This is a genomic window from Pantoea sp. X-Soil-ISGK-421 (assembly GCF_059730785.1).
This window is the reverse complement of sequence record NZ_AP035979.1, coordinates 115,344-173,014: the sequence shown is the minus strand read 5'-3', so window position 1 is coordinate 173,014 and position 57,671 is coordinate 115,344. Positions and strand designations below refer to the sequence as shown.

Here is a 57,671-nt window from a genome sequence, read left to right as displayed (position 1 = left end):
AAGCGCCTGCATCAGGGCGTTGAGATTGGCGGGTACATGCCGCGAGAATTGCTGGCCCTGTATTCCCTCCAGCGTGGTGAGAAAGCGCGACAAACTGGCCGCCGTCGGCACGATGGCATTTACGCCACAGGCCAGCAGCAAACGCTCATCACTGTAGCGCAGCGTGGTACTCATTTCGCGTACCACCATCTTTAGCGCACTACCGCGTGAACGCCGCAAACTATGGACCATCTTCGCTAGCGTATTCATGTCTTGATTATGGGCCAGGCTAAAGATGACGGTTGCCGCGTTCGCCTGCTGGGCGCGCGAAAATACGCTTTCATTGTCACTAAATAATTGCCACTGCACAGAAAGCGGTGGCGCACCTTCCAGCACACCTTCATGCGCCAGGAATTGGTTTTCATCGTTGCGGCTTAATGGAATATGTTGTTCCGCTTCGTTAACGGCAATAAATTGATTGTCGACATAACTCAAACGGATAGCGCGATCGGCCAGTAATTTATTGGCGGCGTACCACCAGTTAATTCGATATTGCCAACTGTCCTGCTGAAATTCTAAATGTGCGAGACCATCAAGCTGGCGAAAATAAGCTTGCAGATGATTACGCAGGTGAATAATTGCTGTCCCAGACGTGATCATTAACAGCGTGATTTGTTTTTGCGTTAACAAACGGCGTATGCGCTTAAGCCAAATAGCCAGCTCATCCTGCGATAATTTCCCCCACAACGCGGCATTACTATAAAACAGCACTAAACCACTGCGGCTATTCAGCACGCGGGAAAAATCACTCTCTAGCCGCTTTAAACTGGTTTTATTGGCCGGCAGCGAAAATAACGGCATGCGTGCCGGACCGCCAATCGGATCGGGCGTTAGCAGCGCCTGCGGTTTCTCGTCGGCGCTGACAAGCGTAGCGGCATCTTGTTGGCTAACCACCTGACGCAGCAGTGCTCGTGCATCTTCCTGACGCTGGCTGGTAATCCAGTAAAACCCTGGTTTCTGCAGGGTATTTAATTCCTGCTGAAGCTGTTGCAGGCCGAGCGCATAGTGATTTTTCATCTTTTATTCACGATCGATACATTCCAGGCTAGTTTAATCTAGACGGCGCCGATGGGAACTGCTGAAATAATATTTTGGCTCCGACTTTACAAAAAATAGAACCACAATTCATCCGTTGTCGAATTTGGGTGGCAAAAAAGTAATGAAACATGAAAATGCCTTTTCACCGATCGCAATCAAGGCTGAAGAACACGATGATATTAATGCGTTGAGTGACGCCTTTTCTCTCAACGCATTTCGCTACATCGATATAGCCCGCGAAGCACGCCTGAATACCATTATGGCGCGCTGGCCGTTGCTGCGTGAAATAAGCGCGGCACAGGAGAGTGATCGTTAATGCCGGTTATTGCCCTTCAAGGACTACGCGGCGGCTGTGGCGCCACGGCCCTCAGCGCCGCGCTCGGCTGGGCGCTCAACGCGCTGCAGCAATCGGTGCTGGTGATCGATTTTTCCCCGGTAAATCAGCTGGCTGCCCATTTTAATATGCCACTTGATCGTCCTCAGGGCTGGGCGCCCGCGCTGTGTGAACAACACGCGTGGCAACAGTGCGCACAGCGCTATCAAGCGGGGCTGGATTTTCTGCCGTTTGGCGCGCTAACGGCGCAACAGCGCGCCAGCATCAACACTATCGACGCAGCATTTGCCGCACCGCTGCTGCACGCATTGCCGGTCCTGAAAGCGCACTACGACTGGATTATTTTTGACCTCCCCGCGGATCTATTGCCGTGGCAGCGATCCGTTGTTGCCGTCGCCGATCGTCTGCTGCAGGTGCTGACACTGGATGCCAACTGTCAGTTGCGTCTGCATCACACCCGCTTTTCCCCGCACACGCTGTTCCTGATCAACCAGTTCAACGCCAACAGCCAGCTACAGCAGGATCTGCACCAGCTGTGGATCAGTTCGCTGAAAAACCTGATTCCGCAGGTGATTCATCGCGATGAAGCGCTGGCGGAAGCGCTAATGATGAAACAGCCGGTGGGCGAATATCGGCCACATGCGCTGGCCAGTGAAGAGATCAACACGCTGGCCAACTGGCTGCTGCTGCACGTGGCGGGAGGCGCAGCGTGAATCCATTACGCTGGCTGCTGATGCCACAGGCGTGGCAGGCGCTACAGCGCCGCGCTCAGCTGGCGCATCAGCATGGCGCGGGCCGCTTCACCATCGCGCTACATCTCATGTGGTGCGTGCTCGCCTGGTCGCTGTTGCGACTGGAAACACCTAGCTGGCAGCGCATCCTGCAGCATCGTCAACGTTACTACCCGCAAATTTCGCCGCTGCGCCCGCGCCCGCTGGATGCGCTACGCTACGCCACGCAAAGCCTGTGGCTGATGCTGGTATTACCGCTTGATCAGCGCACGCGCAAAGGTTTCAGCGTCAAGCCGCTGTTGCGTTGGCGTGAGCCGCTGTATCAGTGGCTCGGCGCGCTACCGGCACGGCTGGAACAAACCCGTTTTGCTCAGCGCAGCGAACAACGTATTCAGGCGCTGCCAGCGTGGTTGCGCCAGCTGCTGTTTATCGTGGCGGCGATTGTCGCCAGCCTGTTGGCGCTGTTGTGTATCTCGCAACCTTTCGGCATCACCACGCAATTCGTCTTCGTGCTGCTGCTATGGGGATTGGCGATGCTGGTGCGTCGCGTGCCGGGCCGCTTGTCCACCATCATGCTGATCGTCTTGTCGCTGACTATCTCCTGCCGTTATTTGTGGTGGCGCTACACCGAAACCCTCAACTGGGACGATCCGCTCAGCCTGACGTTTGGCCTGCTGCTGATTGGTGCCGAAACCTATGCGTGGGCGGTGTTGGTGCTGGGATATTTTCAGACGCTGTGGCCACTCAATCGTCAGCCGGTTTCGATGCCACCGGACATTACCGCGTGGCCGAGCGTCGATATTCTGGTGCCGACCTACAACGAACCGCTCAGCGTGGTGAAACCGACCCTCTATGCGGCGATGGGCATCGACTGGCCGCAGGAGAAGCTCAACATTTATCTGCTGGATGATGGCACACGCGAGGAGTTCCGCGCGTTTGCCGCCAGCATTGGCATCAATTATGTGGTGCGCCCTACTCACGAACACGCCAAAGCGGGCAACATCAACCATGCACTGAAAGCGGTGTGCCGTAGCGAATATGTGACGATTTTTGACTGTGACCATGTGCCGACCCGCTCGTTCCTGCAGCTGACGATGGGCTGGTTCCTGAAAGATCATCGGCTGGCGATGTTGCAAACGCCGCACCACTTCTTCTCGCCCGATCCGTTCGAGCGCAACCTCGGTCGCTTCCGTCAGACGCCTAACGAAGGTTCACTGTTTTATGGCCTGGTGCAGGATGGCAACGATACCTGGGATGCGGCGTTCTTCTGTGGCTCCTGCGCGGTGCTGCGCCGTACCGCGCTGGATCACATCGGCGGCATTGCGGTAGAAACCGTCACCGAAGATGCGCACACCTCGCTGCGCCTGCATCGCCAGGGTTACACCTCAGCGTATATTCGCATTCCGCAGGCCGCGGGTCTGGCCACCGAGAGTCTATCGGCGCATATTGGCCAGCGTATCCGCTGGGCGCGCGGCATGGTGCAGATTTTCCGCCTCGATAACCCGCTGTTCGGCAAAGGGTTAAAGCTGGTGCAGCGCCTGTGTTACGCCAACGCCATGCTGCACTTTCTCGCCGGGATTCCGCGCCTGATCTTCCTGCTGGCACCGCTGGCGTTTCTGCTGTTCCACGCCTACATCATCTACGCACCCGCACTGGCAATAGCCATCTACGTACTGCCGCATATGCTGCACACCAGCCTGACCAACTCGCGTATTCAGGGCCGCTGGCGACATTCGTTCTGGAGCGAAGTGTATGAAACCGTGCTGGCGTGGTACATCGCGCGGCCCACTACGGTGGCGCTGTTCAATCCGCACAAAGGCAAGTTCAACGTCACCGCCAAAGGCGGTTTGGTGGCGGAACGTCATCTCGATTGGGTGATTACCAAGCCGTACATGATGCTGGTGTTGCTGAATATTGCCGGTATCGGCATGGCCTTCTGGCGTATGGCTTACGGTCCGGCCAACGAAATGCTCACCATTTGGGTCAGCCTGGTCTGGGTGCTTTACAACATGATTATCCTTGGCGGCGCGGTGGCGGTTTCCGTAGAAGCACGTCAAATCCGCGAAGCACATCGTGTGGAGATCGCCATGCCCGCCGCCATCGCGCGTGAGGATGGACATATGGTGCCCTGTACACTGCGCGACTACTCCGACGGCGGCGTGGGCGTTGAGTTGCGCGAGGCCGATGCGTTGAAAGAAGACGAAACTGTGTCGCTGCTGCTGCGCCGTGGTCAGCAAGAGTTCAGCTTCCCGTGTCAGGTGCAGCGGGTGTTTGGCCGTCGCGCCGGGATTCGCCTGCATCAACTCACCACGCGCCAACACATCGAATTTATTCAGTGCACCTTCGCCCGCGCCGACACCTGGGCGCTGTGGCAGGACGGCTTCCCGGAAGATAAACCGGTGCAAAGTCTGGCCGACATTATGGTGCTGGGTTTTAAAGGCTATCTGCGTCTGGCCGAGTATGGGCCTGCACCACTACGCCGTTTATTCCGTGCGCTCACCGCGCTGGTGAGCTGGCTGGCGACGCTGCTGCCGCAGCGTATTGCGCGCCAGCCTGCGACGATCAATACCGATTTCACTTAAGTTGACGATATGACCATGACGAGAAAACTGAGTTGGTTCACCGCGCTGCTGCTGGGCTGCGTAACTCTGGCGCAGGCCGCGCCGCAGTCCAATGGGGCGTTGAGCACACCCCAGCCGCTGCAGGAGATGAACGCGCTGGTCGATGCCAACGCGCCGCTGCGTGATAGTCAGCTGGTGTTTAACCAGGTCGCACCGCCGCCGGGCAGCATGACGCTGCGCGGTACCGAACCGAGCAGCCAGATTGAGTTCGGCGTGCGCAGCGATGAAGTGGTGACGCGCGCGCTACTGAATCTGAGCTATCGTCCCTCGCCAGCGCTGATTCCGACGCTGTCGCAGCTCAAGGTCTATCTCAACGACGAACTGGTGGGATTGGTTACTGTCACCGCCGATCAGCTCGGCAAAGAGAATCAAACGCAAATTCCCATCGATCCACGCTTTATTAGCGATTTTAACCGCGTGCGCCTCGAACTGGTTGGTCACTACGCCAACGTGTGTGAAAACCCGGCCAACAGCACCATCTGGCTGGATATCGGCAAAGCCAGCCAACTCGATTTGACGCTGCAAAAGCTGCCGCTACAGAACGATCTGTCGCATTTCCCGGAGCCGTTCTTTGATACGCGCGACAGCCGTCCGCTGCAGCTGCCAATGGTGTTCGATGCGCAACCCAATTTGTTGCAACAGCGTGCGGCCGGGATTCTGGCTTCCTGGTTTGGCAGCAAAGCGCAGTGGCGCGGACAATCCTTCCCGGTGCTGTATAACCAGCTCCCCAACGATCAGCATGCGGTGGTGTTTGCCACCAACGCGCATCGTCCCGACTTCCTGAAAGATTTGCCGCCGGTGGAGAAACCGACGGTGGAAATGGTGAATCAGCCGGACAATCCGTACGAGAAGATGCTGCTGATTCTCGGTCGGGATGACAACGATCTGTTGACCGCCGTCGAAGGCATTGCCCAAGGTCAGCTACTGCTGCGCGGCGACAGCTCAACCATCGACAGCGTGAAACTGCTGGCAGCCCGCGAGGCTTACGATGCGCCAAACTGGGTACGCACCGATCGCCGCACCACCTTTGCCGAGCTGACGCAGTATCAAAACCAGCTGCAGGGCGACGGCTTGCAGCCAAATCCGATTAGCCTGACGCTGAATCTGCCGCCGGATCTGTTCCTGGTGCGTGCGCGCGGCATTGATATGGACCTGCGCTACCGCTATACCTCGCCGATTCAGCAGGATGGTTCGCGCCTGGCGGTGCATCTCAACAACCAGTTCATGCAGGATTACCCGCTGACGCAAAAAGATACCGCCGCTCAACAGCTGATGCACATTCCGCTGATGCAGGGTTTGCAGGACAGCAATCGTCAGCTGACCATTCCGGCACTGCGCCTCGGTGTCGTGAATCAGCTGCGCTTCAACTTTGATTACGCCAACACCTTTATTGGCGGTACCGCCGATGGCCGCTGCGAAACCGTCACCGCGGTGGGACATCACGTGGTTATCGACGATACCTCAAGCATCGATTTCTCCGGCTATCGTCATTACATCGAAATGCCGTCGCTGGGTGCGTTCGCCAACGCCGGTTTCCCTTACAGCCGCTACGCCGATCTGGCGCAAACGCTGGTGCTGGTGCAGCCGAAGCCGGGTAATGACGAAGTAACCACTATGCTGAATGCGCTGGGCAGCATCGGCGCGCAAACCGGCTATCCCGCGTTGCGCGTGCAGATAAGCGATGACTGGAGCAAGGCGAAAGCAACCGATGCCGATGTGCTAATGATCGGCGGCATTCCGCAGGATCTGCAAGACGATACGAAGATCCCGCTGCTGGCCGATGCCGCACGCAGTTGGATCAGCATGCCCGCGCGATCGAATGCGGCGGCTAACGTGCCGGTTTCCGCCAGCGAACGCGCAGTGGAAAGCCAAACCACCATCAGCTCACGCGGGCCGATGGGCGCCATTGTCGGCTTCCAGTCGCCGTTCAACGATCAGCGTAGCGTCGTGGCGCTGCTGGCCGACAGCCCGCGCGGCTGGGAATTGCTGAATAACGCGCTGCTCGACAGCGGCAAACGCGCGGCGGTGTTCGGTTCCGCCACGGTGATCCGTGAATCAGGCGTGAACAGCGTGCGCGTCGGCGACACCTATTTCGTTGGTCACCTGCCGTGGTGGGAGCGCTTATGGAATCTGCTGGCGACGCATCCGGTGTGGCTGGCGATTTGCGCGGTCGTTGTCGTGGTGCTGTTTGCGCTGATGGCCTGGCGCTTGATGCGCATGGTAAGCCGTCGCCGTCTGGCCGAGCTGGATGACGATGAATAAGCTGCAGCTGGGATTACTGATTGGCAGCACGCTCGGGGCATGGGCAAGTTCGATTGCCGCGCCAATCGGTCCACAGGTTGCGCCGGTTGAGTGGCTGCTGATGCAGATTCGCACCGGCGAATCGACCAACAAACTCGATCTGGTGCAGCAATCGCTGTATCGGCTGGAGAAAATCGATCCGGATAATCCGCAGGTGCTGGCGGCGCAAATCCGCATGGCGCTGCGTCAGGGCGATCAGGCCAAAGCGCAAAAACTGCTGGATGAACTGCAGCGCGTGGCACCGAATGCTGCCGCCACGCACGAATCCGCAGCCGGATTGCGTCTGGTGACCACGGAAGGTCGTCAACAGCTGCAGCAGGCGCGATTACTGGCCACTGCCGGACACCTCGCCGACGCCAAAACCGCGTGGGATGCGCTGTTCCACGGCGTGTTCCCGGATGTGAATACCGAGTTGGAGTATTGGCGACTGGTGGCGCGTCTACCCGGCCAGCAACCGCAGGCGTATCAACAGTTGCAGGCGCTGGAGCTGCGCTATCCCGGCAACATCGGCGTAGAACTGCAGCTGGCGCGCATGGCGTTTGATAACAATCAGCCAGGAGAAGCCTTCACGCAGCTGCGCCGTCTCGCCAACCGTAATGGCGGACGCGATGCCGCCTCCGAGCTGTGGCTGCAGCAAATCCAGAATCAGCCGGTGAGCGAGCGTAGTGTCGCCAGCCTGCAGCAATATCTGCAAACCTTTACCGAAGGCGATGCCCAGCAGCGCGGTCAGCAAGAGCTGGCACGTCAGCAAAAAATGCTCGCCGATCCGGCGTATCGTCAGCGTATGCAGGGCTTAGCGCTGGTGGATGCCGGCGGAGGCGCGGATGCCATTGCCGCGCTTAATGCGGCGCTAAAAGCCAATCCAAACGATGCTGAACTGATGGGCGCGATGGGCCAGGCGCAGGCGCGGGCCAACAATCGCACCGCCGCTATTCGCTGGCTGGAGAAGGCGATTCAGGCCGGCCAGGCCAGCACGCAAATCGGCAAGTGGCAGTCACTGCTGCAAACCAGCCGTTATTGGCTGGCCATCAACAACGGCGATGCGGCGTTGAAAAACGGCGATATGGCCGCGGCAGAACGCTATTATCGCGGCGCGCAAGCGTTGGATAATCGTGACAGCTGGGCGTTAGTTGGTCTCGGCGATGTGGCGCAGGCGCGGAAAAACAGCGCTCAGGCAGAAAACTATTGGCAGCAGGCGCTGCGGCTGGATCGCAGCAATAGCACGGCGAAAAGTCGTCTGGTACAGCTGCGCACCGATGCGCTGATGGCCGAAGCCGATGCGCTGGCGCAACAAGGCCAATGGCATCAGGCCACGGAGAAATATCGCCAGCTGGCGCAGGCGAATCCCGATGATATCTGGCTGGCTTATCGACTGGCTGGCGCGCTGCGCAATGGCGGCGAAGAAACTCAGGGTGCGCAGATCATGGACGCAATGGTGCGCCAGCATCCACATGAACCGGCAGCGCAGTATGCATCTGCGTTGTGGCTGGCTTCCGTCGACCGCGATGATGCCGCACTAACGACCTTGCATCGCCTGCCCACCGCGCGCTGGGACAGCAATATGCATGAGTTGGCCAACCGTCTGGAGCAGAAGAAAGTATTGGCACGCGGCGAAGAGGCGCTGGATCGCATCGAAGCACAGTTGGCGTTGCACCGCACAGCGGAAGCGCGCCGCTCGCTAGAAACCTTACCAGCGAGCGTGGCACGGCAAAGTGTAAACAGCGGTCGGCGCGTGGCGCTCGCCTGGCAAAACAGTGGCGATGCAGTTCGTGCTCAACAGATTTTTGCTGAGCTGAAAACCCAAGCGGCGAAACAAGCCCCATCACAGGAAAAAGCGCTGGTGTACCGCGACGCGGCGCGGCTGGAAACCCAGCTGCACCAATCCGCACAAGCGCAGCAGGATTATCAACTGGCGATGGCTGCAAGCGGCATCAGCCCGGATGTGCCGCAGGATCACGATCGTTATACGGCGTTAACCCGCAATCAGGTGCAGGATAACTGGCTAAAACGCAGCATACGCAGCGACGCCGCCGATCTTTATCGCCAGCAAGACACCACTTTCACCCTCGAGCAGGATTACTCGCGCAATAAAGGCAACGGCGGCACCTCCGATTTCACCGCACACACCACCATGATGCAGGCGGAAACGCCACTGGCAGATGGGCGTAGCTTTGTGCGCGTAGATCATGTGCTGGTTTCAGCGGGCACCTTCTCCACCGAGAACGGCAGCCACAGCGCGCAGTTCGGCAGCTGTAATGATGACAATTCCGGCGGTTGTCGCCGCGACTTTACGCAGCGTGATGAAGGCACCGCGCTGGGCGTGGGCTGGCATAACGATCACTGGTCGGCAGATCTCGGCACTACGCCGCTCGGCTTTGAGACCCGCAACTGGGTCGGCGGTGTCAGCTGGAAAACCGACGTCAATGACATTGGCCTGACGTTCACCGCATCACGGCGACCGATCTCCAGCTCGCTGCTGGCGTACGCAGGCGCACGCGATCCCGCGGCTAACGGCGGCAAAACCTGGGGCGGCGTGGTCGCAACCGGTGGCGCGCTGGGGCTGAGTTATGATCAAGGCGGCGCGCATGGCGTGTGGGCCGATCTCAGTGCGCATCAACTTAGCGGTGAAAACGTCGCGGATAACAGCCGCGAACGCCTGATGGCGGGTTATTACTACAAGCTGATTAATCAAGACAATCGCCGCGCCACCGTTGGCCTGAACAGCATGCTGTGGCATTACCAGAAAGACCTCAGCGACTATACCTTCGGCCAGGGCGGCTATTACAGCCCGCAGCAGTATTTCTCGCTGTCGCTGCCGGTCACCTATCGCCAGCGCTTCGACAACTGGTCATTTGACCTCGGCGGCTCGGTTTCCTGGTCGCAGTCGCAAACCGATGGACAGCAGCGTTATCCGGTCAATCCAGGCTTTGCGCTGGCGTCGAATCCCACCTCAGACAGCAGTTCGGGAAGGGGGTTTGGTTATACGCTGCAGGCGCTGGTGGAGCGCCGCATTACGCCGCATTGGTCAGTAGGATTGGCGATGGATATTCAGCAGGCGAAGGATTACACCCCGAGCCACGGTTTGATTTTTATGCGCTATTCTATGTCCGGCTGGAACGGCGATATGGACATGCCCCCGCAGCCGCTCACGCCGTATGCGGATTTTAAATAGTAGTCGCCGTGAGGCTGCTACTTACTTTGTAACTCACGAAGCATAGCTGCCCGCAATATGGCATTTAAACGCGTCTGATACCCTTTTCCCGGCGCTTTCAACCACTCAAGCACATCTGCATCAATTCTGACTGAAGCCTGCGTTTTAATCGGACGGTAAAATCGCCCGCTGGAAGATGTGTTCCAAAACCCTTCGGCTAAAGGCTCAATTTCACTGCAATCAATCTCGCAATCTGGTTTTTGACTCAGTGCTTCCAGCTCAGATAAATGTTTATCGGTTAACGCCGGTAATTCGCTACGTTTAACTCTAACCTTGCTCATAACGCCTCCTCTCATTGCGCGTGGCAGGACGTGCACTGATGATTCGCATAATCTCGGTGCCCTGCTCAAAACGGACCGTGTGTGCCACCAATATAACGATGTGTCCCATAACACTACCTATCGATTGCCAGCGATACTCGCCATTCTCGTAACGATCCTGATTAGACAAATGAAAAGGATCGTCAAATATTCGCACGGCAATTTCAAAGCGAATGCCATGCTTGCGGTAATTCGATTCCGCTTTGCTGAGATCCCACTCGAATTCAAGTTCCGTATACATTTTACCATACACTTTTGTCTATACATTTTAGCATGACAAATTTGCATAGACGCTAATGGGCGTGCATTGATCAGATCCCTACAATGAAGGATTAAACGTGCATTGAAATGAGATTCAGACAAAGGCCGTAATAGATTTGAAATGAAATAAATGGCGGTAAAGCGTATAGGTCGCCATGAATGGCGACCCTACGGATGAAGTGCAGTTTTTTGTAGGGTCGCCATTCATGGCGACCAGGTCAAAGATGAGACTTAACGCTTCTCCTGATACGCCATCCAGGTGAGCAGCTGCAGGCTGGCGGAGAAGTAGTTTTGATCCGCTGCCAGCTTGTCGTTGAGATACTGAGTTTGGTTCAGGGTTAAATCGCGCACCGCGATCAGGCCGCCTTCCATATTGTATGGCGCGGGCGTGTTGCCCAGCACATCATACCAGGCGGGCGTGGTCATGCGCGCCGAACCTTGCCACAGGCGCTGGAATGGCACCAGCCGCAGGCTTTGCGGATCGTACCACCAGATGTTCAGCGGAATACGGATCGCGTCATAGCTGAAGCGGTTAGAGTAGCCGACCGCCGGTGCCACCGAACCATCGGCATTCAGCGCCACCCAATCGAGCGGCAGGCCGGTTTTGCCGAAGTGCATATCACTCAGCAATACCATGCCGTCATCAATCAGCTCATTCCAGATGCGCAGATGACTGTGCTCGGCAAACTCTCGCCAGGCCTCGAACAGGAAATATGACGGATTGAGCACCACATAGCTGGTTTTATTGAAACCCTGCGCGCCCGGCAGCATCACTTTATGCCCGCCGTAGCTGATCACATTCAGCTTCACTATCGCACGCTGAATCCGGTCGGACGCCTGTTGGTAATCACCGCCCCACTTCTGCGCTGCACGTTGCAGCGCCCAGGCAATCAGCACATCACCATCGGACGCGTTATTTTTATCGGCAATCGGATCGGCAGCGCCTGGCGTGTAGCGCCAGTAGAACAGCTCATTCTGCGGATTGCGTAGATGGGTGCGCGTCCACTGCCACAGCTGATCGAAGGTGGCACGATCGTCATGCGCCACCGCCAACAACATGCCGTAGCCCTGGCCTTCGGTGTGGCTAACGTTGTTGTTTGCCGTATCACTGATACGGCCATCGCTGTCCATAAAACGGCTTTTGTAAGTACTCCAGCCATCTGCAGCTGCCTGAGCGCTAAAAAACATCACCATGAAACACAGCATCCATTGACGCCAAAACCGCATCACTCTCATTACAGCATCCTATTGATATCGATAGTGCAGCGTGCCGCCGTCGTTCTTCTCAAGCGTTACCGGTACCGTCGCGCTGCCACCTTGTGCCTGCAGCCACTGCGCATACACGCCGGCTAACACCGCGCTTAATGCCAGCTGCCAGCGTTCAACACCCACATTGCTGTCGCCCTGAGGCAACGCATAGTGCTGAATCAGAATGGCATTCTCCTGCGGCTGTAATTGCACAAAGCCCCAGTTAAATCGCGCCAGTTGCAAATTCATTTCACGCTCCAGATCCTGCACGGTGCGCGCTTCTGGTAAAGGATAGCGCGTTGCCAGCGATACGCCGACCCCGTTGAGGAAGCCTTCTGCTTCCTCGCCCGCGTTGTCCAGCATGCTTTCAATCATCGCGCTCACCAGATCAAACCAGCCCGGCTGATGCGGATGGCTGACGCGTGCTGCCACTTGTTCACTCATTAGTAATCTCCGAACAGGTAACGGAAGTACAGATTGGCTGTGCTTTCGTTGTAATCGCCAAAGGTGTCGTAGCCTAACTGACCGCCCACGGTGACATCTTTGTTAATCTTGTAATCCGCACCGGCATGCAGGTTGTAGCCAATGCCGTTTTTGCTGTCGCCGCTGTAAACCGCATTCTGCACATAGCCTTGATCGGCCAGACTTTGCAGTTGCGCCTGCAACGACGGATTGTTAGGGAAGTAGTCGCTCTTATCCTGACTGTAGGATTGATAACCCACCGAACCGCCGACATTCACTTTCAGATCGTCAAACTTGCGGCTGAACTCGATGGGGAACGACACCGACGCATAGTTCTGCGGGCTGAAGTAACCGCCCTGACCATAGCTGAAGTAGCTGAGGTTTTTCGAGTAATCCATCCACGACAAACTCATGCCGACTTTCAGCTCGCGATCGTCAAGGTGATACGGACGCACATAGGCACCCGCCGTGGCCTGCACGCTGTTGTTGCTCGCCACGTTTTCGCCGATATAGCTGTACGCCCCGCCGCCGACGTAGAAACCGGCATCGCCGTTGTCATAGCTCAGCAAGGCGTTACCGCCGTTTTTGGTGACGCGACCCCAGCGTTTACCGCTGGTTTTGTCTTCGACGCCGACATACGACAGCAGGCTGTCGGTCATCGCGCGGCGTTCACCGGTGAGGATCAGCGTCAGGAAGTCGGTCAGCTTCGGCGACCACTGCACGCCGCCCACCAGCGTACTCAAGTCCTGGCCGAGCGGCGTGCTGCCGATGTCGATTTTGTAGCTGTCGCCCTTCAGCGCCATGTTCAGCTCCACGCCGGTCGCCGATTGCGAATCAGTAGAGGAGTTGGGTACATCATCAATTTTCGCGCCACCTGCCGCCACCACTTTGCCCTGTTCCAGCGCGTTGGTGCCGAAACGGCGCCATGCGTCGCCACCCGCGCTGCCTGCGGTGAGGGAAATCGGCGTCATGGTGAAATCGAAACGCGATTCGCCAAACGGCACGGTGGAGAAGGTCAGTGGCGCTTTGGCTTCGGTCAGCTTGCTTAAACCCGATTCGCCATCGCGTCCACGCACCTGCATTTGCCCCTGCACCCAAGTGCCGGTTTTCTCTTGCAGATCATCCATCATGTTGTCGATTTGGCGCAGCGTCTGGCTCTGCTGCACGGCAGGCGTGTTGCTCGCTAGCGTCACGCCTGCGGCGCTGCTGGTGGCCGCCGGTGCCGACTGCCACGGCATCACCGCGCCATAGCTGGATGGCGTGCGTCCCACTGGCGAGGTGCCGCGATTGATAAACGGATTGTCGGCTAATGCCAACCCGCCAACGCTCGGCACGCTGCCCGTTTCTGCGCCTTGCAGACCAATCAGCTGACCGCGCGCGGTGCGCAAATAGCTCATCGCCTGGCTGTGTTCGCCGTTGGCTTCGGCCACGCGGGCTAACAGCAGCAAGCGATCCGGCGACTGCTCATTGCGCAGGCCGCGCGTTAAGGTATTGGCTTTGTTGACGTCATTCTGTGCCAGCGCCACGTTGATAGCACCGGTACGCGCGTCCTGGGTCGCGGTGTCCTGCGTCATCAGGTAGTCGTAAACTACGCCGGCTTCTTTGTTCATCTTGCCGGACTGATACAGTCGCGCCATGGCGAACATCAGATCGCGGTTCTGCGGATCGTGCTGTAGCGCGCCCACCAGCTTGTCATAAGCGGCGGCATACTGTTTCTGCTCACGCAGACGATCCACTTCGTTAATGACATAGCCGTTGCGAATGCCCGCCAGCTGCGTTGGCGTGCTGCGTGCCTGCAGTTCTGGGCTGCTGAGGAAGCTCTGCGCTTCAGTGTTGAGACCGGCCTGATTCAGCACCGCCACCTGCGCAGCGTAATCACCGGCGTTACCCTGAACGCCACGCTGCAGGTTGCTGCGCACCACGGAAACCGCAGTGGTGAGATCGCCCGCTTTCGCCAGCTTTTCTGCCAAATTACCGGCATCAACCGGATTAGCTGGCGGTGTTGCTGCCAGCGCACGCAAGGTGTTGGCCGCCGCCGCATTCGAACCCTGCGCCAGATACTGATCGGCGGTGGCCATCTGCAGATTGAAGTTCACACGCTGCGCCAGCTCGCGCATAGCACTGTTCTTGCTGCCGTTAGGAATGCGCGACAGTAACTGGCTCGCCTGCTGCCAGGCGCCGCTTTCGCTGGCATTTAACGCGCCCGCATAGAGTTCCGTGGTGCTGGCGCCGCTACGCAGGGTTGGCTGCATGATATTTGCCGCCATCATGCTATTGCCCTGTGCGCGGTAGAGTCGCGCCAGATCGAGACGCAGCCAGCCATCATTGGGATAGCGCTGAATGCCGCTGGTTAGCGTGACAATCGCCGCGCTGTTATTGCCCGCCGCCACTTCACGCCTGGCCTGCGCACGAATCGGATCGGTGCTGCTGCCGCGTGGTGCCACGCTTTGACGCACGCTATCAGGCAGTGATGCCAGCAGCGTATTCGCTTCAGCGCTACGGTTTTGCTGGCGCAGCACATAGAACAGGCCTTCTTTGGCGCTACGATTGTCTGCATCGCTTTGCAGGATGGCGCGGTAAGTTTGCTCCGCCTGATCGAGCTGATTGCTGCGACGCTGCACGTCAGCGCGGAACAGTTTGGCAGATACCCCTTTCTCGCCTTCGGCTTGCGCCAGCGGCTCGCTCAGCGCCAACGCCTGCGCGCTGTCGCCATTTTTCAGCGCCTGCTGCGCGGTCGCTAGCTGCGCGTAGAAGCGCGCATCGGCGGCCTGTTTCTGGCGCGTATCGCTCTGATCGCCACCTAATTGCGCCGCGCGCGTCAGGTAATCCGCCGCCTCGGCATAACGTCCGGCACGCTGGGCGACATAGCCCATACCGGCTAATGCATCCGCATCTTGCGGGTTGGCTTGCAGCACTTTCTCAAAATTGTTTTGCGCGTTGCTGACGTCACCGCTGTTAAGCGCGGTAAAGCCCGCGCCCTTCTCGGCGCCGCCGACGTTTTTACGGTAGTAATCCAGCACCGCGTTGTCTTGCGGATGGCGCTGTTGCCAGGTTTGGTACAGTGACGCATCCGATGCCTGCGGACCAAGCCACAGCAGCGCCTGACGCAACGATCGGTCGGCTTCTTTATTCCCGTCAGCCAGACTACCGAGCACATCAATGCCCTGACGGCGTGTCGATTCCTGATAGGTCAATGCTTTACCCAGCGCCAGTTTGGCGCCGGTATCCTGCGGGTGATCGGCAGAGAACTGACGCAGCGCTTCTACGGCCTGTGGCAGCAGCGAACGATCGCCCGCCATGGTCAGATAATATTCGGCTGCCACGCTCGGCGGCGGCTCGTTGCCGCTGAAAGTATTACGCCAGGTTTGCAGCGACGCCGCGATGTTGCCGCTGCGTGCCTGCTGGCGTGCCAGCTGCAGCTGCGCCTGCGGAATCGTTTGCAGCTGGCGCGCGTTGTCCAGCTCGCTGAGATGCGGATCGTTCGGCGACGCCGCGCTCAGGCGCGCACGCCACTGTGCCGCTTCCGCCGTGCCACCGCTCTGCTGCGAATAGAGCGCCAGCAGATACAGCGCCTGGGTGTTGTTCGGCTCAACCATCAGCACTTTCTGCAGCGACGCTTTTGCCAGATCGTCATGCGCTTTCTGATGCCAGTAAGCCGCCTGATCGAACAGCGCCTGCAACGCAGGATTGCTACTCTCCGCCGCCAGCAGCGGCTGAGAGAGCGTCAGTGCCCCACCCAGAATCAGGGCAGAACGAATACCGGCACTTAACAGATGTTTTTTCATTATTTTAATCCTTACTTCTTGCCGGACTTGCTATCAACTTTTGGGTTGAGACGACGCCACGCATGACGTTTCAACATCACCCAGGCACCACCGCCGACCAACGCTGAAAGCAGGAATGCCGCCAACGCCATCAGCACCGAGTGCTGGTTGGCATACCACACCACCATCATGTACCACGGCATTTCGCCGCTCGGGAATTGCGGGCCGACGCGGAAGCTACGAATGCCGTTCTCATCGGTGATGATGGCGGTATCGCCGCGAATACCGGCGTTGATGCGCGCAGAATTCAGGTCTTCATGCAGGCGCAGCAGTTGCTGATCGCTGGTCGCCACCGTCATCACCACCAGACGATCCGGGTTCCACGGTGAGCGATAGCTGACAAAGCCGCGCCACGCTTCGTTAGACGAGAAGTAACGATCGGCATCTAATTGCTGGCGATACCAGTCGCCGGTCAGCCAGCCGCGCAGCTTGTCCCAGGTGTTCGGCTCTTTCACGCCCAGCGTATTGCCGCTGGTTTCATACGGCGTGTTGGCCAGCATCGTCTGGTTGAAGTCGTTGTTCTGCGTGGTGCTCACCGCCAACAAATCGCTCTGCTGCACACGCGCCATATGGGTGCCGCCCTTCGGCAGGCCAAACAGCACCTGGTTCTGCAGCAGCGGCACGCCGGTGGCGTTACCGGCGCGTGACGCCATATCCAGCAGCGTGGCGATCTCCGCATCACTCGGTTTTTCTGGCAGCAGCAGCGTGGTTTGCGAGAAGTCCGCCAGACGTGAGAATGGGAACGAGGCGCCGACAAAGTAAGAGAGGTTTGGCAGCATGGTGAAGTGGCGCGTGTGGCTCAGATCGATCCACGAATCCTCTTCAATGCGGCTCTTAATGTTGTTGTTCAGCAGCACGCCGCACGGTGCGTCCGCCTTCGGTTTGATGTTGAAATAAAGCGCCAGTTGGTTGTCGCCGTAAATCAGGTACGGCTCAAGCTTCAGGGTGTAATGCTCCTGACGCGCATCGCCGCCCAGCCGATGCCAGGCGCTTTCCAGCAAGCCGACTTTGTTAACCGTCAGGTTGCGCAGGAAAGTGCCGTTAATCGTCAAGTTAAGGAAGGAGTTGTTTTCGTCAATCCAGCTTTCTGATGGGAAGCGATAGTGCAGCTCCACCGGAATGGTGTCGCCATCCCACATAAACAGATCCGGCGCGGCGCGGAAGTTAACGCGCAGCGCATCGTGCCAGATGCCGGTAGTGGTTAGGCTCTGATCTTTACGCAGCAGTTCGCTCAGGCGCACCGGACGCGTGGTGTTGATCCAGCGTGGCGCGTCGTAAGGTTTACGCACGCCAATCGGCTGCGGCTGCACGTTGAGGCTGTTAGCATCGGTGGCCAGCGGCTGCGTGGTTAAGCGGTTAGCGGCCTGACGCAGTTGATCGTCGTTCGCGCCGACAACCAACAGCAGTTTATAGATCGGATTGTTGGGATTATCGATCACCTGCAACAGCGGACCGTTGGTCGCTGGCAAGGTCACGGTGCCAATCTTATCGCCCGGATGGCCGATCAGAATGCCGTTGTGTTCAGGCAGATCGCCGCGCACCACCGGGAAACGGATGCCACGATAATCCGACTGAATGCCCATCCATGATGCCACCAGCGCAGCCGCGCTGATGCTATCCGGCGCGACATTGGCGGCAAAGCCAAAGGTGACGCTGGCTGGCGTCATGCGCTGCGCATCGATAAACGGACGCGGGAAGTTGCGCAGACTGGTGCCAATGTTCAGCTGCTGGCCTTCAAGGCTCAGCGTGGTTTTGGGCAAAATGGTTACCTGATACTGCTGCGCGCTCTCTTTCTCACACAGCAACTTATCGGCATCGTTAATCTTGAAGCTGAGGTTGTTACTCGCCACCACCATCGCCGCGGGAATATCCAGCTGGTAGTCGCTGACATCGCTGTCGCTGGAGCCGAGCGGCAAGGTGCCAAGCGGCTGACCGTTGAGCATCAGTTGCAGCGAAGTGTTACGCGCTGCCAGTGCCGCCGAGACGCGCAACGACAGATTGAGGCGCGCGTTGGTGATCACTTCATCGCCTGGCAGCGTAAACACGATGCCGGATTGCAGCTGACCGCCGGTGAGCGTAATGCCGCGCGGCTGGCCCATCTGCGCCACCGAAACAGTGCTGCTGATCGGCTGGTTGAGCAGCGTCACAGAAGAGGTGTCTGGCATTTCCGCCGGTGCGGTTGGCGTAACCGTTGGCAGCACCCTTTCTGGCGCTGCCTCAGGCTCTGCTGGCGCAGCGTTTTCCGTGGCAGGTGCGGTTTCCGCTGGCGCGTACGGAGCAGCGCCTGCCGCCTGTTGCAGCTGCTGATCGGCTGCGCTTTCAATGCCTTGCGGTGGCGGCACATCAGAGAGTACAGAGCTATCCTGAGTGACTGGCGGGGTTTCGGCCCACGCTGGCGCGAGCAGCAGCGCCATTGCCAGCGAACTTGCCAGCAACGTTTGCGTCAAATTCTTCATGCAGCGCTGTCCTCTTTTACCGCGGGCGGGTTGTCACGCTTACGCTTCTCACGGCGATCTTTCCAGGTCAGCCAGAACAGCTCAAATACGGTACGAATAATGGTGCCCAGTGAAACCAGCGGGTTGTCCTGCTTGTACTCGGGCTGAATCCACGCATCGGCACGCGCCAGCACCACGCGCACCAGCTCACGGCGGCGCGACAGCGGCATATCGCCAAAGCGCAGACGAATACTCTCTTCATCGCCGGAGATTTTACTGACCGGAATAGTGATGGTGCCCGATTTCAGCAGCAGATCGATCTCTTCGATTTCATCCTGCTCGTGCCGATTGTCCGGCGCATCCAGCTGCGCGCCGCCCATCGACAGATCGCTGGTTTGCGTGCGTGAAGAGATGCCGCTGGCATAGTGAATCACTGCCGGGATTTGCACCTCGATACGGATGGTTTTGCGCACCTGCTTGGTTTCACGCGCCACGGCAATCGCCGCCATCAGGATAATCAGGCTGAACACCGCCCAGCCAACGTTAAGCGCAATAACGTAAGGATCGACACCAAAGTAGTCATGCGCGGTGGCGCGCACCACGCCAGCGATAATGCCAATCGACAGCAGCACCGCGACAATGACGTGTGGACGCACAATGTGGAAGTCGAAGAACCCCTGATCGAGTAAGCCACCTTTATCCGTTACGTTAAATTTTCCGCGCTTGGGTGCCAGCATGGTCAATAGCGTTGGGATAATGAGGTGGAAGCACATCACGGTTTCGTAGATTTCTCCCCAGAAGGTGTAGCGGAACTTGCCGTTCATGCGCGAGTTGACGTAAAGCGACATCACCAGATGCGGCAAAACGTAGGCGAAAATCAGCGACGCCGACGAGTGAATAATGTTCAGGTTAAACAGCAGGTACGCCAGCGGTGCCGTCAGGAACGCCACGCGCGGCAAGCCGAACTGGAAGTGCAGCATGGCGTTGAGATAGCACAGGCGTTGCTGCCACTTCAAACCACGACCAAACAGCGGATTATCGACGCGGAAGATCTGCGTCATGCCGCGCGCCCAGCGGTTACGTTGTACCACGTGCAGACCGAGACGTTCCGTTGCCAGACCAGCGGCCAATGGAATCGCGAGGAAGGCGGAACCCCAACCAAGGCGCTGCATTTTCAGTGCGGTATGTGCATCTTCGGTCACGGTTTCCACGGCAAAACCACCAATCTCTTCCAGCGCGCTACGGCGTATCACCGCACAGGAGCCGCAGAAGAAGGTGGCATTCCAGTTATCGTTACCCTGCTGGACCGGGCCGTAGAACAGCGAACCTTCATTCGGGATACTGCGCGCCGCGCGCAGGTTACGTTCGAACGGATCCGGTGAATAGAAGTAGTGCGGGGTTTGCAACAGCGCCAGCTTCGGATCTTTCAGGAAGGGACCCACCGTTGCCTGCAGGAAAGTGCGTGTGGCCACGTGATCGCAATCGAAGATGCAAATCAGCTCACCTTTGGTGATCTTCATGGCGTGGTTGAGGTTACCGGCTTTAGCGTGACTATTGTCGTCACGGGTGATGTAACCCACACCCACATCGGCGGCAAATACCGCAAACTCGCTGCGTTTGCCGTCATCCAGCAAATAAACCTTCAGCTTGTCACGCGGGTAATCGATACACTGCGCCGCCAGCACGGTATCACGTACCACGTCGAGGCTTTCGTTGTAGGTCGGCACATAGACGTCAACCGTTGGCCACAGGCGGGTATCATCCGGCAAGGGTTCGATGGTGCGTTTTAATGGCCAGGTCGTTTGCAGGAAGCCGAGAATTAAGATCAGCCAGACGTAGAGTTCAGCCAGATATAAGCCGATACCCAGAATCGCTTCAATCTCTGAATTAAACTGCAGCGTCGCGGTGGTGCGCCACCAGATATATCGAGTCGACATCAGCGCAGAAAGGATAACCATCACCACGGTTATTTTTCGGCTCTTGCTGAAGCCCAATAAAAACATCATCCCGATGCTGATTAAGCCAAATATATATTGCTTCTGGCTGTCCATAGGCGTGATGACGATTACCGCTGCTACCGGTGCAAGCACCAGCAGCAGCAGGTAAAATCCGAGTTTACTCATGATTCACCCTGAAGGAGCTGTATTGTTTTTATGTGGCCGGTTACGGCCTCATTATTAATTATGGCTGCGAATCGGTGCCTGAACTTCACCGTTACCCACGGTTATATTCAGGATATTAGCTACGCGTTTCGCCACTAATTCGATATCAAACGCGGCGGCAGAAGCCGGGCTGAAATCATAAACAGATTGTTGCGAAGCATTGGCTTCCGCGACGCTTTCATCGCGATGTACCACGCCTAATAAATTTTCACCCAGACGCTGTTGCATAAATTCCGTGACTTCACGGCTAATATTACGGCGATTATCGCTCTGATTAAGGACAAAATAATGACCATGTTTATTATTTAGTGGCTGACCTATCATGCGATCATTTTCTATTTGCGGCAGTAAAGAGACCGAGGCGGTATCGGCCAACATCACCACTAAATGCATATCGGCAAGTGCAGTCATGGCTTTAAGCGCAGGACCCGGACCTGGAGGAAAATCGGCAATAATCACTAGTCCAGGGTAATTCAGCACTGTGTCCAATCCACGCTTCAGGAAATGCGGATCTTTTACCAGGTTCTCTTCGAATCGTTCACGCTGCGCTTCGGTGACATCGCCATAAGGCATGACAAAAATATTGCCGCCAGTGGTCAGAATGGATTGGCTCCAGTCGGCCTGATCTTCAGAGCGCGCCACAAAGCCGCGACCATCATTCAGCGGTACACCGAAATGCAGGCGCAGGGCGTTCTGAACATCAAAATCGATTGCCAATACCTTGCTGCCAGCGCGAGCCAGACTCCACGCAAGGTTGGCCGCCATGGTGGTTTTCCCTACTCCCCCTTTTGGCGAGCACACACAAACTAACGGCATAGCGCAATCTTCTCCAATAGCGGTTTTAACGGTGTTTCTTTGGCAAGGTTAGCCGGCTCAGCTGGACGCGAGCGGAATAGAGCACCAAAACGGGACGGTGCAGACGCTGCCGCATGTGCCGGTTCAACCGGTGCAGCAAAGGTGGGTATTGGTGCAGGTGCAGGCGCGATCGGCGCAGGCGTGGCAACAGTAGCAGGTTGTTCAATCGGCACAGCGGCAGGTTTCGCCGGCGGAAAGAGTGAAGTTGCGGCCTGGCGCTCCACCCGCGTCGCTTTCGGCGCTAACGGCATAGCCGATGAGGCAGATTTTGCGGGTGGAAACAGCGATGAACTGCTCGCTGGTGGTGCGGCTGCAGGTGTGCTTAAACTGTCGAGAATCGATCCGCGCGACGTGCTGGCTGGCGCAGCCTGAGCGGGCTCCGGCGGTGCGCTAAATTCATCACCGCTAATGGGATGCGGCTGGAGCATATCGATTCGCTGGCCGCTGCCTAAGTCAGGCTCTTGATCGGTGGTCAATTGGCGCAGTAATGCCCACTGACTGTGATCGGCTTCCTGCGATTGACCGGACATATCCTTAAAAGCGATGTCAAGCGTCTGCGTTTTCTCTTTAAAACGCTGCAGATCGTCGTAATTCTTCATGATCAGAGCCTGTAAAAACGGGAGGGAATTTTCCGCGAATATATCACACACATTAAAAGACGGTGAGAAAATTCTGATTATTAAACCATCGCATTCTACAAAAGAATTCTATCTTTAAGATTGAAAAAGCGGAGATGCAAGAAGTGTGCAATTATTTATTGTCAGAAATTAATTAGTATCAATTAACTGAAATAATCACGCAGGTGGCTTTTAGCTAACCCACTGAAAAAACGCGTTAGTAGCGCAAATTTTGGCTTTTATTCCGGCGTGGCAAAGCTCACGCAATCCTGACAAAAATAGGAATTTGCCTTTACGCTTTATATCCTGATTAGGACCAATCGTTCACTGATGCAGGCTCGTAATGCTTTTATGCCAAGGAAGACATAACGGGTTTCGGCCGTTAATTTCCCTGAAGTATTAAAGGAGAGAAAATAAAGGCTCCCGCAGGAGCCTTTATCCATTAATGGCGTGCGTTAATTACACGCCTACTGGCTGGTTTTCATCCTGATCAACCGCGAAGCAGGCGATTTGCTGATCGCCATACTGCTTCAGTTTCGGCTGCAGCTGCACGCAGGTACCAAACCGGCGGCGGCAGCGCGCGTTAAACGCACAGCCCGGCGGCGGATTAAGCGGGCTCGGCAGTTCGCCCGTCAGCTTGATACGCTCGCGGCGATCGTCCGGGTTGAGGCGTGGCGTCGCCGAGAGCAGCGCCTGCGTATAAGGGTGGCGAGGATTGCTGAAGATCGCCTCTTTACTGCCCTTCTCTACACAACGGCCGAGATACATCACCATCACTTCATCAGCGATGTGCTCCACCACGGACAAATCATGCGAGATAAAGACGTAGGACAACCCTAAATCCTGCTGCAAATCCATCATCAGATTTAGCACCTGCGCACGCACCGAGACGTCGAGTGCAGAAACAGGTTCATCGGCAATCAGCACATCGGGATCGAGCATCAAGCCACGCGCGATAGCGATACGCTGACGCTGGCCGCCCGAAAACATGTGCGGATAGCGATCGTAATGCTCGGTTTTCAGGCCGACTTTCGCCATCATTTCCAGCGTTTTCTCTTTGCGTTCGGCTTTAGTCAACGAGGTGTTGATCACCAGCGGTTCTTCAAGAATCTGGCTGATTTTCTTACGCGGATTGAGCGAACCGTACGGATTCTGGAACACGATCTGAATTTTCTGACGACGCAATTTCTGCGCCTGCGGATCGTGTTTTAACAGGTCCTGCCCGTGCCAGAACAGCTGGCCTTCGGTCGGCGTTTCAATCATCGTCAGCAAGCGGCCCAGCGTGGATTTACCACAACCGGACTCACCCACCACTGCCAGCGTTTTGCCACGTTCGAGGTTGAACGAGACGCCGTCCAGCGCTTTGACCAGGCGTTCCTGACCAAACAGACCTTTTTTCACCGGGTAATGTTTTTTCAGGTCAATCGCCTGTAGCAGGTAATCCTGCTTTTCGTTCTCAAGACTCATAAGTCGGTCTCCCGGCATCATCCAGTGGGAAGTGACATTTGGCCTGGCGGCCAGGAATGTCGCGCAGCTCCGGCTCTTCGCGGCGGCAGCGATCGGTCACATACGGACAGCGCGGATTCAACAAACAGCCCATTGGGCGATCGTATTTACCCGGCACCACGCCTGGCAGTGACGCCAGACGCGCTTTGTCTGCGGCAAACTCTGGCAGCGCGCGCAGCAGCGCTTGCGTGTAGGGATGACGCGGCGCTTTGAAGATATCCACCGCTTTACCGCTTTCCACCACTTGTCCGGCATACATCACGATGATGTGCTGTGCTGCTTCGGCCACCAGCGCCAGATCGTGCGTAATCAGGATCAGCGCCATGTTCTCCTGCTTTTGCAACTCCAGCAGCAGTTCAATGATTTGCGCCTGAATGGTCACGTCGAGCGCGGTGGTCGGCTCATCGGCAATCAGCAGTTTCGGCTTGCAGGCAATCGCCATGGCGATCATCACGCGCTGGCTCATGCCGCCTGAAAGCTGGTGCGGATAGACATCCAGACGCGATGCTGCATCGGGGATGCCGACCTGGTCCAGCAGATCAATCGCGCGCTGACGACGCGTGCGTTTGCTGCCGCCCTGATGCACCTTCAACGCTTCCATAATCTGGAAACCAACGGTGTAGCACGGGTTGAGGCTGGTCATTGGGTCCTGGAAGATCATCGCCACTTCAGCGCCCACCAGTTGGCGGCGCTCTTTTTCGGAGATTTTCTGCAGGTCGCGCCCGTTGAATTCCAGCTTGTCCGCCATCACGCGGCCGGGATAATCAATCAGACCCATTATCGCCAGCGAGCTGACCGATTTACCGGAACCGGATTCACCCACGATACCCACCACCTGGCCTTGCTCGACCTGATAGCTGATGCGGTCAACCGCTCGGAACGGTGTCTTTTCGTCGCCGAAATGCACCGATAACTTATCTACATTTAATAACGCCATCTCGGTGCCTCTTTACTGCTTGAGTTTCGGGTCGAGTGCATCACGCAAACCATCGCCCATGAGGTTGAATGCCAGAACCGTTAGCAGAATGGTCACTCCAGGGAATGTCACCACCCACCAGGCACTTTGCGCATACTGCAACACGTCGGAGAGCATGGTGCCCCACTCCGGCGTTGGCGGCTGCGCCCCCATACCGAGAAAGCCCAACGCCGCCATATCGAGGATGGCGTTGGAGAAACCTAATGATGCCTGCACGATCAGCGGTGCCAGGCAGTTAGGCAAAATATTGATGAACATCTGGCGCAGCGTACCAGCACCCGCCACGCTCGACGCGGTGACGTAGTCGCGGTTGACTTCCACCAGCACCGCAGCACGCGTCAGACGAATGTAGTGCGGCAAGGCGACGAAGGTGATGGCCAGCGAGGCATTGACGATCGACGGTCCGAAGATGGCGACCAGCACCAACGCCAGCAGCAGGCTTGGCAGCGCGAGCATAATATCGACCACGCGCATGATGATGGCGTCGACCACGCCGCCGAGGTAGCCGGCCATCAGGCCAAAGATCACGCCAAGAATCAGCGACAGCACGACGACCATGCAGCCGACCAGCAGCGACAGGCGCGCGCCGTACATCAGACGCGACAGCACATCACGGCCAACGTCATCGGTACCGAGGATATAGCTCCAGCTGCCGCCTTCCTGCCAGACCGGTGGATGCAGCAAGGCATCGCGGAACTGTTCAGCCGGTGCGTGCGGAGCCAGTACATCGGCAAAGATGGCGATCAACAGCATCAGAACGATGTAAACCAGGCCAATCACCGCGCCTTTGTTACGTTTGAAGTAGTGCCAGAATTCCTGCAACGGGGTCATCGGCTTGGGTGCAGCAGTTACGCTTGCGGGATCAACAGCAGACATGATTCCCCCTTATTTCTTATGACGGATACGTGGATTGACCACGCCGTACAACAGATCAACCAGCAGGTTGACCACAATGATCAGAATCGCCACCAGCAGCACGCCGCCCTGCACCACCGGATAGTCACGGCGTTGCAGCGCTTCAATCAGCCAGCGGCCGAGTCCCGGCCACGAGAAGATGGTTTCGGTCAGAATCGCACCGGCCAGCAGCGTACCGACCTGCAAGCCAATCACGGTGACCACCGGCAGCATGGCGTTGCGCAGCGCATGCACCACAATCACACGCATACGCGTCAGACCTTTGGCGCGGGCGGTGCGGATGTAATCCTCGCCCAGCACTTCCAGCATCGAGGAGCGCGTCATACGCACAATCACCGCCAGCGGAATGGTGCCGAGCACAATGGCAGGCAGAATCATGTGCATCACTGCATCTTTGAAATCACCCGGTTCACCCCACAGCAGCGTATCGATCAGCATGAAGCCGGTGAGTGGATGGCTATCATCAAGGAAGATGATGTCGCTGACGCGCCCGGAGACCGGCGTGAGGTTCCACTGCACCGAAACCAGCATGATCAGCATGATGCCCCACCAGAAAATCGGCATGGAGTAACCGGTCAGCGAGATGCCCACTGCGGTGTGATCGAAGATTGAGCCGCGTTTTACCGCCGCCAGCACGCCGACCGGAATGCCGACTGCCACTGCGAACAACATGGCGCAGATGCCCAGTTCCAGTGTGGCTTTAAAGCGTGGTACGAATTCGTCCCAGACCGGGATACGGCTTTTCAGCGAGATGCCAAGATCGCCGTGCAATACGCCATTGATATAAGTGATGTATTGCTTCCACATCGGCTGATCGAGGCCAAACTGCGCCATCAATTGCGCGTGACGTTCGGGGGAGATACCGCGTTCACCGGCCATGATCAGTACCGGATCGCCGGGGATCAGGTGGACAAACGCGAAGGTCAATAACGTGATACCGATGAACGTTGGGATGACAAGGCCCAAACGTCGGAGTATGAATTGCAGCATAAGCCTGGTTCTCTGACATTTCCCATAGCGTTACCGCCGGGGACAACATTGCTCAACACTCGCAGCCAGCCATGGGCGGACGCGACGCAAGAAGCGCTTCAATAGTAGAATTTACCGGAAAAAAAGTGCGGAGTGCGGGCGACGAAGAGGCCGCCCGAGGGCCAGCAACGCTGGCCCTAACCGCGATAATCCGAAAGGTTATTCCTGGATATCGACGTTTTCGAAGTGATGTTTACCTAATGGATCTACCACATAACCAGAGACTTTCTTGCTCACTGGCTCGTATACGGTTGAGTGAGCGATGATCAGCGCCGGAGCCTGGTCATGCATCACTACCTGAGCCTGTTTGTACAGTTCAATACGTTTGTTGTGATCGGCTTCAGCACGCGCAGGCTGAATCAGATCTTCAAACGGCTTGTAGCACCAACGTGAGTAGTTAGAACCGTCTTTCGCCGCTGCACAGCTGAACAGCGTGGCGAAGAAGTTATCCGGATCCCCATTATCACCGGTCCAGCCCATCATAACGGTCTGGTGTTCACCGGCTTTCGCACGTTTCAGGTACTCGCCCCATTCGAAGGTGACGATTTTGGCTTTCACGCCAATTTTCGCCCAGTCAGCCTGAACCATTTCCGCCATGCGACGTGCGTTCGGGTTGTATGGACGCTGAACCGGCATTGCCCACAAGTCGATTGAGAAACCATCCGGCATACCGGCTTCTTTCAGCAGCGCTTTCGCTTTCTCAGGATCGTAAGCGTAATCTTTGATGTCGTCGTTGTAGCTCCACATTGTTGGTGGGATCAGGTTTTTCGCGGCCTGGCCAGCACCCTGATAAACGGCATCGATAATGGCTTGTTTGTTTACCGCCATGGTCAGTGCCTGACGCACTTTCACATTATCCAGCGGTTTTTTCTCGGTGTTGAACGACAGGTAACCGACGTTCAGACCCGGCTGCTCCATCAGGTTAATTTTGTCGTCTTTCTTCATGCTGGCGATGTCGGCCGGGTTCGGATACGGCATCACCTGGCATTCGCCCTTCTGCAGTTTCGCATAACGCACAGAAGCATCTGGCGTGATGGAGAACACTAAGCGATCAATCTTCGCCTTGGTGCCCCAGAAGTCTGGGTTGGCTTTGTACAGAATGCGCGAATCTTTCTGATACTGCTGCAGTACGAATGGACCGGTGCCCACTGGATTGAGATCCAGCTTCTCAGGCGTGCCCGCTTTCAGCATGTTGTCCGCATATTCTTTAGACAGAATGGAGGCGAAGTCCATGCCGAGGTCAGCGATGAACGGCGCTTCGGGACGCGTTAGGGTGAAGCGTACGGTGTGATCGTCAACTTTCTCGATTTTGGCGATCAGCTTTGGCATGTCCATGCCTTCGAAGTATTCGTAGCTGCCGCCAGAAACACCGTGATATTTGTTGTTTTTGTCGAGCTGACGCTCGAAGGAGAACACGACGTCATCGGCATTGAAGGTGCGGGTTGGCTTGAAATCTTTCGTGGTTTGCCACTTCACGCCCTGACGCAGGTGGAAGGTATAAGTTTTACCGTCCGCGCTGACATCCCATTTTTCTGCCAGGCCTGGCTGCAGCTCGGTAGTACCGGTTTTGAACTCAACCAGACGGTTGTAGATCGGCACGGAGCTTGCGTCGTAGGTGGTGCCCGAAGTGAAGAGCTGCGGGTTGAAGCCTTCCGGCGAACCTTCTGAACAATAAACGAGGGTTTTCGCCTGGACACCAGCGGCAACGGTCATAGCAATCAGGCTGAGACCGACCTTCAGCATCCTGGATTTAGCCAGGGAGTTGATCATGTTTTGCTCCATTGTGATGTGATGTTGTGTGCGTCGCCCGACCTCTGATTTTTTTATGCGGTTCGGGCAGGTCAATTAAGCGTAAGCAAAATGTGAGCGGTTATAGTTGTTGCACTGGCACCGTGGAATCTACCAGACACGTCCGTCTCTACATTTTATTGACGCATCAATTTGTCAACAGTTGCAATGAACGTCAATACAGTGTGGGGTTATTTACACAGAGTGTGAGTAAGTGCAAGCAACGATAAAAAACACCCTTCCAGGCGTAAGCCAAAATTAAAAAAGGTGATAAAGCACTCAATGCCGCGTGATTATCTGGCTATCTAGCCAAATGACAGTGATTATCACCGCTAAAAAACACACAAAACTTATTGGTAAATGTTGAATATCTGAACGATTGTGCGTGCGTTATGACGTTCAGGCAGCGGAATGTGCTAGTGAAATGGCATAAGAAATCAGCATGATGCATAAACCGGTCATAAGAAGAATGTGTCACGAAATAAGCGTGCGGCTTCGATTTGGCGTGGGATGCAGAGGATTGAGTTGGGATAATGGTAGGGATTCAGGTTTTAAGGGATAGAATGGGCGAATTGATGAGTTTTGCGTTTTGCGTTTTGGATTTTGCGTTTTGCTCGGTGCGTTGCTCAGGAAAGGCGGCTCGAACGCAAAGACGGCGTGAATACGTCCCTGTAGCCTCGGCCGCCCCATCCCTGCGGCGGACGCTTTGCTAACCAAGCCGCCTTCCCATCGCCTGAACGTTTGGCTTCGCTTTATCGGCGCAGATCCCTCAAATTACAGACGAAAAAAAACCTGCTTATAAAAGCAGGTTTCTTCAAATATGGTCGGCGAGAGAGGATTCGAACCTCCGACCCACTGGTCCCAAACCAGTTGCGCTACCAAGCTGCGCTACTCGCCGATGGGGGCGCATATTACTGCGCTGCTAAAAAAGCGTCAATGCCTTTTACTGAAAACCCAACTGATCGCCTGGAAAGCAAACAGTGCCTTAAACTTCTGCGGCTTAATGGGTTCAGAGCAACAGTCGCCGTAAATGGCGACTCTACGAAATCAAAGCGTTTTGGCCGGCGTGGCCGCAGGTGCCGAACACCAGTTATTGGCAGCTTTAATCCCACCGTCCGGCGAGGTATAACCGAGGCAACCCATGATGGTGTCGAACAGCTCAACATGACGATGGGTTTTACCCACGCGCTGTTGTGCCTGTAAACGTTCGAAATTGCTGCGGTTGGTGGGGTCCTCAAGATACTTATCAGACGCCCACACCATCATCGGCACACGGAACTGTTCCGGCGGTGCCATCTCGCGCGGCGTACCGTGTAAGTGCATATTCTCACTGATCGATTCACCATGATCGGCGGCATAGAACACAATCGCTTTCTTATCACGTAGCTGATCCAGCACGCTGTCCAGCATGGTATCAACGTACAAAATCGAGTTGTCATACGCATTAATCAACTGCGCTTTACTGCACTTTTCATCAACGCCCATGCATTCCGGCTTATAGCGTGCGAAATCACGCGGGTAACGTTGCGAGTAAAGGTAGTGCGAGCCTTTGGTATGCAGAATCACCATATGCTTGCCTTTCGGGAAGCGCTGCAACGATGCCTGTAACTCCGGCACTAACAGCATGTCATCGACCGCTTTACCCTGATTACGCTTCTCAGAACCAATCTGCTCACGGAACGAGAAGTTGTTGGTGTCAGCGTTATCGTAGAACCACACTTCGCTCTGCATCGCGAACAATTCTGAGGTGAATCCCAGTTCCTTCAGTACCGCGAAAACGTTTTGTTCTTTCAGGGTGCGGCCCGGATTATCCATGGTGCCGCCTTCGCGCACGAACATGCAGCGCAGCGACAGCTTGGTGGCGGTATCACAAGATTCGCCGCGGAACGCGACCAGGTTCTTCTCTTTCGACAGCTTCGGCGTGGTATCACGGTCGTAGCCGAGCATGCCCATATGATCCCAGCGCGTGGTTTCGCCAATCACAAACACCATATAGGTATCGTCGATGCCTGGCGGCGCGACGTAAGTAAACTCTTTTGCCGGATCGAGCAGCGCTTTGCCATCCCACTCTTCATCCACTTTGGTCCAGGCAAACAGGCCGAGTGCGGCGATCCAGTTTGAAGGCAGATAGGAGTGCGCCACCACGCCGCCATAACTTGGCAAGTCGATGTTGGTGATCTCTTCATTTACTTTCTGCAACTTGTCAAAGTAGCGAATCGGCAGCCACACCAACGCAACGCTCAGCAACATGATGGCTACTGGCTTCAGACGCTGCCCAGGTGTTTTAAGTTGTTCAATGAGCGTATGGCTCAGATTATTGCGCCAGATCAGCAGCAGCGGTAGCGCACTAACCAGCACCATCCACACCACGAAATGCAGGCCAATCACTTCTTTGGAAAGATCGATATCGGTAGTCATCACCGAGGCGATAATGCCGTAACCAATCACCACGTTGAAAAACGCCATGTAATAGGCGGCGGCAACAGAAATAATCACGGTAAGCGTGGCGAGAATGCGATAAGCCCATTTCCCACCTAGCGACAGCAGACGCATCAGGAAGAAGGTCAGCAGCACAGCCGCCATCACTTCCGCTGCTGCAGAGAGCCAATTAGAGATATTTGATTTCGTTAAAAAGCCGTCAAAGCGGCGATAAAATATCGGTAAATTCAGTAAGATACCGAGATATAACGCAAGCAGCAGAGAAAGCTTTTGCTGCGTTAAACTTTTAATATAATTCATGAAAATATGTATTCCCGACCTGGTGTCGTTGTATCAACCGTAATGTGACTGTTTAAAGACAGCAGAGTTCGCTAAACCGCGGAAAAAGCGTGACGCAACGTGCAGGATCGGGACGATTCCGACTGGCGAAAGGGCGATGGCGCGAAGCCGAGCAGTAGAACATTTAACCAATGGTAAGACCAGATAAATTTTCTAATCGAAGTGGAAAGCGTTTTTTTAGATGTAAAAAAGGCTCCCGCAGGAGCCTTAAATTGCCATCAATAACGATTAGTTAATGATGTTCAGCGTGACGTCAATGTTGCCACGCGTCGCGTTTGAGTATGGGCAGACGATGTGGGCGGCATCAACCAGCTTCTGCGCTTCAGCTGCGTCCATCTCTGGCAGATGGATATTCAACCTGGCTTCAATGCCAAAACCGTTCGGAATTGGACCGATGCCGACTTCGCCTTCAATCCATGCATCTTTTGGCATCGCAATCTTGTCGCGGCCAGCCACAAACTTCATTGCGCCGAGGAAACAGGCTGAATAACCCGCAGCAAACAGCTGCTCTGGGTTGGTTACTTCGCCACCTGCGCCACCCATCTCTTTTGGCACGCCCAGTTTCACATCCAGCACGTTGTCAGAGGAAGTAGCACGACCATCACGACCGCCGGTAGCTTTAGCTTTTGCAGTATAAACAACTTTTTCTAAAGACATCATTACCTCATTAATTCGCTATATAATCGCGCACTACTTATTATGCGCTAACCTGAACTTCTTATTATGGGATGTCGAGACAGCGACTTCCCGAATGCGTATTAGTTGGCGCTATTCAAACTGGCGCGCAACTCGTCTAACTGACCTTTTAGTAACGCTAGCGCCTCATCATTGCAGGCGGTTGCACACTGAATGGCTTCTGGAATCGTTTCGGCCTTATCGCGCAACGCACGGCCTTCATCGGTCAGCGTTACCACCACCTGACGCTCATCCTGACGTGAACGCTGGCGACGCAATAATCCCGCGATCTCCAGACGTTTCAGCAGCGGCGTTAGCGTCGCTGAATCAAGGAACAACTGCTCGCCAATTTCAGAAACCGTCACATCGTCTTGATTCCACAGCACCAGCATCACCAGATATTGCGGATAAGTAATCTCCAGCTTTGATAGCAGCTGGCGGTAGACTTTGTGCATCGCGAGATTCGCCGAATACAGCGCGAAGCAGAGCTGCTGATCTAACTGAAGTGGCGCCTGCTTCACTTTTTTGTCATCTTGATTACTGTTCATGGTTTTCAATATAAATAGCGCGCTAGATAATTGCAAGCTACTTTTCTCTGGGAGAGTGAAATATGCGGGATTCACTGGAAGAGCAAGCGCGCCGTTATGCCACTGAGGCGCATGCTGCTGCGGGTCAGCGCCGCAAATACACTGACGAGCCTTACATTGTGCACCCGGCAGCCGTCGCCGAGATAGTGCGTAGCGTCACCGATGATGAACAGATGATTGCCGCCGCCTGGCTGCATGACACGGTAGAAGACACCCCCAGCACTCTTGACGATATCGAACGCCATTTTGGCCCACGCGTGGCGGAGTTGGTCGATATGCTTACCGACAGCGCGCAGCCCACGGCGAAAAATCGTGCTGCGCGCAAGCTGGCGCATTTCCGTCATACCGCCGATGCCTCGCCCGAGGCGCAAACCATCAAACTGGCCGACATCATTGATAACACCCGCGCCATCGTGCAGTACGATGCCGACTTTGCACGCGTGTATTTGGTAGAAAAACAGATTCAAATTCAGCTATTGCGTGAGGGCGATGGACATTTGTGGCAGCAAGCAGATCAGACCATCAAACAAGGGCTGGCGCAGTTAGCACAGCCGCCGCACAGCGTACCGGAAAGCTGGTTCGTGAAACAGGCGGCAAAATATGGTGCCATAAATTAAAAAACCCGCCGTATAGGCGGGTTGGAGCATCCAAAATAGCGATTACTCCAGCAGTTGACGCCCTAAATAAGGGTTGGCCTGCAACAGCTTCATCAGTTTGCGTGCCGTAGCGGAAGGACGTGTACGTTGCGCCTCCCAGCTTTTAACTGACGAGACGCTCACCCCCATAACGCGGGCGAATTCATCCACCTGCATGCCAGTCATCTCGCGTAAACGCTGCGGCTCGGGAACTGAGGCCTGATTGAGTGTAATTTCTGATACGGAAGGCTGAGCATCACGTGTCAAAACAATCTGCTCAAGGCTGCTGAGCAACTCGACCATTGGATCTTTAAATTCCATAGAGAACTCCTTAAAAACTCACTATGAAGCACGTGAAAGTAGAGAGGTAAGCGCCACCAGGCGCTGAAACCGGACGAGCAGGCTGTATCCCGAAGCGGTTTCGCATAGTTATTATCAAACCGATGCGGGACACAGCCTGTTGAGCACTGCAAAAGATGTCCGAGCAATGCAACAATAGTTCGGGTTTCTAAGTATGGGTCAGATTTCCGACTTTGCTGCCTGATTCCTGATTATTTTTTATTCTTACTTATGCTAAAAAAATTCGATCACTTTAAGCGATTGACCTGCCTGCACTTGCTACTCTGCCAACGATAACAATCGATGAAAAACCGGACATTACCTCTGCATTGTGTCAATACTATTCAAAAAAAGTGCCAACTCGATATGCACATGAAATATCTGACTTAATATTAAACTCTTCTCCAACATCACCGCGCATGCTGCACAGTGCTGCAGCACACACGCACCAGCACGACGCAAAGAGAAATTTATGAGCGATCTAGATTTGACGGTCAGTTATGCCTCACATCGCGTGCCCATGATGGGGCGCAATGCCGTAGCCACTTCACAGCCGCTGGCGGCACAAGCCGGCATGCGCATGCTGCAACAGGGCGGCAATGCGGTGGATGCCGCCATTGCCAGCGCCATGGCGCTCACGGTGCTGGAGCCGACCGGCAACGGTTTAGGCAGCGATGCCTTCGCTATTATCTGGGATGGAAAACAGCTGCACGGCCTGAATGCCTCCGGTCGCTCCCCTGCTTTATGGAGCCCTGAACGCTTTGCCGGCCGTGATGTCATGCCGGAAATTGGCTGGGAAGCGGTCACCGTGCCGGGCGCGGTGTCGGCGTGGGTCACGTTGGCCGAACGTTTTGCCACGCTTCCGCTCACCACGCTGGCGCAACCGGCGATTGACTATGCGCGTGAGGGTTTCCCGGTTTCACCGCTGATTGGTCACCTGTGGCAGCGCGGCTACAACAAGCTGAAAGATCAACCCGGCTTCGCCGAGTGCTTCGCGCCCAATGGCCGACCGCCGCGTGCCGGCGAACTGTTCTGCAATCCGGCGCAAGCCGAAACGCTGCAAAAAATCGCCGAGACGCGCGGAGAAGCCTTCTATCGTGGCGATCTTGCTGAAAAGATGGTGGCGTTTGCTGCGCAGCATGGCGCAGCGCTGAGCATGGCGGACCTCAACAACCATCGCGCTGACTGGGTTGATTTGCTGTCGCGACCGTTTGCGGGTGGATCGGTGCAGGAACTGCCGCCTAACGGTCAGGGTATCGCCACCTTGATTGCGCTGGGCATTCTCGAACAGTGGGAAATTGGCCGCTATACGCCGGATTCAGTGCCGTGGCTGCATCTGTCGATTGAAGCGATGAAACTGGCGCTGGCCGATCTGGATCGCTACGTCAGCGATTACGATCACCTTGAGTTCCCAGCCGAATTGCTGCTGAGCGATGGCTATCTTAAACAGCGTGCGCAGCTGATCGATCCTGATAAAGCCGGTGATTTTACCTATGGTGCACCGCAGCAGAGCGGCACGGTTTATGTCTCCACCGCTGATGCCAGCGGCATGATGGTGTCCTTTATACAGTCCAACTTTATGGGCTTCGGGTCTGGCGTGGTGGTGCCGGGCACCGGCATCAGCCTGCAAAATCGTGGCTGCGGTTTCTTACTCGATCCGCAACATCCCAATGTGGTGGCGGGCAGTAAGCGTCCGTTCCATACCATCATCCCGGCATTTGCCCTTAATGGTGCCGGCCAGCCGCTGATGTCATTTGGCGTGATGGGCGGCACGATGCAGGCGCAAGGTCATTTGCAGATGGCGTTGCGCATCATGCAGCACAAGCAAAACCCGCAGGCGGCCATTGATGCACCGCGTTGGCGCGTTGAGCAGGGACGTTCAGTGGTGGTTGAGCCGGGCATCGACCGCAACGTGTTGGCGAAGCTGCGTGAAATGGGGCATCAGATAGCACTCGAAGATCCGCTGCTGGGCTATAACTTCGGGGGTGCGCAGGCGATAGTCCGCGATCCGCAAGGCTTCTATATTGCCGCCACCGAAAGCCGCAAAGATGGCCAGGCGCTGGTGTTTTAATTTGCCCGGTGCGCCCGTTGTACACACCGGACCATTGCACTATTCTTTAGGACCATTTTCGCAAAAATTTTTATCCCGAATAATTTAAGCAGTAGCCTGGATTATGAAGGGAGAGAGCCATTATCACAGGAGTTGAATTATGGCGTCAGGATTATCCCGCATCTGGATGCGTACCGGCATGCTGATGGTCAGTGCATTGGTCGTGCTGCAACTTACGGCCTGTGGCGACAAAGAAGGCGATCAGCGTAAAGCTTTCACTGATTTCCTTCAGAACACCGTGATGCGCAGCGGCGAACATCTGCCAAGCCTCAGTGAAAACCAAAAACAGACCTTCGGTAATTACGCCAGCGATTACGCCATCCTTTACGGTTTCTCGCAGCAGACCAATCAGGCAATCGATCAAGGCATGCGTCCGGTAGTCGATGAGTTGGCGGCGATTCGCGTTCCACAAGACTACCTGACGCGTCGCGATAGCCTGCGCCAGGCCAGCGGCAATCTGAGTGTGCTGACGCAGCAGATCCAGAGCGCCAAAATGCAGGCGGATAGCAGCAAAGCCACGCTGAAGCAGCCGGATGATTTGAAGAAAGTCTACGATGCCGCGTTTACCAAAGTGGTAACACAGCCCGCCAGCACGCTGATTCCGCTGTTGCCACAGCTGCAAGCGCTGAGCCAGGCCGCAGTGCAAACCGGCGACTATCTGCAATCGCAAGGCACTCGCGTCACCTTCAATGACGGCGGCGTGCAGTTCCCCACTCAGGATCAGGCAACGCAGTACAACACGTTGATGAGCAATCTCTCCAGCAACGCGCAGGCGCTGACGCAGGCGCAAAACGCGGTGCAAGGCGGTTTGTAATACAGTTAAGCCAATTGCTAGTGGTCGCCATGAAGGGCGACCCTACATAAGCGCCCTTTTAGCTTCCTCTTCTGTTCGTCTCTTTTCGGAATTACGTCACTTCCTTACAGCTCATTTTCCTGATGCGGCATATTGTGATCTGGCGCATTTTCGACCAAAAATAGTTTGTGACATTGATCACACTTACACAACAAAGCACCCGATTAAAAAGGTGACTTAAGTCACATTCATCACCCTGTTTTGCATGATTTTTCGTCACCGTTGCTTTCTTACAGCCACTTTTTGTGATCAAAGTCACCTTATTGCACCCCAAACACCCCACCTTGGCGTGATCTACATCACACTTAGTCGCTGCTCTACGCAGCGTAATAAACTAGTGCTAGAGTCCGCGTGCATACAGTAATGCCACGGCCCGCGCCGTAACGTTCAAACAAAAACAAACGCGCTCTCTTATTGCAGCGCGTCTCAATAAGGGGTGGGTTTATGTCCTCATCAGTAAAGGTCAAGGTTCAGAGCTTTGGTCGCTTTCTGAGTAATATGGTGATGCCTAACATCGGTGCGTTTATCGCATGGGGTATCATCACTGCGCTATTCATCCCAACCGGATGGATTCCAAACGAAACGCTGGCGAAGCTCGTCGGCCCAATGATCACTTACCTGCTGCCGCTGCTGATTGGTTTCACCGGTGGACGTCTGGTCGGCGGCGATCGTGGTGGCGTGGTCGGTGCGATCACTACCATGGGCGTGATCGTCGGCGCCGATATGCCGATGTTCCTCGGTTCGATGATTGCTGGTCCGCTGGGCGGCTGGGCGATTAAATCCTTCGACCGCGTGGTTGATGGCAAGATCAAAAGCGGCTTCGAGATGCTGGTTAACAACTTCTCGGCCGGTATCATCGGTATGCTGTTGGCGCTGCTGGCGTTCGTAGCCATCGGTCCACTGGTTGAAGGTCTGTCGCACATTCTCGCTGCGGGCGTGAATCTGATGGTGCAGAACAACCTGCTCCCTCTGACCTCAATCTTTGTTGAACCGGCGAAAATCCTGTTCCTCAATAACGCTATCAACCACGGTATCTTCTCTCCGCTGGGTATCCAGCAGGCGAGCGAGGCGGGCAAATCAATCTTCTTCCTGATTGAAGCCAACCCAGGTCCGGGCATGGGCGTGCTGGTTGCCTACATGGTATTTGGTCGCGGTAGCGCCAAACAGTCCGCAGGCGGTGCAGCGATCATCCACTTCCTCGGTGGTATCCACGAAATTTACTTCCCATACGTGCTGATGGCGCCGCGTCTGTTGCTGGCGGTTATCCTCGGCGGTATGACGGGCGTGTTCACCCTGACGCTGCTGAACGGCGGCCTGGTTTCTCCGGCTTCTCCAGGTTCGATCCTGGCGGTGTTGGCGATGACGCCAAAAGGGGCTTACTTCGCGAACATCGCGGCCATCATTGCTGCGTTTGCGGTCTCCTTCGTCGTCTCAGCGGTGCTGTTGAAAACCAGCAAAGTGAAAGAAGATGACGATATCGAAGCCGCGACTCAGCGCATGCAAGATATGAAAGCGCAGTCAAAAGGTCAGGCAGTTGCCGGTTCCCCGGTGGCTGGCGATGCGATGAGCGTTGACCTGAACCACGTACGCAAAATCATCGTAGCCTGTGATGCCGGTATGGGGTCAAGTGCGATGGGTGCAGGCGTACTGCGCAAGAAAGTGCAGGACGCAGGTCTGAGCAATATCTCTGTCACTAACACGGCGATCAACTCGCTGCCGGGCGACGTAGACCTGGTGATTACGCACCGCGATCTGACTGAACGTGCGATGCGCCAGGCACCGCATGCGCAGCACATTTCTCTGAATAACTTCCTTGATAGCGCGCTGTACAGCAACCTGACTGAACGTCTGGTTACCGCCAATCGCAGCGAAGCGCATCGTGAAACGGTAAAGACTACGCTGGCGGACAGCTATGACGAAGGCAACGCGCACCTGTTCAAACTGGGCGCAGACAACGTGTTCCTTGGCCTGAGCGCGACGCATAAAGAGCAAGCGATTCGCTTTGCCGGTGAGCAGTTGGTGAAAGGCGGCTATGTTCAGCCGGAATATGTGGAAGCGATGCTGGAACGCGAGAAGCTGACGCCAACTTACCTCGGCGAATCAATCGCTGTTCCGCACGGCACCGTGGAAGCAAAAGATCGCGTGCTGAAAACTGGCGTGGTGTTCTGCCAGTATCCAGCCGGTGTGCAGTTTGGTGAAGAAGCTGAAGACGTAGCGCGTCTGGTCATCGGTATCGCCGCTCGCAACAACGAGCACATTCAGGTGATTACCAGCCTGACCAACGCACTGGACGACGATAGCGTGATTGAGAAGCTGGCAAACACCACCAGCGTGCAGGACGTGTTGGACCTGCTTTCGGGCAACACCGTCAAAGCGTAACACCACGTTTTACCTTCCCTGGGGCGGGTAAGCCCGTCCCACATTTCCGGGGCGGACTTGCCCGCCCTTTCGTCATTTGATATGGGTCAAATTTATGAAAGCGTTACATTTTGGAGCAGGTAACATCGGTCGCGGTTTTATCGGTAAGTTACTGGCAGATGCCGGCATCGAGCTGGTGTTTGCTGACGTCAATCAGGTGGTACTTGATGCCCTTAACGCCCGTCATGAGTATCCGGTTCATGTGGTTGGCGAGCAGGCGAAAGTCGAAATCGTAAAAGGCGTGAGCGCCGTGAACAGCACCAGCGATGACATCGTTACGTTGATTGCTGAGGTTGATATCGTTACTACGGCGGTGGGCCCGCAGATTTTGGAGCGCATCGCCGGCGGCGTCGCCAAAGGTCTGGCCAAGCGCAGCGACAGCGGTAATGTCCGTCCTTTGAACATCATCGCCTGTGAAAATATGGTGCGCGGCACCAGCCAATTGAAACAGCACGTGCTGAAAGCGCTGCCAGCGCAATATCACGCATGGGTTGAAGAGCATGTGGGTTTCGTTGATTCGGCGGTTGACCGCATCGTGCCACCGTCTGAAGCCGGCACCACCGATCCGCTGGAAGTCACGGTTGAAACCTTTAGCGAGTGGATTGTTGATAAAACTCAATTCAAAGGTGAGTTGCCGAACATTCCCGGCATGGAATTGACCGACAACCTGATGGCCTTTGTGGAACGCAAACTCTTCACCCTCAATACCGGTCACGCGATCACGGCTTATCTCGGCCAGCTTGCCGGCCACGCGACCATCCGCGACGCGATTCTTGATGAAAAAGTGCGTGCAGTGGTGCAAGGCGCGATGCAGGAGAGTGGCGCGGTGCTGATCAAGCGTTATGGTTTTGAAGCCGATAAACATGCTGCTTACATCCAGAAAATCCTCACCCGTTTTGAAAACCCGTACCTGAAAGATGACGTTGAGCGCGTAGGCCGTCAGCCGCTGCGTAAACTGAGCGCGGGCGATCGCCTGATCAAACCCACGCTAGGTACGCTGGAGTATCAGCTGCCGCACGCCAATCTGGTTCAGGGCATTGCCGCCGCGATGCACTATCGCAGCGAAGCCGATCCGCAGGCGCAGGAGCTGGTCGCGCTGCTAGCAGAAAAAGGTCCGCAGGCCACGCTGGCAGAAATTTCTGGCCTGGATGCCAATAGCGAAGTGGTCACCTCAGTGGTGAGCGCTTACAACGCTATGGCATAATGCGCGCCCTTTAGTGGTTAACTCGGGCACGTTTACGTGCCCGCTGGCGGTAGCTGAACGATGCAGGCAATGATGGAAGAGAAGCAGGCTTTTGAAAACCGGGTGCTTGAGCGCCTGAACGCCGGTCGTTCGGTGAGAAGCTTCCTGATCGCCGCCGTTGAGCTGCTGACCGAAGCGGTTAACCTGCTGGTGCTGCAAGTGTTTCGTAAGGACGATTACGCGGTTAAATACGCCGTCGAACCTCTGCTGCTCGGTAATGGCCCGCTGGGCGAACTCTCCGTTCGTCTCAAGTTAATTTACGGCCTTGGCGTAATAAACCGGCATGAGTACGAAGACTGTGAACTGCTGCTGGCGCTACGTGAGGAGCTGAATCACGACATCAGCGACTATCGTTTTACCGACGATGAGATCCTCGGCCCGTTTGGCGAGCTGCACTGCGTCGTTGCCTGGCCGCCGCAGCCGGATTTCAACCGCGACGACGATCAACTGCGTTCAATGCAACAGCAGCGTTATCTGCAGATGGTACGTTCCACCATGGTGCTGTCGCTCACCGAGCTCATTTCGCGGATTTCACACAAGCAGGTGTTTAAAAAGCCCGCTGTGTAGGGTCGCCAATCATGGTGACCAGGTGCGCATGAATGCGCACCCTACGCTCCACGCTGCAAAATTGCCTGAATTTGATGTATCCTTTGCCTGTTTTCCTTAACGAGTTTTCCCCCAATGAAAGAACAAGAAAAAGCCGAGATCAAAGTTCTGAGCGATCAGCTGGATGCACTCAATCGCAAAGAAGCCCCACTTTTAGCCTCTGGCGATGCCGAAAAGCTCGGCGAGCTGCTGCGTGAAAAAGAGAAGCTGGAGCTGGAAATTGAGCGCCTGCGCGGTGTGCGCACTGAGAAGCTGAGTAAAGAAGCGCAACAGCTGCAGAAGCTGGGCTTTAGCCGCGAAATCACCAAGAAAGAACAGGCCAACATGGGCGCATTCAAGAAAAGCGTGCGCGGCCTGGTGGTGGTACACCCAATGACCGCGCTCGGACGTGAGATGGGACTGAAAGTGATGACCGGCTACGCGAAGCAGCCGTTCTAATCTTTACTTACGCGGCGTGTGAGACGTCGCGTAGGATGCCAGCTGCCTGATGAACTTGTTCATTCAGACTGTCCAGCAAGACATAGCGACGGCGATACTCGGCGCGCTTCTTGCTGGCAATCTCTTCCAGATTTTTTCGCTCCGCACGTAATGGCAACGTAAACAGCTCATCGCTACGCGCCACGCCACCCAGCGACAACCAAAACTCGCTGTAGCTGGCAAAAAACTTATCGCTCTTACTGTGACGATAACGCAGGCTGCGGAATACGTGTGTGGTATCACCAACGGCGGTAATCCTCTCAACACCACACTGCTCCGCCAGATTAAAAACCGCTTCCATCAGCAGACGTTTCGGGAATACGCCATGTGCCGCTTTAGTCGCATCGCGAATAACATCGTTGGAAATATGTTTGCGCGGCCCCTGCAACCCACCAATTAATAAGGTACGTTTCCGCTGTTCCTGAATAATCGAGAATGAGAGCGAAGCGATTAATTGCGTTTCATAATGCAATTCCAGGGTAATTTCACCTTCACGGTCGAAGCGACCTGGACAGCAGTGAATCACAAACGCCTCGTCATTTTTACCGCTCAAATTAGCCAGTAAATTATCGCCCGGACTCTGCAACAGCTGACGCAGCGCCGCGTTATCCAGCTGATCCATTAGCGTATAGTGATCGATGATCGCCTGCGCACGCTGTGCCACACTGAATCCCGCACGCAGATAAGGCCGATGTGGCTTCGCCGGCAGTAAACCCTGCATGGTTAACAGCTGCGGCAACGCAGATAATTCCGCTAACTGATGCAGATAATGAAAAGTAGTAACTGGAAATACTAACGACCTTAAGGCAAATTTTGCGCGAAACCTTCCGCTATTCCATAATTTATTCGGCCTGAATTTTCCGCTTATTAAAGGTAAAAACAGCGAAGCTGACGAATCATTATTCGCCACAGAAGTTATGATAGTAGACATGATTATTTAGGCTTAGCGAGACAAATTATCGTCACTATATGCCCCAAATTATCAACGGCAGGTTAATAGATTTCTCAGCGAAATAGTTGTGCGCGGAAATATTCAGGTCGTTTAAAAAAGGTTTAAAAAGGGCGAAAAAAAACCGGTGAAGAGATCACCGGTTGTGTACGTTGCGGCTTAAGCCTGAACTTACTTAGCAGAAGCGAAACGCGCTGCCGCTTCGTCCCAGTTCACAACGTTCCAGAACGCTTTGATGTAATCAGGACGTTTGTTCTGATATTTCAGATAGTAAGCGTGTTCCCACACGTCCAGACCGATAATTGGGAAGCCTGAAACGCCTGCAACCGCTTCGCCCATCAGCGGGCTATCCTGGTTTGCGGTAGAAACCACAGCCAGTTTGTCGCCTTTCTTAACCAGCCACGCCCAGCCTGAACCGAAACGAGTGGTGGCAGCTTTTTCAAACTCAGCCTGGAAAGCTTCAACGCTACCGAAATCTTTTTCGATTGCCGCTTTCAGGTCGCCCTGCAGCGAGGTGCCCAGTTTCAGACCTTTCCAGAAGAAGCTGTGGTTAGCGTGGCCGCCTGCGTTGTTACGCAGTGGACCTTTTTTATCTGCTGGCAGCTGATCCAGTTTGGTGATCAGTTCTTCTACCGGCAGGTTAGCGAATTCGGTACCTTCCAGCGCGGCGTTAGCGTTGTTAACGTAGGTCTGGTGGTGTTTAGTGTGATGGATTTCCATCGTCTGCTTGTCGAAGTGCGGTTCCAGTGCGTCGTATGCGTACGGCAGGGATGGCAGTGAATAACTCATGTTCTTCCTCTCCATTTTAGTGTTTTGCAGCAGCACCTCACTGGGTGTGCCGCGTAAGCAGTCGGATCATTATAGTTAAAAACATGATCCGTAAAAGGGTTATCAATGCCTTAGATTTGATAAGGATTTGATGAATCTGGGAAAAGGTGCGCACACACGGCTACACCTTGTGCGTACTGGCACGCAGTTTAAGCTGCACCGGCAGCTCATTGATAGCAGAGGGTTCATCGCCCTTAAGCGCAGCCAGTAAACGTTTACCCGCCATGCGTCCCATCTCTTCATACGGCAGCACAATGCTGGTAAGCGGAGGCGAACATACCGCGGCTAACGGGCCGCCGCCGATACTGGCAATCGCCAACTGGCTGGGAATCGAAATTCCCGCCGCGTGGCAGGCCATGATAGCGCCGCAGGCCACTTCATCACTGGTGCAAATCAGCACATCCAGCTCCGGCCAGGTTAACCGAATTTCCGCCAGTAAGCTGTGCCCGGCGGCAAAGGTCGGCATTTTCGGCGACGTCACTACGCGATGCGGCGCCTGATTCATCGCCAGCATCCCGCTGTGCCAGCCATTTAGCAGCTGGCGGAAGATGGTGTTATTGCTCTGCGTGCACAACAAACCGAGATGGCGATAGCCACGTTCGACCAGACTCTGCACCAGCTGGCGAATCGCTTTGGCATAATCGACACCAATGCTGATCCCCGCCGAATCCGGATGCACGCCGCCAATATCCATCACCGGCAGTCCGGAATTGCTCAGCAGGCGATGTGCTTCGGCAGCGTTATCGAAGTTGAAATGCACCATCGCTGCGGGATTATAGGAGAGCAGCATTTCGATCAGCTCGCTCTCTTCCGCAGCCGAATGATTGGCCTCCGCCAGCATCATGTTGTAGCCCTGCGGCCGTAGCACCTCTTGCAGCGCTTCCGACACAATCGCACTGCCCGGCGTGGCAAACGAGGGCACCACCATGGTGATCAGGCGCGATGTCGCCGATGCCAGATTGCTGGCCTGCACGTTGGGTACGTAGGACAACTCAATCACTGCGGCATCAATTTTGGCGCGAATTTCGGACGAAACCTTCTCCGGCATGCGCAACGCGCGCGAGGCTGTCATGGTGCTTACGCCCACCAAACGGGCAACATCGGCCAGGGTACTTTTGCCGGTACTGCGCCGTTTTTTTTCTGTCATGCGATCTCCTGCATTACTCGCTACTTTTGCCAGGACGCAGCTTAAAACCAAATCTGTTAACGCGCCATGCGAAAAACCACAGATTCGGGCATCCCTTACCCACGGTTCTTTCCAGAATGATTGAGCATGTCAGGTGTTTGCGGCCATGACAAACGCAGCGCAAGAAAATGTTAGCGATAACACGTTTTTTAACAATCTCAGTGTTAGCGCTAACTTTTGCGACAATCATCACAGAAAACCGCTGAGAAAATAACCTACATTGCACTCCATCGACGAATAAACAGGAATGACTGATGCTCACTCAATGGCTAACACCGCAACATATTCGTGTCGTAGAGCACGTTAGCGACTGGCAGGAAGCGGTGCGCTTATCCGCCGAACCGCTGCTGGCCGCAGGGGCGATCAGCGCAACTTATCTTGATGCCATCTTTACCTCGCATGCCGAGCTTGGACCCTATTACGTGCTGGCGCCGGGCTTAGCAATGCCTCATGCCCGACCGGAACAAGGTGCGCGCAAAAATGGCCTGTCGCTGCTGCACGTGAAAAATGGCGTGAACTTTCAGTCTGATGAGAACGATCCGGTTTATGTGGTCATTATGCTGTGCGCGGTATCTGGCGACGATCATATTCAGATGATTACCGCATTAGCGGACGTGTTCAGCGACGAATCCCGCCTGCAGCAGTTGCTGTCGGCTTCTACCCTGTCAGCCATTGAAGCTGTCATTCAAAATAAATAACCCGAGAACCCTAAGATGAAAAAAGTCCTGATTGTGTGTGGAAATGGTTTAGGTAGCAGCTTCATTGTTGAAATGAATGTGAAAAAAATTGTGGCGGAATTAGGTAAAGAAGCTGAAGTAGGCCACACAGATTTAACCTCGGCTAAATCTGAGCATGCTGATTTAATTATCGCCGCTAAAGACATTGCCGATCAATTAGCCGGACACAGCGCCAACGTTATTGGTCTGACTAATCTTCTGGATAATGCAAAGATTAAAGAAATTTTGGCTGAAAATATCTAATAACACTTCATCCCGAAAAACTTTACTCACTATGGAGTAAGTTATGCTGCAGTTTATAATTAAGGATGTTCTCGGAACACCCGCTATACTTGTCGGCCTTTTCTCCCTGTTTGGTTTATTACTGCAAAAGAAACCGGTTTCTGATGTTATTTCCGGTACGCTTAAAACCATTATGGGATTTGTTATTCTCATCGCCGGGGCCAATTTAATTGCGGCCACGCTGACCATCTTCAGTCAGCTGTTTGAGCACTCGTTTAATATTCAGGGCGTGGTGCCCAACACTGATGCGATGGCTGCGCTGGCACAGAAAAGTTATGGCACCGAAACGGCCATGATCATGGTGTTCGGCATGCTGGTGAATATTGTGCTGGCGCGCATTACACCACTGAAATACATCTTCCTGACCGGTCACCACACGCTATATATGTCGGCGATGCTGGCGGTGATTTTGTCGGTAGGTGGCATACACGGCTTCTGGTTGGTGGTGATTGGTTCACTGATTCTTGGCACCATGATGGTGGTTTGCCCGGCGATTCTGCAGCCCTTCACCCGCAAAATCACTAATTCGGACGATCTGGCACTCGGCCACTTTGGCTCAACCGGTTATCTGCTCTCCGCGTTAGTAGGCAAAGTGGTCGGTAAAGGCAGCCCGTCGATTGAAGAGCTGAAGGTGCCGAAAACCCTCAACTTCCTGCGCGATTCATCGGTCGCGATTTCACTGACCATGATGATTCTGTTTATCGCGCTGGTATTAGTCGCAGGTAAAGCGTTCACCGAAAGCATCAGTGGCGGCCAGAACTACATTGTGTTCGCCATCATTCAGTCGATTACCTTTGCGGCGGGTGTCTACATCATCCTCGCCGGTGTGCGCATGGTGATTGCGGAGATTGTGCCGGCCTTTAAAGGCATCGCCGATAAGCTGGTGCCCAACGCCAAACCAGCGCTGGATTGCCCGACCGTCTTCCCGTTTGCGCCAAACGCGGTGATTATCGGCTTCCTGTCGAGCTTCTCCGCCGGTCTGATCAGCATGTTCCTGTGTCCGCTGTTTGGTTTGAGCGTGATCGTTCCGGGCTTAGTGCCGCACTTCTTCTGTGGCGCTACGGCGGGGGTTTACGGCAACATTACCGGCGGACGTCGTGGTGCGGTGATCGGCGCCTTTGTGCAAGGGCTACTCATCTCCTTCCTGCCGGCAATATTGCTGCCGCTCATGGGCGACCTGGGCTTTGCCTCCACCACCTTCGGTGACGCCGATTTCGGCATTGTCGGTATCGTGCTCGGCCATATTATTTCGTTCTTCCATTGATGTCTTGCGCAGCGCTTATTGGCGCTGCGCAAGTAATGAGGAATTAAAAAATGAACGCAAAGTTTTCACCGTCCTTAATGTGTATGGACCTCACCCGCTTCCGCGAACAAGTTGAAGCCATGAATAAAACGGCCGCCTTTTATCATGTTGATATTATGGATGGCAGCTACGTTAAAAACATTACGCTATCGCCGTTCTTTATTGAGAACCTGCGTAAAATTACGGATGTGCCGATTGATGTGCATTTGATGGTGAATCATCCGGAAGATATTATTCCGATGTGCATTGAGGCGGGCGCAGATATTATTAGCTTCCACCCTGAAACCGCTAATAATAAAATATTTCGCTTGCTGACGCAGATTAAAGAGGCGGGTAGGCGCTGCGGCGTGGTGTTAAATCCGGCCACATCGGCGGAAAGTATTCGTGAATATGCACATTTACTGGATAAAGTGACGGTGATGTCAGTGGATCCTGGCTTTGCCGGACAGAAATTTATCCCGGAAACGCTGAATAAAATACGCCAGCTGATCGCGATGCGCGAAGAACAGGGTTATCACTATTTGACCGAGATTGATGGTTCGTGCAATGCGCGCACCTTCAAACAGATTGCCGCATCGGGCGTGGATGTATTTATCGTCGGGACATCGGGATTATTTACTCTGCATGACGATGTAGCGCAGGCGTGGCAGAAGATGGAGCGCATTTTCGCCGAGGAAACCGCTGCCTGAGAATGAGGTGGTCATAAATGACCACCCTACAAAATCCGTAGGGTCGCCATTCATGGCGACCTTGTTAATAATCGCACCTTATTTATGACGATCGTTCTACCGCCCCAACTCACTCAACGACTTATCCAGCGCGCCCACCAGCCAATCGATATCCGCTTCCTGGAACGCCAACGGCGGACGCAGTTTCAGCACGTTACCGTAAGGGCCCGCCACCGACGTCAGCACGCGGTGTTCACGCAGCTTCTCGATCAAATCCAGCGCCAGCGCTTTATCGGGCGTTTTGCTGGCGCGGTCTTGCACCAGTTCGAAACCAATAAACAGACCCGCACCACGTACGTCACCGATCGATGCGTGGCGATCCATCAGTTTTTGCAATTCGGCCAGCAGCTTAGCACCCACCACGCGGCTGTGCTCCTGCAAGCCCTCTTCTTTAATCACCGTTAACACCGCCTGCGCTGCAGCCATCGCCACCGGATTACCGCCAAAGGTGTTGAAGTAAGGAATTTCATCGCTGAACGCCGCCAGCACATCGCTTTTCGCCAGCAGGCCCGAGACCGGAATGCCGTTGCCCATCGGTTTGCCGGTGGTGATCACATCGGGCACCACGTCGTGACGTGCAAAGCCCCAGAACGCATCGCCAGTACGACCAAAGCCCGGCTGCACTTCATCGGCGATAAAAATACCGCCGTTGGCATGCACCACTTCCACCGCTTTCTGCAGGAAACCGCGCGGGTTCGGCAACACACCATCGGAAGAGAAGATGGAATCTGCGAGGAAACCGGCAAACTTAATGCCGTGCGCTTTCATATCTTCGATCTGTTTCTGGATTTCATTGGCAAACCACTCGCCCAGATCGGGCGCATTGACGCGATACGCATCCGGCGGCGACACCAGACGCGTGGTCGCCGCCAGCGGCTGACCGCTGCCGAGCGCCGGTGAAACGCCTGAAGTGAGATCGCTGGTGCCATGATATGCCTCCTGCGAGACGATAATGCCGGTGCCGCCGCTGAAAGCGCGCGCCACACGGATCGCCAAGTCATTGGCTTCCGAACCGGTACACATATACATGGCGCGATCGATAGCATCCGGCGTGGTAGCCAGCAGCTCTTCGGTATAATCGAGAATACGCTCGTGCAGATAGCGCGTATGGGTATTCAGCATCTTCATCTGCTGATTCACTGCCTCAATTACCGCCGGGTGGCAGTGACCAATACTCGCCACGTTGTTGTACACATCAAGATATTTATCACCGGCAGCATCCCACAGATATTGCCCTTCGCCGCGCACTAAATGCACCGGCTTGCGGTAAAACAGGCGATACGACTCGCCCAACACTTTGCTGCGCTTATCGGTTAGCTTGCGGGTTGCCGCATCCAGACCGTCGGCGTGCTCAGCACGAAAACTGTTGGTATCCATGATGGTAGAACGTGTAGCCATGGTAACTCCCGTTGCGAAGGTGAAAGGGGTGCATGCGATATCGCCATTTACCCATATCATGCCTGCATTAATGACAAATGCAACAAAATACACAAATACAACCAAATACACATGACGATGTTATGACACTCAGGTAAGCTTAGGCCCAGGTTGAACACGTCACAGGGAAAAGTCATGCTGCAGGAAACCCGCTTACACCGCATTCGCGCGCTGCTGACCACGCAGCATCAGGTCAGCACCGAACGCATCATCAAAGAGCTTGGCATCTCACGCGAAACCGCTCGGCGCGACATTATTGAGCTGGAAGCACAAGGACTTGCACGGCGTGTACATGGCGGTTTAGTGGCAGTCGATAACCAGGCGGAGCCGCCGTTACAGGTGCGCCGCAACGCGCAGGCGAAAGAGAAACGCGCGATTGCCGTCGCCGCAGCGCAGCATCTCCAGTCGGGCCAAACACTGTTTCTTGATGCAGGTACCACCACGACGATGCTGGCGGAGGAACTGCGCACCATGTCGGGTTTAACCATCATCACCAATAGCCTGCAAGCGGCGCTGGCATTGAGCAGCGCCGAAGAGCATGAGACGCTAAATAATCAGGTGATTTTGCTTGGCGGCATGATGATGGCGGGCGCACAGCAAACGCGCGGGGAAATGACGATTGGAGAGATTTATCGTTATCGCGCCGATGTGGCATTGCTTTCACCAGTCGGTATTGAAGCGAAAAACGGCGCCAGCAGTTTTCATCCTCATGAAGCGGCGATTGCCCGCGCCATGGTGCAGCAGGCGAATCGCACCATTTTACTGGCGGATCACAGCAAACTCGGCGTGATGAGTCGCACCGTTTACGCGCCGATTGCGGAAGTTGAGCTGCTGATTTGCGACGGCGGCCCAGCAAAATCCGGCGCGCTGGCAGCACTGCAACAGGCGCTGCCGCAGGTGCAGGTGGTTTAACCTAGACGCTGCGGATGACTGTAAACCGTGGCGCGTCCCGGCTTACTAAACCCGATTAGAGTTAAATTGCAACGCTCAGCCACCTCAACGGCGAGCTGTGTCGCAGCGGATACCGCAAACAGAATCTCCACGCCGCACATGGCCGATTTCTGCACCATTTCATAGCTGGCGCGGCTGGAAACCAGCACCGCGCCCTGCTGCCACGCTTGTTGGCTGCGATTACCCAGCAGTTTATCCAGCGCCACATGACGTCCGACATCTTCATAGCCACCCTGCAATTCGCCCTCGGGCGACATCCATGCCGCCGCGTGCGTGCAGCCGGTAAGATTGCCGATCGGTTGGAAGTCACGCAGCTGCGCCAGGCCTTTGTCCAGATGCGCTAAATCAAAGGATTGCGTGAACGGCAGCGGCTGCAGCGGCTTACCGATTTGATCGAGTTGCTCCACGCCACAGACGCCGCAGCCGGTGCGTCCGGCCATCGCACGACGCTGCGCTTTTAGCGCCATAAAGCGGCGGCTGGAGAGCTCAATCTGCACTTCGATGCCATCACAGCCTGGCACCACATCGATGCCGTAAATCTCGTTCGGCTGCTCAATAATTCCTTCTGATAGCGAAAAACCGAGCGCAAAGGCTTCGAGATCGTTGGGCGTCGCCATCATCACCACGTGCGAAATACCGTTATAGACCAGCGCTATCGGTACTTCCTGCGCCAGCCAATCGCTTTCGGCGATATCGATAGTACGGCGCTGCCACACTTGCGACTGCACCGCACCTGAGATCTTATTCACATTTTGGTTACATTCTGGCTGATTCGCTTTCACTTTTTTTGTCTCGCACAACAACCACATTAAAGCTGTGGTAATATTTGGCCGCTATTGTCACAAGTTTAGTCGGGTCATTCTTGCACCGTATATTGCAAGAATTTAGAAGGATAGTAATCCATGAATGTCAGCCGAAGAAAATTCTTCAAAGTATGCGCTGGCGGTATGGCAGGGACAACGGCGGCACTGCTCGGCTTTGCGCCGGAAGTGGCATTGGCGGAAACACGACAGTACAAACTGCTGCGTGCCCGCGAAACCCGCAATACCTGCACTTACTGCTCAGTCGGCTGTGGCTTGTTAATGTACAGCCTCGGTGACGGCGCGAAAAACGCCAAAGAGACCATTTTTCACATTGAAGGGGATCCGGACCATCCGGTAAGCCGCGGTGCATTGTGCCCAAAAGGCGCGGGCCTGCTCGACTTCATCCACAGCGACAGCCGTCTGCAATTCCCGGAATATCGCGCGCCAGGCTCCAATAAATGGCAGCGCATTAGCTGGGACGATGCCTTTGACCGCATCGCCAAACTGATGAAAGCCGACCGCGATGCTAACTTCATCGCGCAAAATGCGGCGGGCGTGACGGTAAACCGTTGGCTCTCCACCGGCATGTTGTGTGCTTCGGCATCCAGCAATGAAACCGGCTACTTAACCCAGAAATTTACCCGATCGCTCGGCATGTTAGCGGTTGATAACCAGGCACGCGTTTGACACGGACCAACGGTAGCAAGTCTTGCTCCAACATTTGGTCGCGGTGCGATGACCAATCACTGGGTCGACATCCGTAATGCCAATCTGATCGTTGTGATGGGCGGGAACGCGGCTGAAGCGCATCCTGTCGGTTTCCGCTGGGCGATGGAAGCCAAGATTCACAACAAAGCCAAACTGATTGTTATCGATCCGCGCTTCACGCGTACGGCATCGGTAGCTGATTTCTATACGCCGATTCGCTCGGGCACCGACATTACCTTCCTGTCGGGCGTACTGCTGTGGCTGCTGCAAAACGACAAAATCCAGCATGAATATGTGCAGGCGTACACTAATGCCAGCCTGATTGTGCGTGAGGATTATCACTTTGAAGATGGTCTGTTCAGCGGCTACGACGAAGAGAACCGTAAATACGATAAAACCAGCTGGAATTACGAGCTGGACGCGGACGGCTTTGCCAAACGCGACGCCACGCTCACCCATCCGCGCTGCGTATGGAACCTGCTGAAACAACACGTCAGCCGCTACACGCCGGAAATCGTCGAACGTATCTGCGGCACGCCAAAAGCCGATTTCCTGCACGTTTGCGAACTGATTGGCGAAACCAGCGCGCGCGATCGCACCACCTCGTTCTTGTATGCGCTCGGCTGGACGCAGCACTCGGTAGGCGCGCAGAACATCCGCACCATGGCGATGATTCAGCTGCTGCTCGGCAACATGGGCATGATTGGCGGCGGCATCAATGCGCTGCGTGGTCACTCGAATATTCAGGGTCTGACCGATCTCGGCTTGCTGTCGCAAAGTTTGCCGGGCTACATGACCTTGCCATCGGAGAAACAAGCCGATCTGCAAACCTATCTGGCCGCTAACACGCCTAAAGCGCTGCTGCCAGGCCAGGTCAACTACTGGAGCAACTATCCGAAATTCTTTGTCAGCCAGATGAAAGCGTTCTACGGCGACAAAGCTCAGGCGGAAAACAGCTGGGGCTTCGACTGGTTGCCGAAGTGGGATAAAGGTTACGACGTGCTGCAGTACTTCGAGATGATGTCGCAAGGCAAGGTCAATGGCTATCTGTGCCAGGGCTTTAACCCGGTGGCCTCATTCCCGAACAAGCGCAAAGTGATCGCCTCGCTGTCGAAGCTAAAATTCCTGGTCACCATCGATCCGCTCAACACTGAAACATCGACCTTCTGGGAGAATCACGACGAATTCAATGATGTTGATCCGTCGCAGATTCAAACCGAAGTATTCCGCCTGCCATCCACCTGCTTCGCCGAAGAGAACGGTTCCATCGTCAACTCCGGCCGCTGGTTGCAGTGGCACTGGAAAGGTCAGGATGCACCGGGTGAAGCGCTGAATGATGGCGAGATTCTTTCCGGCATTTACTCTCGCCTGCGCAAGATGTACGCCAGTGAAGGCGGCGCGCTGCCAGAACAAGTGCTGAACATGAGCTGGAACTACAAAACGCCAGACAATCCTGCGCCAGAAGAAGTGGCGATGGAGAACAACGGCAAAGCGCTGGCGGACGTGTTCGATGATAAAGGCACGCTGCTGGTGAAAAAAGGCCAGCAGCTCAGCACCTTTGCCCATCTGAAAGATGACGGTAGCACCAGTAGCGGCTGCTGGATCTTTGCCGGCAGCTGGACGCCGGAAGGCAACCAGATGGCGCGCCGCGATAACACCGATCCCACCGGACTCGGCAACACGCTGAACTGGAGTTGGGCATGGCCGCTCAACCGCCGCATACTCTATAACCGCGCTTCAGCCGACCCGCAAGGTAATCCGTGGGATCCGAAACGTCAGATCCTGAAGTGGGATGGCAGCAAATGGGGCGGCATGGATGTGCCGGACTACAGCGCCGCCGCGCCAGGCAGCGATGTCGGGCCGTTCATCATGCAGCCGGAAGGGCTTGGTCGCCTGTTTGCACTCGACAAAATGGCCGAAGGTCCGTTCCCGGAACACTACGAGCCGTTTGAAACGCCGATCGGCACCAACCCGCTGCATCCAAACGTGGTGTCTAACCCGGCGGCGCGCGTGTTCAAGGATGATTTGGCCTCAATGGGCAAGGCAGAGCAGTTCCCGTATGTCGGCACCACCTATCGCCTTACCGAACATTTCCATTACTGGACCAAGCACGCGCGGCTTAACGCCATCGCACAGCCGGAACAGTTTATCGAGATCGGCGAGAAGCTGGCGAACAAGCTCGGCATCGCCCAAGGCGATACGGTGAAAGTGAGCTCCAATCGTGGCTACATCAAAGCCAAAGCGGTGGTCACCAAGCGCATCCGTCCACTGAACGTCGACGGCAAAATTGTCGATACCATCGGCATTCCGATTCACTGGGGTTATCAGGGCGTGGCGAAAAAAGGCTTTATCGCCAACACCCTGACGCCATTTGTCGGTGATGCCAACACGCAGACGCCGGAATTCAAGGCGTTCCTGGTCAACGTCGAGAAGGTGTAAGGAGAACGAATATGGCTTATCAATCTCAAGACATTATCCGCCGCTCCGCCACCAATGGACTCACGCCTGCCCCGCAGGCGCGTAACCATCAGCAGGAAGTGGCAAAACTGATCGATGTGACCACCTGCATCGGCTGCAAAGCGTGTCAGGTGGCGTGTTCGGAGTGGAACGATATCCGCGATGAAGTGGGACATAACGTGGGGGTATACGACAACCCCGCCGATTTGACCGCCAAATCCTGGACGGTGATGCGCTTCTCAGAAGTGGAGGAGAACGGCAAGTTAGAGTGGCTAATCCGCAAGGACGGCTGCATGCACTGCGCCGATCCCGGCTGTCTGAAAGCCTGTCCGTCTGAAGGCGCGATCATTCAGTACGCTAACGGCATCGTCGATTTTCAGTCAGAACAGTGCATTGGTTGCGGCTACTGCATTGCCGGCTGTCCATTCGACGTGCCGCGTATGAATAAAGACGACAACCGCGTGTATAAATGCACCTTGTGCGTCGATCGTGTCAATGTGGGTCAGGAACCGGCATGCGTGAAAACCTGTCCGACCGGTGCGATTCACTTCGGCAGCAAAAGCGATATGCAGGCGCTGGCAGGTGAACGCGTGGCCGAGCTCAATACACGCGGCTACACCAATGCGGGCTTGTACGATCCGGCAGGCGTGGGCGGCACGCACGTGATGTACGTGCTGCATCACGCCGATAAACCGCAGCTCTATCACAGTTTGCCGGAAAACCCGAGCATCAGCCCAGCGGTGACGTTCTGGAAAGGTATCTGGAAACCGCTGGCCGCCATCGGCTTTGCCGCCACCTTCGCCGCCTCGGTGTTCCATTACGTCGGCGTGGGGCCGAACCGGGTGGAAGAGGATGACGACGAGAATCTGCACGAAAAAGAGGAGCGCGAATAATGAAAAAACGCGATCGTCTGGTGCGCTACAGCGCACCGGAACGCATCAATCACTGGATTGTGGCGTTCTGTTTTGTCTTCGCCGCGCTGAGTGGGCTGGGTTTCTTTTTCCCGTCATTCAACTGGCTGATGCACGTCCTCGGCACGCCGCAGTTGGCGCGCATCCTGCACCCGTTCGTTGGTGTGGTGATGTTTGCCGCCTTTATCATCATGTTCTTACGCTATTGGAAACATAATCTGATCAATCGCGAAGACCTGGTGTGGGCGAAAAATATCCACAAAATCGTGCAAAACGAAGAGGTGGGCGACACCGGCAAATACAACTTCGGGCAGAAGTGTGTGTTCTGGGCTGCTATCATCAGCTTAGTCTTGCTGCTGGTGAGCGGAATTGTTATCTGGCGCCCCTACTTTGCCGGCGCCTTTACCATTCCGCTGATTCGCATCGCGTTAGTGGTGCATTCGGTCTCAGCTGTGGCGCTGATCATGGTGATTATGGTGCACATTTACGCCGCGTTGTGGGTAAAAGGCACGATAACCGCCATGGTTGAGGGCTGGGTTCCGGCCGCGTGGGCGAAGAAACATCACCCACGTTGGTATCGCGAGCAGCGCCAACGCCAAACACAACAGGAAAAACGTCCCTGATGAGTATTCGCATCATCCCGCAGGACCAGCTGGAGAAAGGCGAAAAGCACACGGCGGAGCAGGTTCCGCCGTTACTTTTCCCCCGGTTGAAAAATCTGTATAGCCGCCGCGCGGCACGTTTGCGCGATCTGGCCGCGAAGAATCCGCTGGGTGATTATCTGCGCTTTGCCGCAGTGATTGCCGAAGCGCAGGAGATCGTGCTGTATGACCATCCGCTGCAGCTCGACCTGCAGCAGCGGCTGGCTCAAAGCGCTGAGCAGGGCAAACCGCCGCTCGACATCCACACTTATCCCCGCGATGCGCACTGGCAGCGTCTGTTGCATTCGCTGATCGCCGAGCTGAAGCCGGAGATGAGCGGCCAGGCGCTGGCGGTGCTGGAGAATTTGGAAAAAGCCTCCACCACCGAGCTAGAAAATATGGCGCAGGCGTTACTGGAAGGCGATTTCGCGCAGGTTAGCAGCGATAAATCACCCTTTATCTGGGCGGCGTTGTCGATTTACTGGGCGCAGATGGCAGCATTAATTCCCGGCAAAGCGCGCGCAGAATATGGCGAGCATCGTCAGTTCTGCCCGGTGTGCGCCAGCGTGCCGGTCACCAGCGTGGTACACATGAGCGTGGGCCAGCAGGGATTACGCTATCTGCACTGCAATTTGTGTGAGAGCGAATGGTATGTGGTGCGCAGCAAGTGCTCCAACTGCGAACAAACCGGCGATCTGCATTATTGGTCGCTGGACAGCGAAAAAGCGGCGGTAAAAGCAGAGAGCTGCGGCGACTGCGGCACTTACCTGAAGATGTTGTATCAGGAGAAGGATCCCGCCGTGGAGCCGGTCGCCGATGATTTGGCGTCGCTGGTGCTGGATGCCCGCATGGAACAGGAAGGATTCGCGCGCAGCAGCCTGAATCCCTTTATGTTCCCCGGCGATTAAATGTTCCGTTTGTAGGGTCGCCATTCATGGCGACCTTCTTCATGAATTCATTCAACACGGAGGCGAACGATGAAACTGATTGGCAGCTACACCAGCCCTTTTGTACGCAAAATTTCAGTGATCTTGCTGGAAAAAGGTCTGGTTTTTGAATTCATCAACCAGTCGCCGTGGACCGATGAAAGTCACGTGCCGCAATACAATCCGCTGGGTAAAGTCCCGGCGCTGATTGATGATAATCAGCTGACATGGTTCGACTCCTCGATCATCGCGCAGGTTATTGAACTGCGCGGCGATCTGCCTGCTCTGCTACCCAACGACGCCCTTCATGCCTTGCAAATCCGCCAGCTGGAAAAACTGGCCGACGGCATCAATGATGCCGCAGTGATGATCGTGCGCGAGCAAATGCGGCCCGGCGATCAGCAGTCTGAAGAGGTGCTGCTGCGCAATCGCGATAAAATCCAGCGCGGCCTCGATGCATTAGAAACCGCCGCTGCGCAGGGTGAATGGCTGAATAGCGGCACGCTAAATCTGGCCGATATCGCCACCGGCTGCATGATTGGTTATCTCAACTTTCGCCGCGTGCTGCCAAACTGGTGCGTCAATCGCCCGGCGCTGGTGAAACTGGCCGAAAACCTGTTTGCGCGCGAAAGCTTTGCCCGCACCGTTCCGCCCACTCTCTAAGTCACGCGATGAAAACCCTGTACAGTCAATTACCCGCTATCGACAGCCTGCTGCGCGATCCGGCGCTGCAGCCGCTGCTTGCTGATCTCGGCACCGCTTTTACCACGCGCCAGCTGCGCACCCTGCAGCAGGAAGCGCGCGAGCACATCCAGCAGCATCAAACCTTGCCAGCCTGGCACGCGAGCTGGCCAGATGAAGCGCTGCGCCGCAGTCAGCAACAGCAGCAAAGTGCGCTGCGTCCGGTATTTAATCTCACCGGCACCGTGCTGCACACCAATCTCGGTCGCGCACAGCTGAGCGATCGCGCTATTGATGCCGTGGTTAACTGCCTGCGCCAGCCCGTGACGCTGGAATACGCGCTGGATGATGCAGCGCGCGGCCATCGCGATCGCGTCGTCAGCGCGCTGCTGTGCGAATTAACCGGTGCGGAAGCGGTATGCATCGTTAACAATAACGCCGCCGCAGTATTATTGATGCTGGCCGCCCTGGCACCGGGGCGCGAAGTGATTGTCTCGCGCGGCGAGTTGGTAGAGATTGGCGGCGCCTTCCGTATTCCCGACGTAATGCGCCAGGCGGGCTGTAAACTGGTCGAAGTCGGCACCACTAATCGCACCCACCTGAAAGATTATCGTGCGGCGATAGGCGAAAACAGCGGCCTGCTGATGAAAGTGCACACCAGCAATTATCAGATTCAGGGCTTTACTCACGCAGTAACAGAAGCGGAGTTAGTTGAGCTGGGCGAAGCTTATCAATTGCCGGTGATCACC

At 55.4% G+C, this 57,671-nt stretch carries 47 protein-coding genes and 1 tRNA gene (2 of these 48 cut by a window edge); 23 read left to right on the top strand and 25 right to left on the bottom strand.

Annotated features, from left to right (window positions below):
* Positions 1 to 1,056 carry the 5' portion of a cellulose biosynthesis protein BcsE gene (gene bcsE / locus AC6I8K_RS00785; RefSeq protein ID WP_483816566.1) on the bottom strand. Its footprint begins 495 nt before the window's first position, so only the first 1,056 of its 1,551 coding nucleotides appear in the window; its start codon is at positions 1,054 to 1,056; its stop codon lies beyond the left edge, outside the window.
* 142 nt (positions 1,057 to 1,198) lie between these two features.
* On the opposite strand from bcsE, the gene bcsR reads away from it, so the two are divergent.
* The 5 genes from bcsR to AC6I8K_RS00760 are packed head-to-tail and all read left to right on the top strand — an operon-like array spanning position 1,199 to position 10,236.
* Positions 1,199 to 1,393 (top strand): cellulose biosynthesis protein BcsR, encoded by a 195-nt coding sequence (bcsR, locus tag AC6I8K_RS00780; protein WP_483816565.1) that lies wholly within the window; start codon positions 1,199 to 1,201, stop codon positions 1,391 to 1,393.
* On the top strand, positions 1,393 to 2,124 hold the full coding sequence (gene bcsQ, locus AC6I8K_RS00775; RefSeq protein WP_483816564.1) for a cellulose biosynthesis protein BcsQ: 732 nt from the start codon (positions 1,393 to 1,395) through the stop codon (positions 2,122 to 2,124). The genes bcsR and bcsQ (AC6I8K_RS00775) overlap by 1 nt, the downstream gene beginning before the upstream one ends.
* On the top strand, positions 2,121 to 4,724 hold the full coding sequence (gene bcsA / locus AC6I8K_RS00770; RefSeq protein WP_497826089.1) for a UDP-forming cellulose synthase catalytic subunit: 2,604 nt from the start codon (positions 2,121 to 2,123) through the stop codon (positions 4,722 to 4,724). Before bcsQ (AC6I8K_RS00775) ends, bcsA (AC6I8K_RS00770) begins: the two co-directional genes overlap by 4 nt.
* A gap of 9 nt (positions 4,725 to 4,733) precedes the next feature.
* A complete protein-coding gene (bcsB, locus tag AC6I8K_RS00765; protein ID WP_497826088.1) occupies positions 4,734 to 7,025 on the top strand; it encodes a cellulose biosynthesis cyclic di-GMP-binding regulatory protein BcsB in 2,292 nt (763 codons plus the stop codon).
* The gene (locus AC6I8K_RS00760) at positions 7,018 to 10,236 is read left to right on the top strand and encodes a cellulose synthase subunit BcsC-related outer membrane protein (RefSeq protein ID WP_497826087.1); all 3,219 of its coding nucleotides are present in this window, start codon (positions 7,018 to 7,020) and stop codon (positions 10,234 to 10,236) included. Before bcsB (AC6I8K_RS00765) ends, AC6I8K_RS00760 begins: the two co-directional genes overlap by 8 nt.
* Positions 10,237 to 10,253: 17 nt before the next feature.
* Here the strand turns inward: AC6I8K_RS00760 and AC6I8K_RS00755 are convergent, their stop codons facing one another.
* From AC6I8K_RS00755 to AC6I8K_RS00670, 18 genes are all read right to left on the bottom strand, one after another.
* Entirely contained in the window at positions 10,254 to 10,556 is a 303-nt protein-coding gene (locus AC6I8K_RS00755) for a BrnA antitoxin family protein (RefSeq protein WP_064738196.1), read from the bottom strand.
* A complete protein-coding gene (locus AC6I8K_RS00750) occupies positions 10,543 to 10,836 on the bottom strand; it encodes a BrnT family toxin (protein WP_064738197.1) in 294 nt (97 codons plus the stop codon). Before AC6I8K_RS00750 ends, AC6I8K_RS00755 begins: the two co-directional genes overlap by 14 nt.
* Before the next feature lie 251 nt (positions 10,837 to 11,087).
* On the bottom strand, positions 11,088 to 12,092 hold the full coding sequence (locus AC6I8K_RS00745; RefSeq protein WP_483816561.1) for a family 8 glycosyl hydrolase: 1,005 nt from the start codon (positions 12,090 to 12,092) through the stop codon (positions 11,088 to 11,090).
* 9 nt (positions 12,093 to 12,101) lie between these two features.
* Entirely contained in the window at positions 12,102 to 12,548 is a 447-nt protein-coding gene (bcsD, locus tag AC6I8K_RS00740; protein WP_064738199.1) for a cellulose biosynthesis protein BcsD, read from the bottom strand.
* Complete coding sequence (locus tag AC6I8K_RS00735) at positions 12,548 to 16,351, bottom strand: cellulose biosynthesis protein BcsC (protein ID WP_497826086.1); 3,804 nt, start codon at positions 16,349 to 16,351, stop codon at positions 12,548 to 12,550. The genes bcsD and AC6I8K_RS00735 overlap by 1 nt, the downstream gene beginning before the upstream one ends.
* An 11-nt stretch (positions 16,352 to 16,362) precedes the next feature.
* Positions 16,363 to 18,846 carry a cellulose biosynthesis cyclic di-GMP-binding regulatory protein BcsB gene (gene bcsB / locus AC6I8K_RS00730; protein WP_497826085.1) on the bottom strand — a complete coding sequence of 828 codons (2,484 nt, stop codon included), beginning with the start codon at positions 18,844 to 18,846 and terminating at the stop codon, positions 16,363 to 16,365.
* Positions 18,843 to 20,948: a UDP-forming cellulose synthase catalytic subunit gene (bcsA, locus tag AC6I8K_RS00725; protein ID WP_064738202.1), complete on the bottom strand. Its 2,106-nt coding sequence runs from the start codon at positions 20,946 to 20,948 to the stop codon at positions 18,843 to 18,845. Before bcsA (AC6I8K_RS00725) ends, bcsB (AC6I8K_RS00730) begins: the two co-directional genes overlap by 4 nt.
* 54 nt (positions 20,949 to 21,002) lie before the next feature.
* The gene (bcsQ, locus tag AC6I8K_RS00720; RefSeq protein ID WP_483816558.1) at positions 21,003 to 21,803 is read right to left on the bottom strand and encodes a cellulose biosynthesis protein BcsQ; all 801 of its coding nucleotides are present in this window, start codon (positions 21,801 to 21,803) and stop codon (positions 21,003 to 21,005) included.
* The gene (gene bcsO, locus AC6I8K_RS00715) at positions 21,794 to 22,441 is read right to left on the bottom strand and encodes a cellulose biosynthesis protein BcsO (RefSeq protein ID WP_497826084.1); all 648 of its coding nucleotides are present in this window, start codon (positions 22,439 to 22,441) and stop codon (positions 21,794 to 21,796) included. Before bcsO ends, bcsQ (AC6I8K_RS00720) begins: the two co-directional genes overlap by 10 nt.
* Before the next feature lie 477 nt (positions 22,442 to 22,918).
* Entirely contained in the window at positions 22,919 to 23,926 is a 1,008-nt protein-coding gene (gene dppF / locus AC6I8K_RS00710) for a dipeptide ABC transporter ATP-binding subunit DppF (protein WP_064738205.1), read from the bottom strand.
* Positions 23,916 to 24,902 carry a dipeptide ABC transporter ATP-binding protein gene (gene dppD / locus AC6I8K_RS00705; protein ID WP_064738206.1) on the bottom strand — a complete coding sequence of 329 codons (987 nt, stop codon included), beginning with the start codon at positions 24,900 to 24,902 and terminating at the stop codon, positions 23,916 to 23,918. Before dppD ends, dppF begins: the two co-directional genes overlap by 11 nt.
* A gap of 12 nt (positions 24,903 to 24,914) precedes the next feature.
* A complete protein-coding gene (dppC, locus tag AC6I8K_RS00700; RefSeq protein WP_061719333.1) occupies positions 24,915 to 25,817 on the bottom strand; it encodes a dipeptide ABC transporter permease DppC in 903 nt (300 codons plus the stop codon).
* A 9-nt stretch (positions 25,818 to 25,826) separates the two neighbouring features.
* Positions 25,827 to 26,846: a dipeptide ABC transporter permease DppB gene (gene dppB, locus AC6I8K_RS00695; RefSeq protein ID WP_064738208.1), complete on the bottom strand. Its 1,020-nt coding sequence runs from the start codon at positions 26,844 to 26,846 to the stop codon at positions 25,827 to 25,829.
* 198 nt (positions 26,847 to 27,044) lie between these two features.
* Positions 27,045 to 28,655, bottom strand: a complete 1,611-nt coding sequence (gene dppA, locus AC6I8K_RS00690) for a dipeptide ABC transporter periplasmic-binding protein DppA (RefSeq protein ID WP_483816556.1) — start codon at positions 28,653 to 28,655, stop codon at positions 27,045 to 27,047.
* Positions 28,656 to 29,494: 839 nt separating this feature from the next.
* Positions 29,495 to 29,571 (bottom strand) — tRNA-Pro (locus tag AC6I8K_RS00685).
* Positions 29,572 to 29,720: 149 nt separating this feature from the next.
* Positions 29,721 to 31,412, bottom strand: coding sequence for a kdo(2)-lipid A phosphoethanolamine 7''-transferase (gene eptB, locus AC6I8K_RS00680; RefSeq protein ID WP_064738210.1), 1,692 nt, complete (start codon positions 31,410 to 31,412; stop codon positions 29,721 to 29,723).
* 267 nt (positions 31,413 to 31,679) lie between these two features.
* Positions 31,680 to 32,108 (bottom strand): organic hydroperoxide resistance protein, encoded by a 429-nt coding sequence (locus AC6I8K_RS00675; protein WP_064738211.1) that lies wholly within the window; start codon positions 32,106 to 32,108, stop codon positions 31,680 to 31,682.
* Positions 32,109 to 32,209: 101 nt separating this feature from the next.
* Entirely contained in the window at positions 32,210 to 32,674 is a 465-nt protein-coding gene (locus tag AC6I8K_RS00670) for a MarR family winged helix-turn-helix transcriptional regulator (protein WP_064738212.1), read from the bottom strand.
* Between the two features lie 62 nt (positions 32,675 to 32,736).
* Between AC6I8K_RS00670 and AC6I8K_RS00665 the strand changes: the two genes are divergently transcribed.
* The gene (locus tag AC6I8K_RS00665; protein WP_483816555.1) at positions 32,737 to 33,330 is read left to right on the top strand and encodes an HD domain-containing protein; all 594 of its coding nucleotides are present in this window, start codon (positions 32,737 to 32,739) and stop codon (positions 33,328 to 33,330) included.
* A 42-nt stretch (positions 33,331 to 33,372) separates the two neighbouring features.
* On the opposite strand, the gene AC6I8K_RS00660 is transcribed toward AC6I8K_RS00665, so the two are convergent.
* Entirely contained in the window at positions 33,373 to 33,669 is a 297-nt protein-coding gene (locus AC6I8K_RS00660; protein ID WP_007893362.1) for an HTH-type transcriptional regulator, read from the bottom strand.
* Positions 33,670 to 34,159: 490 nt separating this feature from the next.
* Between AC6I8K_RS00660 and AC6I8K_RS00655 the strand changes: the two genes are divergently transcribed.
* From AC6I8K_RS00655 to AC6I8K_RS00630, 6 genes are all read left to right on the top strand, one after another.
* Positions 34,160 to 35,758 carry a gamma-glutamyltransferase family protein gene (locus tag AC6I8K_RS00655; protein ID WP_497826083.1) on the top strand — a complete coding sequence of 533 codons (1,599 nt, stop codon included), beginning with the start codon at positions 34,160 to 34,162 and terminating at the stop codon, positions 35,756 to 35,758.
* A gap of 139 nt (positions 35,759 to 35,897) precedes the next feature.
* Entirely contained in the window at positions 35,898 to 36,611 is a 714-nt protein-coding gene (locus tag AC6I8K_RS00650) for a DUF3053 domain-containing protein (RefSeq protein WP_064738215.1), read from the top strand.
* A gap of 483 nt (positions 36,612 to 37,094) precedes the next feature.
* Positions 37,095 to 39,029: a PTS mannitol transporter subunit IICBA gene (locus tag AC6I8K_RS00645; protein ID WP_483816553.1), complete on the top strand. Its 1,935-nt coding sequence runs from the start codon at positions 37,095 to 37,097 to the stop codon at positions 39,027 to 39,029.
* A gap of 94 nt (positions 39,030 to 39,123) precedes the next feature.
* Positions 39,124 to 40,272: a mannitol-1-phosphate 5-dehydrogenase gene (gene mtlD / locus AC6I8K_RS00640; RefSeq protein ID WP_483816552.1), complete on the top strand. Its 1,149-nt coding sequence runs from the start codon at positions 39,124 to 39,126 to the stop codon at positions 40,270 to 40,272.
* 60 nt (positions 40,273 to 40,332) lie between these two features.
* Positions 40,333 to 40,878, top strand: a complete 546-nt coding sequence (gene mtlR / locus AC6I8K_RS00635; protein WP_196762310.1) for a mannitol operon repressor MtlR — start codon at positions 40,333 to 40,335, stop codon at positions 40,876 to 40,878.
* Between the two features lie 114 nt (positions 40,879 to 40,992).
* Positions 40,993 to 41,355 (top strand): YibL family ribosome-associated protein, encoded by a 363-nt coding sequence (locus AC6I8K_RS00630; RefSeq protein WP_483816551.1) that lies wholly within the window; start codon positions 40,993 to 40,995, stop codon positions 41,353 to 41,355.
* Positions 41,356 to 41,362: 7 nt separating this feature from the next.
* Here the strand turns inward: AC6I8K_RS00630 and AC6I8K_RS00625 are convergent, their stop codons facing one another.
* The 3 genes from AC6I8K_RS00625 to AC6I8K_RS00615 form a co-directional block, all read right to left on the bottom strand.
* On the bottom strand, positions 41,363 to 42,325 hold the full coding sequence (locus AC6I8K_RS00625; RefSeq protein ID WP_497826082.1) for a VirK/YbjX family protein: 963 nt from the start codon (positions 42,323 to 42,325) through the stop codon (positions 41,363 to 41,365).
* 189 nt (positions 42,326 to 42,514) lie between these two features.
* Complete coding sequence (gene sodA, locus AC6I8K_RS00620; RefSeq protein WP_007893384.1) at positions 42,515 to 43,132, bottom strand: superoxide dismutase [Mn]; 618 nt, start codon at positions 43,130 to 43,132, stop codon at positions 42,515 to 42,517.
* A gap of 160 nt (positions 43,133 to 43,292) precedes the next feature.
* Positions 43,293 to 44,318, bottom strand: coding sequence for a LacI family DNA-binding transcriptional regulator (locus AC6I8K_RS00615; protein ID WP_483816549.1), 1,026 nt, complete (start codon positions 44,316 to 44,318; stop codon positions 43,293 to 43,295).
* A 293-nt stretch (positions 44,319 to 44,611) separates the two neighbouring features.
* Between AC6I8K_RS00615 and AC6I8K_RS00610 the strand changes: the two genes are divergently transcribed.
* Genes AC6I8K_RS00610 through alsE form a run of 4 tightly spaced genes read left to right on the top strand, consistent with a single transcriptional unit; the run spans position 44,612 to position 47,368 of the window.
* Complete coding sequence (locus AC6I8K_RS00610; protein ID WP_064738221.1) at positions 44,612 to 45,055, top strand: PTS sugar transporter subunit IIA; 444 nt, start codon at positions 44,612 to 44,614, stop codon at positions 45,053 to 45,055.
* A gap of 15 nt (positions 45,056 to 45,070) precedes the next feature.
* Entirely contained in the window at positions 45,071 to 45,337 is a 267-nt protein-coding gene (locus AC6I8K_RS00605) for a PTS sugar transporter subunit IIB (protein WP_497826081.1), read from the top strand.
* A gap of 43 nt (positions 45,338 to 45,380) precedes the next feature.
* The gene (ulaA, locus tag AC6I8K_RS00600) at positions 45,381 to 46,640 is read left to right on the top strand and encodes a PTS ascorbate transporter subunit IIC (RefSeq protein WP_483816548.1); all 1,260 of its coding nucleotides are present in this window, start codon (positions 45,381 to 45,383) and stop codon (positions 46,638 to 46,640) included.
* 50 nt (positions 46,641 to 46,690) lie between these two features.
* On the top strand, positions 46,691 to 47,368 hold the full coding sequence (gene alsE, locus AC6I8K_RS00595) for a D-allulose 6-phosphate 3-epimerase (protein ID WP_497826080.1): 678 nt from the start codon (positions 46,691 to 46,693) through the stop codon (positions 47,366 to 47,368).
* A 96-nt stretch (positions 47,369 to 47,464) separates the two neighbouring features.
* On the opposite strand, the gene AC6I8K_RS00590 is transcribed toward alsE, so the two are convergent.
* Positions 47,465 to 48,805 carry an aspartate aminotransferase family protein gene (locus tag AC6I8K_RS00590; protein ID WP_497826079.1) on the bottom strand — a complete coding sequence of 447 codons (1,341 nt, stop codon included), beginning with the start codon at positions 48,803 to 48,805 and terminating at the stop codon, positions 47,465 to 47,467.
* Positions 48,806 to 48,979: 174 nt separating this feature from the next.
* Between AC6I8K_RS00590 and AC6I8K_RS00585 the strand changes: the two genes are divergently transcribed.
* Positions 48,980 to 49,756, top strand: a complete 777-nt coding sequence (locus AC6I8K_RS00585; protein ID WP_483816545.1) for a DeoR/GlpR family DNA-binding transcription regulator — start codon at positions 48,980 to 48,982, stop codon at positions 49,754 to 49,756.
* On the opposite strand, the gene fdhD is transcribed toward AC6I8K_RS00585, so the two are convergent.
* Entirely contained in the window at positions 49,753 to 50,577 is an 825-nt protein-coding gene (gene fdhD, locus AC6I8K_RS00580) for a formate dehydrogenase accessory sulfurtransferase FdhD (RefSeq protein ID WP_497826078.1), read from the bottom strand. The two genes, AC6I8K_RS00585 and fdhD, sit on opposite strands and share 4 nt — an antisense overlap.
* Positions 50,578 to 50,697: 120 nt before the next feature.
* Between fdhD and fdnG the strand changes: the two genes are divergently transcribed.
* The 6 genes from fdnG to selA form a co-directional block, all read left to right on the top strand.
* Positions 50,698 to 53,745: a formate dehydrogenase-N subunit alpha gene (gene fdnG / locus AC6I8K_RS00575; protein WP_483816543.1), complete on the top strand. Its 3,048-nt coding sequence runs from the start codon at positions 50,698 to 50,700 to the stop codon at positions 53,743 to 53,745.
* Between the two features lie 11 nt (positions 53,746 to 53,756).
* The gene (fdxH, locus tag AC6I8K_RS00570; protein ID WP_497826077.1) at positions 53,757 to 54,656 is read left to right on the top strand and encodes a formate dehydrogenase subunit beta; all 900 of its coding nucleotides are present in this window, start codon (positions 53,757 to 53,759) and stop codon (positions 54,654 to 54,656) included.
* Entirely contained in the window at positions 54,656 to 55,297 is a 642-nt protein-coding gene (fdoI, locus tag AC6I8K_RS00565) for a formate dehydrogenase cytochrome b556 subunit (RefSeq protein ID WP_049852352.1), read from the top strand. The genes fdxH and fdoI overlap by 1 nt, the downstream gene beginning before the upstream one ends.
* Positions 55,297 to 56,223 carry a formate dehydrogenase accessory protein FdhE gene (gene fdhE, locus AC6I8K_RS00560; protein WP_064738230.1) on the top strand — a complete coding sequence of 309 codons (927 nt, stop codon included), beginning with the start codon at positions 55,297 to 55,299 and terminating at the stop codon, positions 56,221 to 56,223. Before fdoI ends, fdhE begins: the two co-directional genes overlap by 1 nt.
* 69 nt (positions 56,224 to 56,292) lie before the next feature.
* Entirely contained in the window at positions 56,293 to 56,904 is a 612-nt protein-coding gene (locus AC6I8K_RS00555; protein ID WP_064738231.1) for a glutathione S-transferase, read from the top strand.
* Positions 56,905 to 56,912: 8 nt separating this feature from the next.
* Positions 56,913 to 57,671 carry the 5' portion of an L-seryl-tRNA(Sec) selenium transferase gene (gene selA, locus AC6I8K_RS00550; RefSeq protein ID WP_497826076.1) on the top strand. It continues 621 nt past the right edge of the window, so the window shows 759 of its 1,380 coding nt (coding positions 1–759); its start codon is at positions 56,913 to 56,915; the stop codon falls past the right edge of the window.

Coding starts and splice junctions, on each gene's coding strand:
- AC6I8K_RS00670 (WP_064738212.1), bottom strand. CDS start 32,674: ATGAACAGTAATCAAGATGACAAAAAAGTGAAGCAGGCGCCACTTCAG.
- AC6I8K_RS00750 (WP_064738197.1), bottom strand. CDS start 10,836: ATGTATACGGAACTTGAATTCGAGTGGGATCTCAGCAAAGCGGAATCG.
- AC6I8K_RS00645 (WP_483816553.1), top strand. CDS start 37,095: ATGTCCTCATCAGTAAAGGTCAAGGTTCAGAGCTTTGGTCGCTTTCTG.
- dppD (WP_064738206.1), bottom strand. CDS start 24,902: ATGGCGTTATTAAATGTAGATAAGTTATCGGTGCATTTCGGCGACGAA.
- bcsD (WP_064738199.1), bottom strand. CDS start 12,548: ATGAGTGAACAAGTGGCAGCACGCGTCAGCCATCCGCATCAGCCGGGC.
- dppA (WP_483816556.1), bottom strand. CDS start 28,655: ATGATCAACTCCCTGGCTAAATCCAGGATGCTGAAGGTCGGTCTCAGC.
- AC6I8K_RS00585 (WP_483816545.1), top strand. CDS start 48,980: ATGCTGCAGGAAACCCGCTTACACCGCATTCGCGCGCTGCTGACCACG.
- AC6I8K_RS00665 (WP_483816555.1), top strand. CDS start 32,737: ATGCGGGATTCACTGGAAGAGCAAGCGCGCCGTTATGCCACTGAGGCG.
- bcsQ (WP_483816564.1), top strand. CDS start 1,393: ATGCCGGTTATTGCCCTTCAAGGACTACGCGGCGGCTGTGGCGCCACG.
- bcsB (WP_497826085.1), bottom strand. CDS start 18,846: ATGAAGAATTTGACGCAAACGTTGCTGGCAAGTTCGCTGGCAATGGCG.
- AC6I8K_RS00590 (WP_497826079.1), bottom strand. CDS start 48,805: ATGGCTACACGTTCTACCATCATGGATACCAACAGTTTTCGTGCTGAG.
- AC6I8K_RS00630 (WP_483816551.1), top strand. CDS start 40,993: ATGAAAGAACAAGAAAAAGCCGAGATCAAAGTTCTGAGCGATCAGCTG.
- AC6I8K_RS00650 (WP_064738215.1), top strand. CDS start 35,898: ATGGCGTCAGGATTATCCCGCATCTGGATGCGTACCGGCATGCTGATG.
- AC6I8K_RS00655 (WP_497826083.1), top strand. CDS start 34,160: ATGAGCGATCTAGATTTGACGGTCAGTTATGCCTCACATCGCGTGCCC.
- AC6I8K_RS00610 (WP_064738221.1), top strand. CDS start 44,612: ATGCTCACTCAATGGCTAACACCGCAACATATTCGTGTCGTAGAGCAC.
- ulaA (WP_483816548.1), top strand. CDS start 45,381: ATGCTGCAGTTTATAATTAAGGATGTTCTCGGAACACCCGCTATACTT.
- bcsB (WP_497826088.1), top strand. CDS start 4,734: ATGACCATGACGAGAAAACTGAGTTGGTTCACCGCGCTGCTGCTGGGC.
- AC6I8K_RS00760 (WP_497826087.1), top strand. CDS start 7,018: ATGAATAAGCTGCAGCTGGGATTACTGATTGGCAGCACGCTCGGGGCA.
- AC6I8K_RS00675 (WP_064738211.1), bottom strand. CDS start 32,108: ATGTCTTTAGAAAAAGTTGTTTATACTGCAAAAGCTAAAGCTACCGGC.
- AC6I8K_RS00735 (WP_497826086.1), bottom strand. CDS start 16,351: ATGAAAAAACATCTGTTAAGTGCCGGTATTCGTTCTGCCCTGATTCTG.
- sodA (WP_007893384.1), bottom strand. CDS start 43,132: ATGAGTTATTCACTGCCATCCCTGCCGTACGCATACGACGCACTGGAA.
- fdoI (WP_049852352.1), top strand. CDS start 54,656: ATGAAAAAACGCGATCGTCTGGTGCGCTACAGCGCACCGGAACGCATC.
- bcsR (WP_483816565.1), top strand. CDS start 1,199: ATGAAACATGAAAATGCCTTTTCACCGATCGCAATCAAGGCTGAAGAA.
- bcsA (WP_064738202.1), bottom strand. CDS start 20,948: ATGAGTAAACTCGGATTTTACCTGCTGCTGCTGGTGCTTGCACCGGTA.
- mtlR (WP_196762310.1), top strand. CDS start 40,333: ATGCAGGCAATGATGGAAGAGAAGCAGGCTTTTGAAAACCGGGTGCTT.
- eptB (WP_064738210.1), bottom strand. CDS start 31,412: ATGAATTATATTAAAAGTTTAACGCAGCAAAAGCTTTCTCTGCTGCTT.
- AC6I8K_RS00605 (WP_497826081.1), top strand. CDS start 45,071: ATGAAAAAAGTCCTGATTGTGTGTGGAAATGGTTTAGGTAGCAGCTTC.
- AC6I8K_RS00755 (WP_064738196.1), bottom strand. CDS start 10,556: ATGAGCAAGGTTAGAGTTAAACGTAGCGAATTACCGGCGTTAACCGAT.
- mtlD (WP_483816552.1), top strand. CDS start 39,124: ATGAAAGCGTTACATTTTGGAGCAGGTAACATCGGTCGCGGTTTTATC.
- fdhE (WP_064738230.1), top strand. CDS start 55,297: ATGAGTATTCGCATCATCCCGCAGGACCAGCTGGAGAAAGGCGAAAAG.
- fdxH (WP_497826077.1), top strand. CDS start 53,757: ATGGCTTATCAATCTCAAGACATTATCCGCCGCTCCGCCACCAATGGA.
- bcsQ (WP_483816558.1), bottom strand. CDS start 21,803: ATGCCGTTAGTTTGTGTGTGCTCGCCAAAAGGGGGAGTAGGGAAAACC.
- dppC (WP_061719333.1), bottom strand. CDS start 25,817: ATGTCTGCTGTTGATCCCGCAAGCGTAACTGCTGCACCCAAGCCGATG.
- AC6I8K_RS00745 (WP_483816561.1), bottom strand. CDS start 12,092: ATGAGAGTGATGCGGTTTTGGCGTCAATGGATGCTGTGTTTCATGGTG.
- AC6I8K_RS00660 (WP_007893362.1), bottom strand. CDS start 33,669: ATGGAATTTAAAGATCCAATGGTCGAGTTGCTCAGCAGCCTTGAGCAG.
- AC6I8K_RS00625 (WP_497826082.1), bottom strand. CDS start 42,325: ATGTCTACTATCATAACTTCTGTGGCGAATAATGATTCGTCAGCTTCG.
- AC6I8K_RS00615 (WP_483816549.1), bottom strand. CDS start 44,318: ATGACAGAAAAAAAACGGCGCAGTACCGGCAAAAGTACCCTGGCCGAT.
- bcsO (WP_497826084.1), bottom strand. CDS start 22,441: ATGAAGAATTACGACGATCTGCAGCGTTTTAAAGAGAAAACGCAGACG.
- dppB (WP_064738208.1), bottom strand. CDS start 26,846: ATGCTGCAATTCATACTCCGACGTTTGGGCCTTGTCATCCCAACGTTC.
- AC6I8K_RS00555 (WP_064738231.1), top strand. CDS start 56,293: ATGAAACTGATTGGCAGCTACACCAGCCCTTTTGTACGCAAAATTTCA.
- dppF (WP_064738205.1), bottom strand. CDS start 23,926: ATGAGTCTTGAGAACGAAAAGCAGGATTACCTGCTACAGGCGATTGAC.
- alsE (WP_497826080.1), top strand. CDS start 46,691: ATGAACGCAAAGTTTTCACCGTCCTTAATGTGTATGGACCTCACCCGC.